The sequence below is a fragment of the Brevundimonas sp. genome, from assembly GCF_035998205.1.
Classification (GTDB): domain Bacteria; phylum Pseudomonadota; class Alphaproteobacteria; order Caulobacterales; family Caulobacteraceae; genus Brevundimonas.
Genome location: NZ_DASYHT010000004.1, coordinates 113,621 through 171,291 on the forward strand (window position 1 = coordinate 113,621; position 57,671 = coordinate 171,291).

At 70.7% G+C, this 57,671-nt stretch carries 42 protein-coding genes and 1 tRNA gene (2 of these 43 running past the window's edge); 20 read left to right on the forward strand and 23 right to left on the reverse strand.

Annotation, left to right across the window (positions count from 1 at the left end):
- Positions 1 to 490, forward strand: the 3' portion of a protein-coding gene (locus VGN74_RS03310) for a response regulator transcription factor (protein ID WP_327445930.1). 125 nt of this gene lie to the left of the window's left edge; the window shows 490 of its 615 coding nt (coding positions 126-615); the start codon falls outside the window, past its left edge; it ends in the stop codon at positions 488 to 490.
- Between the two features lie 6 nt (positions 491 to 496).
- Here VGN74_RS03310 and VGN74_RS03315 read toward each other — a convergent pair whose 3' ends face one another.
- Positions 497 to 3,877 carry a PAS domain-containing hybrid sensor histidine kinase/response regulator gene (locus VGN74_RS03315; RefSeq protein ID WP_327445931.1) on the reverse strand — a complete coding sequence of 1,127 codons (3,381 nt, stop codon included), beginning with the start codon at positions 3,875 to 3,877 and terminating at the stop codon, positions 497 to 499.
- 102 nt (positions 3,878 to 3,979) lie between these two features.
- Positions 3,980 to 5,650, reverse strand: a complete 1,671-nt coding sequence (locus VGN74_RS03320; protein ID WP_327445932.1) for an MFS transporter — start codon at positions 5,648 to 5,650, stop codon at positions 3,980 to 3,982.
- 185 nt (positions 5,651 to 5,835) lie between these two features.
- Here VGN74_RS03320 and VGN74_RS03325 point away from each other — a divergent pair, with 185 nt between their 5' ends.
- Positions 5,836 to 7,875 carry a hybrid sensor histidine kinase/response regulator gene (locus VGN74_RS03325; RefSeq protein ID WP_327445933.1) on the forward strand — a complete coding sequence of 680 codons (2,040 nt, stop codon included), beginning with the start codon at positions 5,836 to 5,838 and terminating at the stop codon, positions 7,873 to 7,875.
- A complete protein-coding gene (locus VGN74_RS03330; RefSeq protein ID WP_327445934.1) occupies positions 7,872 to 8,546 on the forward strand; it encodes a TorF family putative porin in 675 nt (224 codons plus the stop codon). Before VGN74_RS03325 ends, VGN74_RS03330 begins: the two co-directional genes overlap by 4 nt.
- On the opposite strand, the gene VGN74_RS03335 is transcribed toward VGN74_RS03330, so the two are convergent.
- Positions 8,533 to 9,501, reverse strand: a complete 969-nt coding sequence (locus VGN74_RS03335) for an SDR family NAD(P)-dependent oxidoreductase (RefSeq protein ID WP_327445935.1) — start codon at positions 9,499 to 9,501, stop codon at positions 8,533 to 8,535. The genes VGN74_RS03330 and VGN74_RS03335 overlap by 14 nt on opposite strands.
- A gap of 149 nt (positions 9,502 to 9,650) precedes the next feature.
- Between VGN74_RS03335 and VGN74_RS03340 the strand changes: the two genes are divergently transcribed.
- The 4 genes from VGN74_RS03340 (at position 9,651) to VGN74_RS03355 (ending at position 14,821) form a co-directional block, all read left to right on the forward strand.
- Complete coding sequence (locus tag VGN74_RS03340) at positions 9,651 to 10,463, forward strand: DUF1295 domain-containing protein (protein WP_327445936.1); 813 nt, start codon at positions 9,651 to 9,653, stop codon at positions 10,461 to 10,463.
- 13 nt (positions 10,464 to 10,476) lie between these two features.
- Entirely contained in the window at positions 10,477 to 11,982 is a 1,506-nt protein-coding gene (locus VGN74_RS03345) for an AMP-binding protein (protein ID WP_327445937.1), read from the forward strand.
- An 83-nt stretch (positions 11,983 to 12,065) separates the two neighbouring features.
- On the forward strand, positions 12,066 to 13,607 hold the full coding sequence (locus VGN74_RS03350) for a carotenoid oxygenase family protein (protein ID WP_327445938.1): 1,542 nt from the start codon (positions 12,066 to 12,068) through the stop codon (positions 13,605 to 13,607).
- The gene (locus VGN74_RS03355) at positions 13,604 to 14,821 is read left to right on the forward strand and encodes an acetyl-CoA acetyltransferase (protein ID WP_327445939.1); all 1,218 of its coding nucleotides are present in this window, start codon (positions 13,604 to 13,606) and stop codon (positions 14,819 to 14,821) included. The genes VGN74_RS03350 and VGN74_RS03355 overlap by 4 nt, the downstream gene beginning before the upstream one ends.
- A gap of 6 nt (positions 14,822 to 14,827) precedes the next feature.
- Here the strand turns inward: VGN74_RS03355 and VGN74_RS03360 are convergent, their stop codons facing one another.
- Genes VGN74_RS03360 through VGN74_RS03400 form a run of 9 tightly spaced genes read right to left on the reverse strand, consistent with a single transcriptional unit; the run spans position 14,828 to position 25,960 of the window.
- Positions 14,828 to 15,295, reverse strand: coding sequence for a PaaI family thioesterase (locus tag VGN74_RS03360; protein WP_327445940.1), 468 nt, complete (start codon positions 15,293 to 15,295; stop codon positions 14,828 to 14,830).
- Positions 15,292 to 16,239 (reverse strand): nitronate monooxygenase, encoded by a 948-nt coding sequence (locus tag VGN74_RS03365; protein WP_327445941.1) that lies wholly within the window; start codon positions 16,237 to 16,239, stop codon positions 15,292 to 15,294. The genes VGN74_RS03360 and VGN74_RS03365 overlap by 4 nt, the downstream gene beginning before the upstream one ends.
- Complete coding sequence (locus VGN74_RS03370; protein WP_327445942.1) at positions 16,236 to 17,951, reverse strand: class I adenylate-forming enzyme family protein; 1,716 nt, start codon at positions 17,949 to 17,951, stop codon at positions 16,236 to 16,238. The genes VGN74_RS03365 and VGN74_RS03370 overlap by 4 nt, the downstream gene beginning before the upstream one ends.
- Positions 17,948 to 19,438, reverse strand: coding sequence for a class I adenylate-forming enzyme family protein (locus VGN74_RS03375; RefSeq protein WP_327445943.1), 1,491 nt, complete (start codon positions 19,436 to 19,438; stop codon positions 17,948 to 17,950). Before VGN74_RS03375 ends, VGN74_RS03370 begins: the two co-directional genes overlap by 4 nt.
- Entirely contained in the window at positions 19,435 to 20,661 is a 1,227-nt protein-coding gene (locus VGN74_RS03380; protein ID WP_327445944.1) for a thiolase family protein, read from the reverse strand. The genes VGN74_RS03375 and VGN74_RS03380 overlap by 4 nt, the downstream gene beginning before the upstream one ends.
- A complete protein-coding gene (locus VGN74_RS03385; RefSeq protein ID WP_327445945.1) occupies positions 20,658 to 22,361 on the reverse strand; it encodes an aldehyde dehydrogenase family protein in 1,704 nt (567 codons plus the stop codon). The genes VGN74_RS03380 and VGN74_RS03385 overlap by 4 nt, the downstream gene beginning before the upstream one ends.
- 1 nt (position 22,362) lies before the next feature.
- Positions 22,363 to 23,508, reverse strand: a complete 1,146-nt coding sequence (locus VGN74_RS03390) for an acyl-CoA thiolase (RefSeq protein ID WP_327445946.1) — start codon at positions 23,506 to 23,508, stop codon at positions 22,363 to 22,365.
- Positions 23,509 to 23,512: 4 nt separating this feature from the next.
- Positions 23,513 to 24,985 carry a carotenoid oxygenase family protein gene (locus tag VGN74_RS03395; protein WP_327445947.1) on the reverse strand — a complete coding sequence of 491 codons (1,473 nt, stop codon included), beginning with the start codon at positions 24,983 to 24,985 and terminating at the stop codon, positions 23,513 to 23,515.
- Positions 24,986 to 25,042: 57 nt separating this feature from the next.
- Positions 25,043 to 25,960 (reverse strand): SDR family NAD(P)-dependent oxidoreductase, encoded by a 918-nt coding sequence (locus VGN74_RS03400; protein ID WP_327445948.1) that lies wholly within the window; start codon positions 25,958 to 25,960, stop codon positions 25,043 to 25,045.
- Positions 25,961 to 26,063: 103 nt separating this feature from the next.
- Here VGN74_RS03400 and VGN74_RS03405 point away from each other — a divergent pair, with 103 nt between their 5' ends.
- Positions 26,064 to 28,265, forward strand: a complete 2,202-nt coding sequence (locus tag VGN74_RS03405) for a TonB-dependent receptor (RefSeq protein ID WP_327445949.1) — start codon at positions 26,064 to 26,066, stop codon at positions 28,263 to 28,265.
- 6 nt (positions 28,266 to 28,271) lie between these two features.
- Here VGN74_RS03405 and VGN74_RS03410 read toward each other — a convergent pair whose 3' ends face one another.
- The gene (locus VGN74_RS03410; RefSeq protein WP_327445950.1) at positions 28,272 to 29,258 is read right to left on the reverse strand and encodes a helix-turn-helix domain-containing protein; all 987 of its coding nucleotides are present in this window, start codon (positions 29,256 to 29,258) and stop codon (positions 28,272 to 28,274) included.
- A gap of 118 nt (positions 29,259 to 29,376) precedes the next feature.
- On the opposite strand from VGN74_RS03410, the gene VGN74_RS03415 reads away from it, so the two are divergent.
- On the forward strand, positions 29,377 to 31,020 hold the full coding sequence (locus VGN74_RS03415) for an NAD(P)/FAD-dependent oxidoreductase (protein ID WP_327445951.1): 1,644 nt from the start codon (positions 29,377 to 29,379) through the stop codon (positions 31,018 to 31,020).
- On the opposite strand, the gene VGN74_RS03420 is transcribed toward VGN74_RS03415, so the two are convergent.
- Both VGN74_RS03420 and VGN74_RS03425 read right to left on the reverse strand, forming a co-directional pair.
- Positions 31,017 to 31,394, reverse strand: a complete 378-nt coding sequence (locus tag VGN74_RS03420) for a response regulator (RefSeq protein WP_327445952.1) — start codon at positions 31,392 to 31,394, stop codon at positions 31,017 to 31,019. The genes VGN74_RS03415 and VGN74_RS03420 overlap by 4 nt on opposite strands.
- On the reverse strand, positions 31,391 to 32,902 hold the full coding sequence (locus VGN74_RS03425; RefSeq protein ID WP_327445953.1) for a sensor histidine kinase: 1,512 nt from the start codon (positions 32,900 to 32,902) through the stop codon (positions 31,391 to 31,393). The genes VGN74_RS03420 and VGN74_RS03425 overlap by 4 nt, the downstream gene beginning before the upstream one ends.
- Positions 32,903 to 33,025: 123 nt before the next feature.
- On the opposite strand from VGN74_RS03425, the gene VGN74_RS03430 reads away from it, so the two are divergent.
- Entirely contained in the window at positions 33,026 to 34,555 is a 1,530-nt protein-coding gene (locus tag VGN74_RS03430) for a carboxylesterase/lipase family protein (RefSeq protein ID WP_327445954.1), read from the forward strand.
- Positions 34,556 to 34,613: 58 nt separating this feature from the next.
- The gene (locus VGN74_RS03435) at positions 34,614 to 36,422 is read left to right on the forward strand and encodes a phytase (RefSeq protein WP_327445955.1); all 1,809 of its coding nucleotides are present in this window, start codon (positions 34,614 to 34,616) and stop codon (positions 36,420 to 36,422) included.
- On the opposite strand, the gene VGN74_RS03440 is transcribed toward VGN74_RS03435, so the two are convergent.
- The gene (locus tag VGN74_RS03440; RefSeq protein WP_327445956.1) at positions 36,384 to 36,671 is read right to left on the reverse strand and encodes a hypothetical protein; all 288 of its coding nucleotides are present in this window, start codon (positions 36,669 to 36,671) and stop codon (positions 36,384 to 36,386) included. The two genes, VGN74_RS03435 and VGN74_RS03440, sit on opposite strands and share 39 nt — an antisense overlap.
- A 73-nt stretch (positions 36,672 to 36,744) precedes the next feature.
- Positions 36,745 to 37,797 (reverse strand): DUF2332 domain-containing protein, encoded by a 1,053-nt coding sequence (locus VGN74_RS03445; protein ID WP_327445957.1) that lies wholly within the window; start codon positions 37,795 to 37,797, stop codon positions 36,745 to 36,747.
- A 364-nt stretch (positions 37,798 to 38,161) separates the two neighbouring features.
- Between VGN74_RS03445 and VGN74_RS03450 the strand changes: the two genes are divergently transcribed.
- From VGN74_RS03450 to VGN74_RS03470, 5 genes are all read left to right on the forward strand, one after another.
- Positions 38,162 to 40,093, forward strand: a complete 1,932-nt coding sequence (locus VGN74_RS03450; protein ID WP_327445958.1) for a methyl-accepting chemotaxis protein — start codon at positions 38,162 to 38,164, stop codon at positions 40,091 to 40,093.
- 203 nt (positions 40,094 to 40,296) lie between these two features.
- The gene (locus VGN74_RS03455; protein WP_327445959.1) at positions 40,297 to 42,813 is read left to right on the forward strand and encodes a TonB-dependent receptor domain-containing protein; all 2,517 of its coding nucleotides are present in this window, start codon (positions 40,297 to 40,299) and stop codon (positions 42,811 to 42,813) included.
- Positions 42,814 to 43,016: 203 nt separating this feature from the next.
- Complete coding sequence (locus VGN74_RS03460) at positions 43,017 to 45,497, forward strand: TonB-dependent receptor (protein WP_327445960.1); 2,481 nt, start codon at positions 43,017 to 43,019, stop codon at positions 45,495 to 45,497.
- Between the two features lie 192 nt (positions 45,498 to 45,689).
- Positions 45,690 to 46,070 carry a hypothetical protein gene (locus tag VGN74_RS03465; protein ID WP_327445961.1) on the forward strand — a complete coding sequence of 127 codons (381 nt, stop codon included), beginning with the start codon at positions 45,690 to 45,692 and terminating at the stop codon, positions 46,068 to 46,070.
- Positions 46,067 to 46,726, forward strand: coding sequence for a heme-binding protein (locus VGN74_RS03470; protein WP_327445962.1), 660 nt, complete (start codon positions 46,067 to 46,069; stop codon positions 46,724 to 46,726). Before VGN74_RS03465 ends, VGN74_RS03470 begins: the two co-directional genes overlap by 4 nt.
- 47 nt (positions 46,727 to 46,773) lie before the next feature.
- Here the strand turns inward: VGN74_RS03470 and VGN74_RS03475 are convergent.
- The 6 genes from VGN74_RS03475 to thiE all read right to left on the reverse strand — a co-directional run bounded on the left by VGN74_RS03475 (position 46,774) and on the right by thiE (position 51,892).
- A tRNA-Val gene (locus VGN74_RS03475) sits at positions 46,774 to 46,848 on the reverse strand.
- Positions 46,849 to 46,903: 55 nt separating this feature from the next.
- Positions 46,904 to 47,707 (reverse strand): inositol monophosphatase family protein, encoded by an 804-nt coding sequence (locus tag VGN74_RS03480; protein WP_327445963.1) that lies wholly within the window; start codon positions 47,705 to 47,707, stop codon positions 46,904 to 46,906.
- A gap of 147 nt (positions 47,708 to 47,854) precedes the next feature.
- On the reverse strand, positions 47,855 to 48,421 hold the full coding sequence (gene efp / locus VGN74_RS03485) for an elongation factor P (protein WP_327445964.1): 567 nt from the start codon (positions 48,419 to 48,421) through the stop codon (positions 47,855 to 47,857).
- Positions 48,422 to 48,519: 98 nt separating this feature from the next.
- The gene (locus VGN74_RS03490; protein ID WP_327445965.1) at positions 48,520 to 49,440 is read right to left on the reverse strand and encodes a hypothetical protein; all 921 of its coding nucleotides are present in this window, start codon (positions 49,438 to 49,440) and stop codon (positions 48,520 to 48,522) included.
- A 53-nt stretch (positions 49,441 to 49,493) separates the two neighbouring features.
- Entirely contained in the window at positions 49,494 to 51,188 is a 1,695-nt protein-coding gene (locus VGN74_RS03495; RefSeq protein WP_327445966.1) for a sensor histidine kinase, read from the reverse strand.
- A 71-nt stretch (positions 51,189 to 51,259) separates the two neighbouring features.
- Positions 51,260 to 51,892: a thiamine phosphate synthase gene (gene thiE / locus VGN74_RS03500; protein ID WP_327445967.1), complete on the reverse strand. Its 633-nt coding sequence runs from the start codon at positions 51,890 to 51,892 to the stop codon at positions 51,260 to 51,262.
- Positions 51,893 to 52,001: 109 nt separating this feature from the next.
- Here thiE and VGN74_RS03505 point away from each other — a divergent pair, with 109 nt between their 5' ends.
- The 4 genes from VGN74_RS03505 to VGN74_RS03520 all read left to right on the forward strand — a co-directional run.
- Positions 52,002 to 53,102, forward strand: coding sequence for an ABC transporter ATP-binding protein (locus VGN74_RS03505; protein WP_327445968.1), 1,101 nt, complete (start codon positions 52,002 to 52,004; stop codon positions 53,100 to 53,102).
- 184 nt (positions 53,103 to 53,286) lie between these two features.
- The gene (locus tag VGN74_RS03510; RefSeq protein ID WP_327445969.1) at positions 53,287 to 54,384 is read left to right on the forward strand and encodes a LacI family DNA-binding transcriptional regulator; all 1,098 of its coding nucleotides are present in this window, start codon (positions 53,287 to 53,289) and stop codon (positions 54,382 to 54,384) included.
- Positions 54,381 to 57,380 carry a TonB-dependent receptor gene (locus tag VGN74_RS03515; RefSeq protein ID WP_327445970.1) on the forward strand — a complete coding sequence of 1,000 codons (3,000 nt, stop codon included), beginning with the start codon at positions 54,381 to 54,383 and terminating at the stop codon, positions 57,378 to 57,380. Before VGN74_RS03510 ends, VGN74_RS03515 begins: the two co-directional genes overlap by 4 nt.
- Positions 57,381 to 57,464: 84 nt before the next feature.
- A protein-coding gene (locus VGN74_RS03520) for a glucoamylase family protein (RefSeq protein ID WP_327445971.1) crosses the window boundary here: on the forward strand, positions 57,465 to 57,671 show its start. Its footprint extends 1,239 nt past the window's final position; the window shows 207 of its 1,446 coding nt (coding positions 1-207); it begins with the start codon at positions 57,465 to 57,467; its stop codon lies off the right edge, out of view.

The window sequence follows — 57,671 nt, forward strand, 5'->3', positions numbered from 1 at the left end:
GCTGGAGGCGCAGGAGGTCGGGCTGCTGCTGCTCGACCTGAAGCTGGCCGACAGCGAGGGCTTCCTCGGTCTGAGCCGGGTGCGGGCCGAACATCCGGCGGCGCCGGTGGCGGTGGTCTCGGCCAGCGAGGACGCCGCGACCGTCCGTCGCGCCCTCGCCCTCGGCGCCGCCGGCTTCGTCCCCAAGTCCGCCGGGCTGGAGGAGATGGTCGAGGCCTTCCGGGCCCTGCTGGCGGGGGACAGCTGGTCGCCCGCGCTGCCGGACGACGGGCCGGACGAGGCGGCGCTGAACGGGCGGCTGGCCAGCCTGACCCCGTCGCAGCTGCGCATCCTCTCAGGGCTTCGCGAGGGGCGGCTGAACAAGCAGATCGCCCACGACCTCGGGGTCAGCGAAGCCACCATCAAGGCGCATCTGACCGCCGTGTTCCGCAAGCTGGGGGTGCAGAACCGGACCCAGGCGGTGCTGCTGGCGCGCTCGCTGCAGCTCTGATCCCGGTCAGTCAGCGCGCCGGGTCGCGGGCTGCGACAGGAAGGCCTTCAGGGCTGCGGGCCGGACTGGCTTGGGCAGCAGCACGGCCCCCAGGGTGCGGATCCGCGCCTTGAGCGGCTCCTCGCGGTCGGCGGTGACCATGGCGATGCGGGACAGGCCGCGGGCGCGCAGCGCCTCGACCACCGCCAGCCCGTCGGGGCCGTCGCCCAGGTGCAGGTCGACGAGGGCGGCGTCGAAGGGCCCCGTCGCCGCCAGCGCCGCCGCCGCGTCCGCCGCGGTCACCGGCGTCACCCCCCAGCGCGTCAGCAGCAGCGACAGGGCCTCGAGGATCTCCGGCTCGTTGTCGACGCACAGCACGCGCAGGCCGGCGACCGGCGAGGCGGGCGCATGGGTCTCGGTCGGGGGCGGACCCGCCGGCGCGCGGGGCAGCCTCAGGCTGAACACCGAGCCGCGGCCCGGGGTGGAGCGGACCTCGACCGGATGATCCAGCAGCTGCGAGACGCTGCGGACGATGGCCAGGCCCAGCCCGGCGCCGGGCTGTCCGGCCCCCGGCTGACCGGCGGCGTCGGGCAGGCGGGTGAAGGCCTGGAAGATGCGCTCCAGCCGGTCCTCCGGGATGCCGGGGCCGGTGTCGGCGACCATGACGCGCACGCCATCGGGCTCGCGCCGACAGCCGACCAGCACCTTGCCCCGCGCCGTATAGCGCACGGCGTTGCCGATCAGGTTCTGCAGCAGCGACCGCAGCAGATCGGGATCCGAGACGGTCCACAGGTCGGTTGCGGGCACCCTCAGGATCAGGCCCTTGCTGCGGGCGAGCGGCGCGACCTCCTGCGCCAGCGTCTGCAACAGGGGACCGAGGGCGACGGGCCGGATGTTCGGCTGCACGCCGCCGGCCTCGAGGCGGGAGAGGTCAAGCAGGGCGGTTAGCAGGCCGTGAGCGGATTCGATCGAGCGATCGGCGTTGAGGGCCAGCTCGCGCGCCTCGCCGCCGTCGGCCGCGTTCTCGCGCAGGGCGGCGAGGAACAGGCGGGCCGCATGGAGGGGCTGCAGCAGGTCATGGCTGGCGGCGGCGAGGAAGCGGGTCTTGGAGGCGGTGGCGTCCTCGGCCGCCTGCTTGGCCTCGGCGAGGCGGCGCGTGCGGTCGGCGACCCGGCTCTCCAGCGCCTCGTTGGCTTCCGACAGGGCCTCGGCGGCGCGGCGCAGCTCGGTGATGTCCGTATAGCTGGTGACATAGCCCCCGCCCTTCAGGGGGGCGCCGTTGGAGCGCAGGATGCGACCGTCGGGACGGGCCCGCTCGTGCTCATGGGGCGCGCCGCGGCGCAGGGCGTCGAGCCGGCGCTCGACCCAGGCCTCGACGTCGCCCGGGCTTTCCCCGCGCTCGGCGTTGAAGCGGTAGACCTCGGCGACCGGCTGGCCGACGTGGACGAAGCCCACGGGCAGCTCGAACATCTCGAGATAGCGCTGGTTCCAGGCGATCAGGCGCAGGTCGTCGTCGACCACGCTGACGCCCTGATCGATGGCGTCGAGCGTGGCCTGCAGCAGATCGCGGTTGAACTGCGCCGCCTCGGAGGCCTCGTCGAGCAGGCGCGCCACGGCTTCGGGGTCACGTCGGCCATCGGCGAGGGCGGCGGCGATGACCCGGCGCGCCGAGGAGGCGCCGACCGCCCCGGCCAGCATGCGCTCGGCCGCGCGCGCCACGCCGGCGTCGGCGGGGGCCTGGTCACGCAGGGGGCCGCCGCGGTCCCGCTCCAGCCGGGCGAAGCCGCGCGCCGCGCCCGCCTCGCCGATGAAGCGCGCCACCAGCGCCTTGAGGTCGGCCGCGGTCACCCCGGCGGTGGTGTCGAAGGCGCGCCCGGCGGCCTCGCCCCGGTCGAGGAAGGCGCGCGCCTGCACGTGATCAACGAGGCGTGGCCGGACGAGGCGGGAGACGCCGACGAACACCGCCACATTGACCAGCAGGCTGAGCGCCACGCCGGCCGGCAGGGGATCCTCGAGCCCGAACGGCCGACCGTCGGACAGGCCGAGGCTGAGGCCGATCTGCGGCCAGGCCAGCATCACCGCCCACACCGTCGCCCCGGCGACGATGCCCCACAGGGCGCCGCGCGCCTGACCGCCGCGCCAGAGTACGGCCCCGAACAACGCGGGGGCCATCTGGGCCAGGGCGGCGAAGGAGATCAGGCCGATGGCGGCCAGCCCCGCGTTGCGGTCCAGCGCCTGGTAGGAAAGCCAGGCCAGAAACAGCACGAGGACGATCATCAGCCGCCGCACGGGCAGGACGGAGGCGGCCATACGCGGGTCGTCGGCCGGTCGCCGGCGGCGCGCCAGCCACGGCAGGACGAGGCTGTTCGAGGCCATGGCGGCCAGCGCCACCGTCTCGACGATGACCATGGCGGTGGCGGCCGAGAAGCCGCCGACGAAGGCGACGAGGGTCAGCAGCGGCGCGCCCTCGAGGAAGGGCAGGGCCAGCACGTGCAGGTCCGGATTGCCGGTCGGAACAAACAGGCCGCCGGCAGCCACCAGCGGCAGCACCGCCAGGCTGGTCAGCAGCAGATAGAGTGGAAACACCCAGCGGGCGCGGCGCACCGCCGCCGGCTCCGCCGCCTCGACGAAGGCCACATGGAACTGGCGCGGCAGGCAGAAGATGGCGAGGGTCGACAACAGGACGATGGTCAGGAAGCGGACGTCGATGTCGGGCGGGGCGGCGAGCGGGCCGAGGCTCTGGCGGATCGCCCAGGCCGGCGTGCCGGCGCCCAGCAGCAGCGCCGCCGCCAGACCGGCGATGGCCAGAAGGGCGGTCAGCTTGATGACCGACTCCAGCGCCACGGCGTGGATCAGGCCGCGGTTATGCTCGGTCAGGTCGGCGCGCCGGGCTCCGAACAGCAGGGTGAAGCCGGCCAGCACGGCGGCGATGACGGGCACGGTCACGCCCTCGGAGCCCTCGGCCGGGGTGCCGGCGGTGATCAGCCGCCACGCCATCGACAGGGACTGCAGCTGCAGGGCGATGTAGGGCAGGGAGCCGAGGATGGCGACGACGGCCACGACCGCGCCGAGGCTCTGGCTCTTGCCGTAGCGCGAGGAGATGAAGTCGCTCAGCGAGCCGATGTTCTCGCGGCGGGCGGCCTCGGCGATGCGCCGCCACACCGGGAACAGCACGGTCAGTCCCAAAGCCGGACCGATGTAGATGGCCAGGTACTCCCAGCCGACCCGCGCCCCGGTGCCGACCGCGCCATAGTAGGTCCACGAGGTGCAGTAGATCGCCAGCGACAGGGCGTAGATCCATCCCGGTCCACGGCGCTCGCGCGCCGCCGGGCGATCCGAGCGCGCGGCGACGACGAACAGGATCGCCACATAGGCCGCGACAGCCGTGAGGATGAGCAGGCTCAGCATCGGGGAGAAGCAGACGACGTCGCGGTGCGCGGCGCAAGCGACAGGCGCGGACCGGTTGCCCGATCCGCGCCGTCGTCCATGACTGACAGGGGGAGGGAAGGGTCAGTCGTGGATGTCGACGTCCTTGCCCTCCTTCACGAACAGCACACCGACGATGACGGTCAGCACGGCGATCGCGATCGGGTACCAGAGGCCGTAGTAGATGTTGCCCGTGGCGGCGACCATGGCGAAGGCGGTGGTGGGCAGAAAGCCGCCGAACCAGCCGTTGCCGATGTGATACGGCAGGGACATCGAGGTGTAGCGGATGCGCGTCGGGAACATCTCGACCAGCGCCGCCGCGATCGGCCCGTAGACCATGGTCACGTAGAACACGAGCAGGAACAGGATCAGGACGACCATCGGCTTGTTGACCAGGGCGCTGTCGGCCTTCGCCGGATAGCCCGCAGCGGTCAGGGCCGCGCCGACCTCGGCGTCCCAGGCGGCCTTGCGGGCGACGAACGCCTCGCGCGGCAGGGTCTGGCCGGGGAAGCTCTGGATCACCGTCTCGCCGATACGGACCTGGGCCACCGTCCCCGCCGGGGCGGCGATGTTCTCGTAGTTGATGCCCGCCTTGGCCAGGTAGCTCTTGGCCAGGTCGCAGCTGGAGTTGAACGTCGCCTTGCCGATCAGGTCGAACTGCAGCGAGCAGTCCTCCGGGTCGGCGTAGACGGTGATCGGGGCCGAGGCGACGGCCGCCGCCAGCCGCGGGTTGGCCGCCTGGGTCAGGCCGTGGAACAGCGGGAAGTAGGTCGCCGCCGCCAGCAGGCAGCCCGCGAGGATGATCGGCTTGCGGCCGATCTTGTCCGACAGCCAGCCGAAGAAGACGAAGAAGGGCGTGGCCAGCAGCAGGGCGATGGCGATGAGGGTGTTCGCGAGGGGGGCGTCGACCTTCAGCACCCGCTCGAGGAAGAACAGGGCGTAGAACTGGCCCGTGTACCAGACAACGGCCTGACCGGCGACGAGACCGACGAGGGCGACCAGGACGAACTTGAGGTTGCCCCAGTTGCCGAAGGAGTCCTTCAGCGGGGTCGATGAGCCCTTGCCCTCGGCCTTCATGCGTTGGAACGCCGGGCTCTCGCTGAGCTTCAGCCGGATCCACAGCGACACGCCCAGCAGCAGGATCGAGACCAGGAACGGAATGCGCCAGCCCCACTCGGCGAAAGCTTCCTCGCCGACCGCCATGCGCACGCCGAGGATCACCACCAGGCTGAGCAGCAGGCCCGCGGTGGCGGTGATCTGGATGAAGGAGGTGTAGAAGCCGCGCTTGCCGTGCGGGGCGTGCTCGGCGACGTAGGTGGCGGCGCCGCCGTACTCGCCGCCCAGCGCCAGCCCCTGGATCAGGCGCATCAGCACCAGGATGATCGGGGCGGCGATGCCGATGGCCGCGTAGGCGGGCAACAGGCCGACCACGAAGGTCGACAGGCCCATCAGCGCCATGGTGACGAGGAAGGTGTTCTTTCGGCCCCACAGGTCGCCGAGCCGGCCGAATACGATGGCCCCGAACGGCCGCACCGCAAAGCCGGCGGCGAAGGCCATCAGGGCGAAGATGAAGCCGGTGGTCTCGTTCACGCCCGAGAAGAACTGGGCTGTGATGATCGCCGCCAGCGAGCCGTACAGATAGAAATCGTACCACTCGATGACGGTGCCCACCGACGAGGCCAGAATGACCATGCGGTCCTTCCGGTCGACGATGTGTTCGCCCTCCCCGGGCGTCTGGGCGGCTGATGTCGCCATGATCCGTATGTCCTCCCGTCGCACCGCCTGACGCGGCGTCTCGACCCCGTCCGGCGGGGCCATAGGCTGCAGACTGATCGCAAGCGCGCCGTCGCGGGAGGACGACTTTGGTCTAAGCCTCCGGGCGGCTTCATCTGGGCTTAAGGGCGCCTGGGCCAACACTGCTCTCTGAAGGGAGGCGTCGGATGAGCGGGAACGCCAGACGGGGGGCGGTGGTGCGGATCGTCGGGGCGGCGCTGGTCGGCAGCGTGGCGCTTGTTCTCGCCGTGTCGGGTCTGACCGGCTATGCCGCCGCCACCCTTGATCGTGCTCACCGGGCCTATGAACACGAGCTGGTCCAGCGGCGGATCGACCGAAGTCTTGAACGGTTGGTCGACGATGTGGTCTCCGCCAGCGTCTGGGACGAGGCGGTCGAAGCTATCCGCCAGGACGACCAGGCCTGGATGCAGGCCAATTTCGGCGACTACTACGCTGACTTCATGGGGCACGACCTGACGGTTCTGGTCGGCGCGGACAGTCAGGGGCTCTATGCGTCCGAGGCGAGTGAGGCGGTTGCGCCCGACAGGCTCGCCGGTCTGGTCAGCGTCGCCGCCGATCTGGTCGCTGCGGCTTCCGTCGTCCAGCCGCCATATTCCGGTCTCGACGCCGTTCGGCCGCAACGGGCGATCCTTGTGTACCAGGGCGCACCTTATCTGGTGGCCGCGGCGCCCGTCGTCGGCGAGGACGCCACCGCGCCCGTATCGCCGTCGGGGACGGTAATCGTCTCCGCGCGCCGCGTGTCGTCGCTGGTCAACGATCTTGAGCGGGACCTCGGTCTCACCGGGGTTCGGCTTTCGCAGTCAGGGGCGGCGGCGGGCGAGACCGCGATCCCGCTCGTGAGCGGCCCGGGTGTTGACCACGCCATCGTCTGGACGCCTGCCCGACCGGGGTTCGGGCTGCTCGACGGCGCCGCCCCGTGGCTCGCCGCCGCCTTGCTGCTGCTCGTGGCCGCCCTTCTCAGCGGCGGTCTCAAGGTGCGCGCCCTGCTGGCGCAGCTCGCGGCCAACGAGGCTGACCTCAAGGCGTCCCTTGATGAAGCGGAGCGCGCCAACGCCGCCAAGTCGCGTTTCCTCGCCAACATGAGCCATGAGCTGAGGACTCCGCTGAACGGCGTCATCGCCATGGCGGAGCTGCTGCAGGCGCGTCAGGCCGGGGAGGAGGCCCGGGAGATGGCGCAGACGCTGGTGGCGTCCGGCCGGATGCTGCGTTCCGTGGTGGATGATGTGCTCGACGTGGCGCGCATCGAAGCGGGGCGGGTGACCCTTGAGGATCAACCGTTCGATCTCGCGGTCGTGGCCCTGAACATCGCCGACCTTCATGCGGCTGCGGCGAAGGCCAAGGGCGTCGCCCTGCGGTCGAACATCCGGCAGGGAATGGCCGTCTGGGTGCGTGGGGACGGCGATCGGGTCGGTCAGATCCTGTCCAATCTGATCGGCAATGCAGTGAAGTTCACGGACGCCGGGCGCGTTGAACTGCGTCTGAGGCGCGATTCCCGGGGGGTCACGCTTGTTGTCGCCGACACGGGCGTCGGCTTTGAGGGCGAGGCCGCCGATCATCTGTTCAAGCCGTTCGAGCAGGCGGACGATTCCATTTCCCGGCGCTTCGGCGGAACCGGTCTCGGCCTCGCCATCAGCCGGGCCCTGACCGAGGCCATGGGCGGCCGGATCCGCGCGCGTTCGATCCCGGGCCGGGGCGCCGTGTTCCGCGTGCGCCTGCCGCTGCCGCCGGGCGCGCAGCCCGAGGAAACGCCCGAAACCTCGTCGCCGGACCCGGAGGTGGCCGGGATGCGGATCCTGTGCGTTGACGATCACCCGGTGAACCGGCGGGTGATCGAACTCATTCTCGCCACCGTGGAGGCCTCGGTGACCATGGCCGAGGATGGCCAGCAGGCCCTGGACGCCTTCAGCGCCGGACGCTTTGACGTGATCCTCATGGACCTGCAGATGCCAGTCATGGACGGGCTCACCGCCATCCGGGAGATCCGCGCCAGGGAGATGGCCGCCGGCCTGCCGCGGACAGCCATCATCGCGGTGACGGCGAACGGGATGCCGTCCGACGTGGCCGCCAGCGCAGCGGCCGGCGCTGACGCCCACCTTACCAAGCCCATCTCGCCGCCGGCGCTGCTTGCCGCGCTGGCGCAAACGCAGGGCCCCGGCGAGGCCGTCCCGGAGGAAGTCGCGGCGTGAAACACGGACTGGTTCCCGCCCTCGGGACGATCATCCTTGCCGCAGCCGGCCCGGCCGTGGCCCAGTCATGGAGCGTCGAGGGCGAGGTCGGCGTCGTCAGCGACTATCGCTACCGCGGCTACAGCCTGTCGGACGGGGATCCGGCGCTCCAGGCCGGCGGGTCGGCGTGGCATGCGTCCGGCTGGTATGTCACCGGCTACGCCTCTTCCGTCGCGGCGATCGGCGACGGGTCCGGGCCGACCTCGGACATCGAGCTGACAGCCGGTGTCGGCTGGAGCGGCGAGATTGCGGGCTGGACGCTTGATCTAGGGCTCATGGGCTACGGCTACCCGGGTGCGCGGGGCGTCGACTATGTTGAGCTGCCCGTTTCGGTCGCCCGCAGCTTCGGGCCGGTGAGCTGGACCCTCGGCTATGCCCATGCGCCGGCCCAGGCTGCGCTTGACGAAAGCAATCGCTATCTCTGGACCGGGCTGGAACTGGCCCCGGAGACATGGCCGGTGACGTTCGGCCTCAAGGTCGGGCGTGAGCGCGGCGCCTTCGCCGCGGAGCCCAGGGTCGATGTCGAGGCGACCGTGTCGCGCGACTTCGGCGCATGGGCCCTGAGCCTGGGCCGCACCGAGGCGGATGACGAGCCCGGGGCCTGGGTCGCGGGCGTCTTCAGGCGGTTCTGAGGCCCAGCCGCGCCGCATCGGCATTCAGCAGGTCCAGCAGCTGCGCCGTCGTGGCGGCCGGCTGGCGGGTATGGGCGAAGGCGTGGGCCGGGCGCGGGCGGCGGTCGAACCAGATCTGGTCGATCGCTTCGGGCGGCCGCGCCGCCGCCAGCCAGTCGATGGTGTCCGCGCCCTGGTGGGCGTCTCTCAGGATCGGGCCGAGGAGGCGGCGGAACACCGGCAGGCTGGTCTGGACCCCGGGCGTGTCGGCCCAGCCCGGATGGACGGCGTAGGTCCGCACGCCGAGGTCGGCGAAGCGGCCGCGCCAGTGGTCGGCCAGCGCCAGCTGCGCCCGCTTGTGCGAGGCGTAGGCGGCGAAGCCGTTGTAGTGGGCCTCGGGGATGTTGAGCATGCGGGTGTTCAGCGGCACGCTGTAGAGGCCGCCGGAGACGACGTTGAGGATCACCGCGCCGCGCGCCAGCCTGCCGGCTGCGACGAGGCCGCTGGCCAGGACGTGGTGCCCGAGCAGGTTTGTGGCGTAGGAGGTTTCCAGCCCCTCCGGCGTGCGGCTGAAGTCGCGGATCAGCACCCCGACATTGTTGACGAGCACATCGACCGGGCGTCCGGCCAGCTCGGGGGCGGCGGGCAGGGCGGCGACAGCCCGCATGTCGGACAGGTCGCACACGACCGGCACGATCCCCCCGGCCGGCGCGGCGGCGGCGAGGCTGTCCAGCGCGGCGCGGTTGCGGCCGACCGCCAGCACGGTGGCGCCGCGCCGGGCCGCGCGCAGGGCCGCCGCGCGGCCGAGGCCGCCGGTCGCGCCGGTCACCAGCCAGACCTCGCCCTCGGCGGGCGTCTTCACCGGGCGGAACGGCAGGCCCCGCGCGATATAGCCGATGCGCGTGAACGACGGCGCGAAGCGGCCGTAGAAGACGAGGGACCCGATCAGGGCCTGAAGCGGCGGCGGTTCGGCCATGGAAAGGTCCTCGGCTGCGGTGGCGGACTCTCGTTGTCCCGATGGGGGGCGGCAAGCTGGCCCTTGCCCGACTTATCCTGCCGTGTAACTTGCGTTGCAAGACCGAAGTCCGGCGCAAAGCCGGCGCCCTTGAGGAGGACGCCCCGACCATGCCGCCCCTGACCGATGTCGCCCTGATCCTCGGGATCAATGCGGCCCTGTGCTTCGCCTCGTTCGTGGTCCTGTGGCTGATTGGCAGCGCCATCAAGGACGTCACCTTCATCGACGCCTGGTGGGCCTTGGGGCTGGCGTCCATGGGGGTGGCGACCTTCGTCCAGGCTGACGGGTCGGCGGCCCGGATGCAGCTGCTGACCGCGCTGGTCTGCCTCTGGGGCCTGCGGCTGGGCGGCTACATGCTGTGGCGCTGGCGACATCACGGGCCGGACCGGCGCTATGTGAAGATGCTCGAGCGGGCGCAGGAAAAGAAGGGCTGGAGCTATTCCACCGCCGCCTGGCGGCTGGTGTTCGCCCTGCAGGCACCGATCCTGTGGGTGACCAGCCTGCCGGTGCAGCTGGGCCAGATGTCGACCACCCCGGCGGCGATCGGGATCGTCGGCTGGGTCGGCGCCGGGATCGTGGTGTTCGGCATCCTGTTCGAGAGCCTGGCCGACTGGCAGCTGGTGCGCTTCAAGGCCAACCCCGCCAATGCCGGCAAGGTGTTGGACAGCGGCCTCTGGCGCTACACGCGGCATCCCAACTACTTCGGCGACCTGTGCGTCTGGTTCGGCCTTTGGCTGATCGCGGCCGAAACCGGCTGGCTCGGGATCGCCTCCATCGCCGGGCCGCTGCTGCTGCTGACCATGTTCCTGCGCTACAGCGGCGGGCCCTCCTACGAGAAGCGGCTGACGCACCAGCGGCCGGGCTATGCGGAGTACATCGCCCGCACCAGCTCGCTCATTCCCTGGCCGCCGAAGACATCCTGAGGGAGGGGACACAATGGCCGTCGGCATTCGCCCCCGCACGCTCAACACCCCGGGCATGGTGCCCATGCCCAACCTCCGGGCCATGGGCCAGGTGCTGAACATCCACGCCGGGCGCGATCCCGAGCGGCCGGCCCTGACCTTCGAGGGCGTGACCCTGACGCGGCGCGAGCTGGCCGCCCGGGTCAACCGGCGGGCGCGGGCGCTGGCCCGGGCCGGGGTGGTGGCCGGGGACTTCGTGGCCATCGCCCTGCCCAACTGCGCCGCCTTCCTGGAGCTCGCCTTTGCGGTCTGGGCGCTCGGGGCGACGCCGGCGCCCCTGTCGCACAAGCTGCCCCGGGCCGAGCTGGACGGGGTGCTCGAGCTGATGTCGCCGCGACTGCTGATCATTGACGACGGGGCCCGCTCGGGCGGCCGCGCCTGGTTGAGCGCCGCGGCCACCCTCGACGGGGATCTCGATCCGGACCCGCTGCCGGAGATCCCGGCGCGACATCTGAAGGCCATGGCCAGTGGCGGCTCGACAGGCCGGCCCAAGGTCATCGTCGACATGGCCCCGGGCATGATCGATCCGGACGTCCCGCTGCTCGGCATGCTGCCGGACGACACCCTGCTCAATCCGGGGCCGCTCTATCATGCGGCGCCGTTCGGCATGACGACCTTCGCCATGGCCTGGGGGCTGCACGTGGTGCTGATGCCCCGCTTCGACGCGGAGGAGGTGCTGCGGCTGGTCGAGCAGCACCGGGTCAACTGGCTGTTCCAGGTGCCGACCATGATGCACCGCATCTGGGCCCTGCCCGACGCGGTGAAGGCGCGCTACGACCTGTCCTCGATCGACATGGTCCTGCACATCGCCGCGGTCTGTCCGCCCTGGCTGAAGCAGGCCTGGATCGACTGGCTCGGCCCCGAGGTGATCTGGGAGATCTATACCGGCACCGAGGCCATGGGCGGGACCGGCATCAACGGGCGCGACTGGCTGGCCCATCCCGGCTCGGTCGGCCGGGTCCTGCCGGGCTACGAGATCCAGGTGCTGGACGAGGCCGGCCAGCCCTGTCCGCCGGGGGAGGTGGGTGAGATCTATTTCCGGCCGCTGCGGGGACAGGGCACGACCTATCGCTACGTCGGGGCCGAGGCGAAGGCGGCGGGGGAGTTCGAGACCCTCGGCGACATGGGCCATCTCGACGCCGACGGCTGGCTCTATCTGGCGGACCGCCGGGTCGACCTGATCATCTCGGGCGGGGCCAACATCTATCCGGCCGAGGTAGAGGCGGCGATCGACGCCTTCCCGGGCGTCCAGTGCAGCGTGGTCATCGGCCTGCCCGACGCGGACCTCGGCCAACGGGCCCATGCGCTGGTCGAGACCCTCGACGGGACGCTCGATGAGGCAGCGCTGCGCGCGTTCCTGCGCGCCCGGCTCGCCCCCTACAAGCAGCCGCGCAGCTTCGAGGTGACGCGCGAGCGCCTGCGCGACGACGCCGGCAAGGTGCGCCGCAGCGCCCTGCGCGCCGCGCGCCTGCCAGCCTGACATCCCCTGCTGAAAACCGCCTTTCGTCCCGTCGGCGAGAGATGGTATGCTAACGAAACTTACTCGAGGTGATGGAGACCAAGATGGGACTGGAGCCGACCGGAGCCGCGCGGGACGCGCTGGAGGCCGCCGAGGCCGGGACCGCCGGGCGCGCCCCGCTGCGCATCACCCTCGGGGAGTCGGGCCATCCCTACATGTCCGGCGCCTGGACCCCGCAGCGCGAGGAGCATGACGCTGACAACATGCCGGTGATCGGGACCATTCCGACGGACATCGACGGGGTCTATGTCCGCAACACCGAGAACCCGGTGCACGAGCCGATCGGCCGCTACCACCCGTTCGACGGCGACGGCATGCTGCACGCCATCAGCTTCCGGGACGGCAAGGCCAGCTATCGCAACCGCTTTGTCCGCACCCGGGGCTTCGAGGCGGAGCAGAAGGCCGGACGGGCCCTGTGGGCGGGTCTGGCGGAACATCCGTCGCGCTCGGAGCTGCCGGGCTGGGGCGCCCACGGCGGCCTGAAGGACTCCTCGTCCACCGACGTGGTGATCCACGCCGGCGCCATCCTGTCGACCTTCTACCAGTGCGGCGAGGGCTACCGGCTGGACCCCTACACTCTGGAGCAGCTGGGGACCGAGACCTGGTGCCCGCCCCAAGGCATTTCGGCCCACCCCAAGGTCGACGAGCGCACCGGCGAGCTGCTGTTCTTCAACTATTCGAAGACGGCGCCCTACATGCACTACGGGGTGGTCGGGGCCGACAACCAGCTGAAGCACCTGACGCCGATCACCCTGCCGGGGGCGCGGCTACCCCACGACATGGCGTTCACCGCCAACTATTCGATCCTCAACGACTTCCCGATGTTCTGGGACGAGGCGCTGCTGCCCAAGGGCATCCACGCCTCGCGCTTCCACCCGGAGATGAAGAGCCGCTTCGGCATCCTGCCCCGCTTCGGGACCGACGCCGACGTCATGTGGTTCGAGGCCGAGCCGACCTACGTCCTGCACTTCCTCAACGCCTGGGAAGAGGGCGACGAGATCATCATGGACGGCTACTTCCAGGAGGATCCGACGCCCGAGGTCGGGCCCGACGCCTGGCCCGGCTACGAGCGGATCATGACCTATCTCGACCAGCATCTGCTGCGGCCGAAGCTGCACCGCTGGCGCTTCAACCTGAAGACCGGCGAGACGATCGAGCAGCGCCTCGACGACCGCATCCTCGAGTTCGGCATCATCAACAACCAGTACGGCGGGGTGAAGTACCGCTACGCCTACAGCGCCGTGTCGAAGCCGGGCTGGTTCCTGTTCACCGGCCTGGTCAAGCACGACATGCAGACCGGCGAGAGCGAGACCATCGACTTCGGTCCTGAACGGTACGGCTCCGAGCCGGGCTTCGCGCCTCGGGTCGGGGCGACGGCCGAGGACGACGGCTATCTGATCACCTATGTCACCGACATGATCGAGAACCGGTCCGAGTGCGTCATCTATGACGCGCAGCGGCTGGCCGACGGGCCGGTGGCGCGCATCCTGCTGCCCGGGCGCATCTCCAGCGGCACCCACGCCACCTGGGCCCAGGGCGCCTCCATCCGGGCCGCCCGGACCGCAACGACGGAGGCGGCGGCGTGACCTACATCCTCGGCGGCTGGCAGTCGGACTTCGCCCGCAACTGGGCCCGCGAGGGCATGGAGATCGCCGACGGCTTCGCCGAGGCCCTGCGCGAGGGCCTGGCCGACGCGCAGATGGAGCCGGAGGAGATCGACGTCGGCCATGTCGGCAACTTCGTCGGCGACCTGTTCACCGGGCAGGGGCTGCTGGGCGGCTTCTTCGCCCTGGCCGAGCCGAGGCTGGACGGCCTGCCGACCTCGCGCCACGAGGCCGCCTGCGCCTCGGGCAGCGTGGCCCTGCTGGCGGCGGCCGCCGACATCGAGGCCGGTCGCTACGGCACAGCGGCGGTGCTGGGTCTGGAGCTGATGCGCAATGTGCCGGGCCAGACCGCCGCCGAGCATCTCGGCGCCGCCGCCTGGACCGGCCATGAGTTCGGCGACGCCACCTATCTGTGGCCGCGCGCCTTCTCCGACCTGACCGACGAGTACGACCGGCGCTACGGGCTGGACGAGCGCCACCTGCGGCGCATCTCCGAGATCAACTTCCACAATGCGAAGGCCAATCCGAAGGCCCAGACGCGCGGCTGGAGCTTCAGCAACCTGAGCTTCTCCGACGACGACGAAGCCAATCCGGTGATCGAGGGGCGTACGCGCAAGTCCGACTGCGGCCAGGTCACCGATGGCGCCGCCATGGTGGTGCTGGCCTCGCCCGAGCGCGCGGCGGAATGGGCGCGTCGCCGCGGCGTGCCGCTGGAGAGCCTGCCGCGCATCAAGGGCTGGGGCCACCGCTCCGCCCCGATCAGCTATCGCCGCAAGGTCGAGGCCAGCGAGAGCCAGCCCTACGTCTTCCCGCAGGTGCGCCGGGCCATCGAGGACGCCCACGCCCGCGCCGGCCTGACGCTGGAGCAGATCGACGCCGTCGAGACCCACGACTGCTTCGCCATGACCGAGTACATGGCCATCGACCACCTTGGCCTGACCGCCCCCGGCGAGAGCTGGAAGGCGGTCGAGGCCGGCGACATCGAGAAGGGCGGCCGGTTGCCGATCAATCCGTCCGGCGGCCTGATCGGCTGCGGCCATCCGGTCGGCGCCACCGGGGTGCGCATGGCGCTGGACGCCGCGCGTCAGGTGAGCGGGCAGGCCGGCGACATGCAGGTGGAGGGGGCGCGCAACGTCCAGACCCTCAACATCGGCGGTTCGACCACCACCACCGTCAGCCTCGTCATCGGGGTCTGAGCGCGCTCAGGCCGGCGGGCGGATCGAGACCCCGACGGTCCCGAGCGCGAGGGTGCGGTTGGCGGCGTCGGCGACCCGCACCTCCACCACCGCCTTGCGGGCGTCGCGGTGGACGATGCGGCCGTGGGCCGTCAGCCGGCCGCTGTCGACCGGCGCGGCGTTGAGGAAGCGCAGGGCGATGTCGGTGGTCAGCAGGCGCTCGCCGGGCTTCAGGATGGTCATCACCGCCCCGCCGCCGGCGATGTCGATGAGCGAGGCGGTCAGGCCGCCGTGCACCAGGCCGACGAAGTTGGCGTGGCCCGGATCCGGGTCGCAGACGACGGTGATCTCGCCCTCGCCGAAGCTCTCCGGCCAGGCGGCGATGCGCTGCGGATAACCGCCGCAGCTGTGCGCGCTGTCGCGCCAGCGCTGCACCAGTTCCGGCCCGCCCAGGGTCGGATCGAGCACGAAGGTGACCGGGGCGGCGAGGCTCACGCGGCCGCGCCCCGGACATGACCGGTGCGCGCGGTGAAGCGGGCGACCGCCTCGGCGTATTCGCGCGCCAGCCGGTCGACGATCTGTGCGGTCGGCTCGACGTCGCGCACCGCGCCGACGCCCTGTCCCGCGGCCCAGATGTCGCGCCAGCGTTTGGCGCTGCCGCCGCTGGTGTAGTTGCGGTCGGGGGCGGCTCCGAGGTTGTCCGGGTCCTGTCCGGCGGCGATCAGGCTGGCGCGCAGCCAGGACGCGGGCGTGCCCGTGACGGCGGCGGAGATGACCAGATCGTCGGGCCCGGCCTCGACCACCATGCGCTTGTACTCCGGCTGGGCCATGCTCTCGGCCGCGGCGAGGAAGCGGGTGCCCATGTAGACGAGGTCGGCGCCGGCGGCGATGGCTCCGGCCGCGCCCGCGCCGTCCGCGACCCCGCCGCCCACGGCGATGTAGCCGTCGAAGAACTCGCGCACCGCCGGGATGAAGGCGAAGGGCGACAGGTGGCCGGTGTGGCCCCCGGCCCCGGCGCTGACGCAGGCGAGGCCGTCGACCCCCGCCTCCGCCGCCTTCCGCGCCAGCTTCAGATTGACCACATCGGCGAAGACCAGCCCGCCATAGGCCTTGACCGTCTCCATCACCGGACGCGGCGAGCCGAGCGCCGTGATCACCACCGGCGGCTTGTACTCCGCCACCAGCCGAAGATCCTCGGCCAGCCGCGTGTTGGTGGAGTGAGTGATCATGTTGGCCACCCAGGGCCCGTCACCGGGGCGCAGGGCCCCGGTGATCTGGTCCATCCAGCTGTCCAGCTCCTCGATTGTCCGGCAGTTGGGCGTCGGGAAGGCCCCGGCGATCTCGGCCTTGCAGGCGGCGATCACCAGCTCGGGCCCGCTGATCAGGAACATGGGGGCGCACACCACCGGCAGGCGCAGGCTGTCGAGCGGAGAGGTCATGCAGGCTCCGGAGCCGTCAGGGTCTGGCGCAGGTCGCGCTTGAGGATCTTGCCGACCGGATTGCGCGGCAGGGCCGCGATCACGTGCAGCCGTTCGATCTGCTTGTACACCGCCACATGGCGTTCGCCGGTGAGGAAGGCGTTGATCTCCTCCATCGTCGCCGACTGGCCGGGGCGGAAGACGACGAAGGCCGCCAGCCGCTCGCCGAGCGTGGCGTCGGGGGCGCCGACCACCGCCGCCTCGGCGACGGCCGGATGGGCCATCAGATGGTTCTCGATCTCCTCGGAGGAGATATTCATGCCGCCGCGGATGACGATGTCCTTGAGCCGGCCGACGAAGCGCAGGTGCTGCAGCCGGTCGCCGGCGTACTGGAACAGGTCGCCGGTGCGGAACCAGCCGTCGGCGTCGAAGGCCCGGGCGTTGATCTCCGGCGCGCGCCAGTAGCCGGAGAACACCGTGCCGCCCTTGACCCGAAGTTCGCCGGTGCGGCCGGCCTCGTGGATTTCCTCTTCCGTGTCGGGATCCACCAGCCGGGTCTGCACCCGGTCGTGCAGCTTGCACTTCCAGCTGAAGCCTTCGGCGAAGCGCGGAAACAGCACCGCGCGGTCCGCCGCCAGCGGCAGGTCCTTCATGGCGCTGGGGAAGGAGGCGCCCTCGTTGGAGCCGAAGTAGTTGACGATCTGGACGCCGAACTTCTCGTGGAAGGTGCGCACCATCCACTCCGACAGGGGGGCCGAGCCCGAGCCGATCGACTTCAGGCGTTTGAAGTCGATGCCTTCCAGCAGGGCCTCGTTCTGGAGCAGCAGGTTGAGCACCGCGGGCGGCGCGACGGTGTAGTCGATCGTCTCGTCGCGCATCTGCTTCAGCAGCACCGGCAGGTCGAACGGCTGGTGCTGGATCAGCACCCCGCCCAGCAGCAGCCAGCCGACGAAGGCGGTCGAGATGCCGGCCATGTTGACCATCGGGAAGGGGTTCAGCAGCCGCGCGCCCTGGGGCAGGTCGGCGGCGTCGACCACCCCGTCGCCCATGATGATCCACTCATTGTGGCTCCGCGGCACGCCCTTGGGGCTGGCCTCGGTGCCCGAGGTCCAGCAGATGGTGAAGATGTCGTCGGCGGTGACGCGGGCGTCCGCCGCCGCCTTCTGGGCCGCCTTGTGCGCCTTGCCGTCGACCGCGTCGCACAGGGTCTCCAGGTCGAGGGCGCCGGCGGGGCAGGTCGCGCCCAGCACGAACACATGACGCAGGGTCGGGCAGCGGCCCTTGAGCCCGACCATCATCTCGCCGTGCGCCTGCTTGCCGATGCGGTCGACGGTGACCGCGGCGACGGCGTCGGTGGCCTCGATGATGTAGGCCAGCTCGTGCTCCCGGTACTGCACCGGGGCGGGGCTGACGATGACGCCGAGCCTCAGGCAGGCGAGGTAGAGGATCGACAGTTCGGCGATGTTGGGCAGCTGGCAGACCACGACCTGGTCCTTGCGCACCCCGTGCGCCACCAGCACCGCCGCCATGCGGTCGACCGCCTCGGCGGTCTGGCGCCAGGTCAGACGCTCGGGTTCGCCGCCGGTGATGTCGCCGGCGTTGAAGGGATCGACCAGCGCCTCGGCGTCCGGCTTCGCCGCGACGTGACGGCGGAACAGGTCGTCGAGGGTGACGTCGCCCCACCAGCCCCGGGCTTTCATCTCGGCGATACGCGCTGCGGGCACCACGATCATGACGGGACCTCCTCGAGGACGGGTTGGGGGTGACAGAGGGCGCGGACCTCGTCCCGCACCACCTTGCCGACCGGGTTGCGGGGCAGGGCGGGCATCAGGTGCAGGCGCTTCGGCGTCCGCACCGGGCCGATGGCCTCGCGCACGAAGGCGGTGAGGTCGGCGGCGAGGCCGGGCGGCGGGTCGCCGGCGACGGCCACAGCGGCCTCCAGCCGCTCGCCCCAGACCGGGTCCGGGACCGCGAAGGCGCAGGCCTCGGCCACCGCCGGATGGGCCACGAGGGCGGCCTCCACCTCGGCCGGATAGACATTGTAGCCGCCGGTGATGATCAGGTCCTTCGTCCGGCCGATCAGGCGCAGCACGCCGTCGTCGCCGAGGCGGCCGAGGTCGCCGGTGCGCAGCCAGCCGTCGTGGCGCGCCGCCGCCGTCTGCGCCGGGTCGTCGAGATAGACGGTCCGGGCCAGATCGCCGCCGACCACCACCTCGCCCTCGCCCTGCGTCAGCAGGCGGCCGTCGGCGGCCAGCAGCCGCACCGGCGTGCCGGGGAAGGGGCGGCCGACGCTGTCGGCCAGCGCCGGGTCGGTCATCTCCGCCGCCGCCAGGCCGGTGATGGCCATGGGCGCCTCGGTCTGGCCGTACAGGGTCGAGATGACCGGGCCGAAACGGGCGATGGCCTCCGCCACCCGGGCCGGCGCCATCGGCGCGGCCGACCAGGTCAGATGGCGCAGCTTCGGAAAGTCCGCCGGGCCGAAGTCGGCCTCGGCCATGAGCAGGGTGATCAGGGTCGGCGGCATGAACGCGACGCTGACCCGGCGCCTCAGTTCTTCCAGAATCCTGGGCCGGTCCGGTCGGGCGAGCAGCACATGGGCCCCGCCGGCCGCCAGCACCGGCAGCACATAGTGCGACGAGCCGTGGGTCAGGGGGGCGACCGCGAGGTTCACGTCGTCCGGCCCGAAGCCGTAGAAGGCCGTCAGGGCGTCCAGCGCCGCGCGACCGCTGGCCTGACTCTGCACCACCCCCTTGGGCAGGCCGGTCGAGCCGCCGGTGAACTTGAGCGCGAAGGGGGCGTCCGGGTCATCGACCAGCGGCGGCGGCGGCGCGTCCGGCAGGTCCTTGAGCCAGGTCGCCAGATCCAGCGCCTCGATCTCGCCGAGGTGAGGGGCGGACTCCGCGTCGACCAGCACCAGATCCGGCCGCGCCCGTCCCGCCAGCGCGGCGTTCAGCCGGGCGCCATTGCGCGGGTTCAGCGGCGTCCACACCGCTCCGGCGCGCAGGATGGCCAGATAGGCGACCACATGGTCGGCGGTGTTGGCGGCGCACAGGGCCACGCGTGCGCCGGGCCCGATCCCCCGCCGGGCCAGATCGCCGGCCGCCTGCTCGACCCGGGCGATCAGCTCGCCGTGGGTGATGACGGTCTCGCCGTCGAACAGCGCCGGCCGGTCGGCCTTGCGGTCGAGCTTGTCGTAGAGGACGCGGACCGGATGGCTCATGCGGCGCGCTCCAGCACGGTGACGACGGTCGCCGCCTCCTCGACTCCGAGGAAGCCGCCGCCGTTCTCGGCCGCGGCCAGCCGGGCTCCCTCGACCTGTCGCGCGCCGGCCTCGCCGCGCAGCTGGCAGGTCAACTCGAACAGCTGCGCCAGGCCCGTGGCCGCCACCGGATGGCCCTTGGCCACAAGACCCCCGGAGACGTTCACCGGGCTGCGGCCGCCGAGGGCGAAGTCGCCGCGCGCCGCCCGCTCGCCCACTGTGCCGGGTTCGGCCAGGCCAAGGTTCTCGATCTGCTGCAGTTCGGCGTGGCTGGTGGCGTCGTGCACCTCGACCACGTCGAGCTCGCCCGGGGCGACGCCGGCCTCCTCGAAGGCGGCGCGGGCGGCGCGCCGGCCGATGTGCCGGTCCAGGGCGTCGGCCGGACGGGCCCCGGCGCTGCGCAGCTGGCAGGCGCGGATGCGTACGGCGCGCGACGCTGCCCCCAGACGCGCCAGACCGCGCGCGGTGCAGACTACCGCCGCCGCCGCCCCGTCGCTCACCGGGGCGCACATGGCGCGGGTGAAGGGGAAGACGACCGGCCGGTCGGCCAGCACCTGTTCGGCTGTCATGGCCCCGCCGTACTGGGCGCGGGGATTGCCCGCGGCGACGGTGTGGTTCTTGGCCGCCAGCCGGGCGAGGTCGAGCGGCTGGGTGCCGAACCGGGCCGCATGGGCCCGGGCCTGGGCGGCGTAGAGGTCCATGAACAGGCTGCGACCCTCGCCGGGCGGCTCGCCGCCGAGGTCGGCGATGAAGCGCAGCACGCCCTCGCGGTCGTGGATGTCGGTGCCGCCGAGGAAAGCCGCGGCCACGCGCTCCGGCTGGTCCGGGAAGACCATCTTTTCGGCCCCGACCACCAGCACCACATCCGCCGCCCCCGCGCGCAGGGCCCAGATGGCCTGCAGCAGGGCGGTGGAGCCCGAGGCGCAGGCGTTCTCGACATTGACCACGGGCAGGCCGGTGAGCCCGAGCGGGCGCAGGGCGATCTGGCCCCGCACCGTATTCTGGCCCTCCAGCATGGGCTGGCGGGTGTTGGCGAACCAGACCGCCTCGATGTCGCCGCTGACCGCGCCGGCGTCCGCCAGCGCCTCGCTGACCGCCGCCGCCGCCAGCGCCTTGACCGACTGGTCCGGCCGCTTGCCGAAGGGGGTCATGCCGACCCCGGCGATGTAGACGGCGGCGCTCACGACAGCGGTCGTCGGCGCTGCACGATGCGGAAGCGCGAGGCGACGAAGGCCAGGTCGGCCAGACAGGCGTTGCCGGCCGGGTTCAGCCCGCTGACGTGATAGTCGCTGTAGGCCGCCGCGAAGTTGATCCACATGGCGCCGGTCAGGTTGATCGACAGGTTGGCGCCGGCGGTCTCGTAGGCCTCGACCGAGCGGTCGATGAAGGCCTCGTCGGTCGAATAGAGGTAGGACGAGATCGACCCTCGCGTCTTCGCCAGCCGGGTCGCCTCGGCCACGGCGGCGTCGGCCTCGCGCTGCACGAGGAACAGCACCGGCCCGAACCGCTCCTCGGCATAGAGGGCCTCGTGATCGCCGGCCTCGACCCCGATCACCAGCGGGGTCAGGGTACGCGCCTCCGGGAAGGTCGGGTGGGCGTAGGGCGCGGCCTCGCGCAGCACCGTCACCCCGGCGCGGCCCTCGATCTCGCGCCGGGTCTGCGCCACCACGTCGAGGCTGACCTGGCCCTGGATGCAGCCCATCACCCCGGCGGCCTGGGCGGGGTCGGCGGCGAGGGCGTCGATCTCCGCCACCAGCGCGGCCGCCATCGTCTCGTACAGCGCCGGGGCGATGTAGATGACCTGCGGGCTGGTGCACATCTGCGCCGAGAACAGGCAGGACGAGCGGGCGATAGCACGGGCCACGGGCGCCACCTCGGCCACGCTCTCGATGACCACGGTGTTGACCCCGGCGGTCTCGGTGAACAGCAGCTTGCCGGTCACGGTCCGCTCAAGATGGCCGCCGTAGCGGGGGCTGCCGGTGAAGTCGATGATCTGCACGTCCGGGTGCTCGACCAGCCGTCCGGCCACGGGGGCGGCGAGGGTGTCGACGGCCAGGGTGACGAGGTTGGGGTCGAAGCCGGCCTCGGCCAGCACGGCGCGGCAGGTCTCGACCGCAATGGCCATGGGCAGCACCGCGATCGGGTGCGGCTTGACCACCGCCGGATTGCCGGTGGCGAGGCTGGCGAACATGGCCGGATAGGCGTTCCAGGTCGGGAAGCTGGCGCAGCAGATGACCAGGCCGACGCCGCGCGGGACGATCCGGTAGGTCTTGGCCAGGGCCACCTGGTCCGGGCCGAAGGGGCGGTGGTACTCGGCGAAGGGTGTCACTTCGGCCATGGCCCGCGCGGCGTAGGCGAGGGCCTCGACGCCGCGGTCCAGCGCATTGGGACCGGACCCGGCGAAGGCCTGGACATAGCTCTGGCCGGTGGTGTGCATGATGGCCTGGGCCATCTCGAAGTTGCGGTCGTAGAGCCGCGCTGACATCTCGAGACACAGGGCGATGCGCAGCTCGGGGCTGGCGCGGCGCCAGGCCGGCCAGGCCGCAACGGCCGCTGCGACGAGCGCGTCCGGATCGGCGACCGGATAGCGGATCCCGAGCGGCTTGCCGGTGTAGGGCGAGGTCTCCTCGCCGACCCGCGCGCCGGTGTCGCCGGGCTGGTCCAGCGGGAAGTCCTGTCCCAGCCGCGCCTCGAAGGCGGCCCGGCCGGCGGGGGCCTTGGCTTCCCCGTGGATCTTCGACGACGGAGAGTCGCTGTACGGCGACCAGGCCTTGCGGCTGCGGATCGCCTCCAGCGCCCCGGCCAGCGTCGGGGCATGGCGGGCGATCAGCGCCGCGTGGCGCGGGTCGGTCTCCGACGCCGGCGGGAAGGGCGCGCCGTCCATCTCAGCCCAGCCGTTCGACGATCATGGCCGAGCCGACGCCCTGGGCCCCGGCCGCCACCACCAGGCCGTAGCGGCCCTCGCAGGCGTCCAGCGCATCGAGAAGGGAGGACAGCAGGATGGCACCGGTGGCCCCCATCGGGTGCCCCTTGGCCATGTGCCCGCCGCCGACATTGACCCGCTCCGGATCGACGTCCCGGTCGCGCAGGAACTTCACGAGGGTGACGGCGAAGGCCTCCATGAACTCGATCCGGTCCATGTCGCCGAGGGTCAGGCCAGCCTCGGCCAGGGCGCGGTCCATGGCGGTGAAGCCGGCGGTGAGGGACTCGGCCGGGTCGCCTCCGGCCTCGGCCCAGGCCACGATGCGGGCGCGGGCGCCCTCGGGCGAGGCGCTGACGAGGGCGAGGGCCGCGCCGTCGCACATGGGCGGGGCGTGGGCGACGGTGTGCCGGTGGTCGATACGCCGCCCCTCCAGCGCCTCGGCGTACTGTTCCGACAGGACGGCGAAGGCCGGCTCCATGGCCGCGAGGCTCTCGGCCGAGGTCGAGGCCCGCGCCGGCTCCTCGCGGTCCAGCCCGTTGACCGGGATGCGCGAGGCGACCAGCGGCGTGCCCTCGGCGGCGGCGGTGCGCTGCTGCGAGGTCAGGGCGGCGGCGTCCATCTCGGCGCGCGTCACGCCGAGGTCCTCGGCCAGCCGGTCGGCGGCCAGCACCACGGGGATGTAGCGGGTGCGCGGCGGGAAGCTGGCGTCGGCGTAGTAGTCGGCCTTGTCACCCATGAAGGGGACGCGCGACATCATCTCGACGCCGCCGGCGAGAATGTCGGGCCCGCCCGGCTGCACCATGCGGCTGGCCTGGCCCACGGCGGTCAGGCCGGAGACGCAGTAGTTGTTGAGGCTGAAGGCGAAGCCGTCCTCGGGCAGGCCGGCGTGCAGCTTGGACACCAGCGCCACATTGGCCCCTTGCGCCCCGACCTGGCCGACGGCGCCGAGGATCAGCCCGCCGGCGCGATGGGCCGCGCCGTCGTTGCGCGCATCGATGGCCTCGACCAGCGCCCCGACCAGCTCGTGCGGCTTGAGGGCGGCGAGGCCGCCGTCGGGGCGGGCCTTGCCGCGCGGCGTGCGCACGGCGTCGCGGATGTAGGCGGTCATGGCGTCAGCGCCCTCCGGCCATCAGGTCGCCGGGAGCCCAGGTCCCGTGGAAGCCGGCGGGGACGCGGGCGGGCAGGGGGATGCGGGCCACCGGCCCGGCCTCGAAGTCCTGGGCGGCGAGGATCTGCACCTCGGACCGGCCCTCCGGGTCGGTGGTGAAGGCGATGACATAGCCGTCGTCCTCCGAGGTCGCCCCGACGCGGGGGGCGAAGGCCGGCTCCGACCCGCCGACGCCCGGTGCGAACTTCCAGGTCTGCGCCGCCCCCGTGCCGAGGTCGTACTTGTACAGGCCCTCGAAGCGCTGCAGCTCCTCCGGGGCCATGGCGACGTGATAGCTCCAGCGCGTCTTCACCCCGGTCATGTCGAGATTGACCACCGGGAACTCGCCGATGCGGTCGTCCAGCTGCCGCTTCGTCACCGCGCCGGTGCGCAGGTTCATGCGCCACTCGACCGGCACCGCATGGAGCGCCAGCACATTCACCATCGCCGCGTAGGGGCCGTAGGCCGGGTTCGGCGGATAGCCGTTGGGCGTCATCATGCAGGCGGTCATGACCACCTCGTCGCCGTCCTCCCAGGCGTTGACGACATGGTAGATGTAGCAGCTGTCGGTCTCGAACCAGCGCACCTGATCGCCCCGGCCGTTGCGCGGCACCACACCGAAGCGGGCCGGCTGGTCGGCGATCCGGATCTGCCACTGGCTGTTGCGCAGCCCGGCGTCGGTGAACACCACCGGCAGGTCGTGCAGGATGATGTAGTTCTCGGTCAGCCCCATGTCGTGCGGCAGGCGCGGCCCGGGCAGATCGACCTTCTGGAAGTTGGTCAGCCGGTTGTCGGCGCTGACGACGCCGAAGGTCATCCACGGCTCGTAGAGTGAATAGTCGAAGAAGCAGAACTCGCCGGTGCGCGGGTCGACCTTGCCGTGGGCCGAGACGTGGCGGGGCAGCGCGCCGCCGAAGCTCTCCTCGCCGAGCGTCTCCAGCGTGCGGGCGTCGACCCGCACCGGCTTCCCGGCGATGTACCAGAGCGCCATCAGCGAGCCGTTGTGGAACACCAGATCGGTGTTGGCCGTGTCCTTGTAGACCAGCTCGCCGCGGCGGTTGTCGGGCCGTGCGCGGGCCGAGGGCAGCATGACGCCGCCGGCGCCGATGTCCCGCCCGGCGCGCTCGGCGACGTAGTCGGCGGTGCGGATCCAGCGGTTGCGGTACTCGGCGCGCCCGTTCTCGAAGTAGACGGCGTGCACCATGCCGTCGCCGTCGAACCAGTGGTGCATGCCCGCGGGGGCCTCGGCCGGGTTCGGGCCGTTACGGACAAAGGCCCCGTGCAGGTCGCGCGGAATCTCGCCGATGACCGGCAGCTCCAGCGCGGTCGTCTCGCGCGCCACCGGCTCGTACAGGCCCTGCAGATAGGGGTTGAGCGCGTTCAGCTCGGTCAGCTCGCCGGTCTCGATCCGGCGGCGGACGCCGATGTCATCAGCCATGTCCAGCCTCGATGGTTGTCTGCGGGCAGCTTGGGGTCAAAAGTATGCTAACGCAAGTCATGTCGCCGTGATCCGGCGTCGCGGCGGCGAGGACAGGAAGGCCTCGAAGGCGGCGCTCCCGTCGGGCGGCAGGCTCGCCCCTTCCAGCGCCAGCAGGTCGCCCAGATGGGTCTGCAGCGCCTCGGGGGTCAGGGCGGCGGGCGGGTCGAATGCGAGGCCGGCGCCCTCGATCCGCACCGCGCGGCTGACGCGTCCGGCGCCGACGACGAGGGTCTCGCCGTTGAGGGGGCAGGCCGGCGACATCAGCCAGCTGACCACCGGGGCGACGTGTTCCGGCGGCATCCGGCGGGCGACGTCCGGCGACACATGGGCCTCGGTCATGCCGGTCAGGGCGTAGGGCGCCACCGCATTGGCGTGGACGCCGCGCGAGGCGCCCTCCAGGGCCAGCACGCGCATGAAGGCGATGGCCGCGGCCTTGGCGGCCGAATACCCGGCCATGCCGTGCACGCCGTAGAGGCCGGCGGCCGAGGTGGTGACGACGATGCGCCCGCTCCCGTGCTCCCGCAGGTGGCGATAGACCGGCAGGGTGGCCGAGACGGCCCCGAAGACATTGACCTCGAACCCCTCGCGCAGGCTGTCCACGGTCTGCCGGTGCAGCGTCTGCGCCTCCGGCGTGCCGGCGTTGTTGACGAGGCCATCGAGGCGGCCGAAGGCGTCCAGCGCCGCGGCCAGCAGGCGCTCGCCGGCGTCGCCGGCCTCGACCGCGAGCGGGCAGGCCGCAGCCACGCCGCCCGCGGCGAGGATCTCCTCGACCACGGCCTCGGCGGACCCCGGCTGTCCGGCCGCCCGGGGCCGGGTGTTGACCACCACCCGCGCGCCGCGGCGGGCGAGGTCCAGCGCATAGGCGCGCCCCAGCCCGCGGCCGGCTCCCGTGACGATCACCACGCGTCCGTCGAGGTCTTCGCCCGATCCCATCCGCGCCTCCCTTGCGTAAAAAGACTTGCAAATATGGTCCGCTGGCGCAAGCTACTCGGCGAGCGCCGATAACGGCGCCAGACCCTGGGGAGGGAACACGAGAATGAAGCCGATCATCGCCACAGGTGCGTCCGCCCTCGCGATCCTCGCAGCGCTCGCCGCGGCCGCTCCGGCCGCCGCGCAACAGGCGCCGTCCGAGGGCGTGGTGACGCTGGACGAGATCATCATCACGGCCCAGCGTCGGGCGCAGAACCTGCAGGAGGTCCCGATCGCGGTGACCGCCTTCAACGCCGAGACCCTCGAGCGCACGGGCGCCACCGGCATCCAGGACGTGGCCGGCAAGGCCCCCGGCGTGACCCTGACCCAGTTCAACATCGGCGAGCCGCAGATCTATATCCGCGGCGTCGGCACCACGAGCGACTCCGCCGCCAGCGACCCGTCCATCGGCGTGTCCATCGACGAGGTGTCGATCGGCCGGGCCGGGGCCAGCGCCCTGGCCTTCCTCGACATCGAGCGGGTGGAAATCCTGCGCGGCCCGCAGGGCACGCTCTACGGTCGCAACGCCTCGGGCGGGGCGCTGAACATCTACACCCGCCGGCCGGAGCTGACGAATGGCGGCTATCTCACCGCCCGCATCGGCAGCTTCGACGAGCGCACCTTCGAGGGGGTGTTCAACCGCGCCCTCGGCGAGGCGACCGCCGCGCGGATGGCGTTCCGCTACAGCACCAATGACGGCTATGCCGAGAACGTCCCGACCGGGCGCAGCCTTGAGGGCGGCACGAGCTACGGCGCGCGCCTCTCGCTGCAGACGGACAGCGGTCGCTGGACCCTGCTTGGCCAGGCGGACTTCGGCCACGACGATCTGGATGGCCACGCCCGGATCCCGGTGACCACGGCCTCGACCGCGGCGCCCTTCGTGGCCCTGATCAACAGCCTGCGCAGCGGGCTCGACATCCGTCAGAGCTTCTCGTCCGCCGACAACTACCAGGAACGGACCAACTGGGGCTTCACCGGTCGGGCCGACTGGACCGGGGACCGGTTCGGCTTCGTCTCCCTGACCTCGGTGCGGGACAACAGCTACAGCTGGCGGGACAATCTGGGCGGCCTGCCGTTCCCCGGCTTCCCCCTGTCGGTCGATGACCAGGCCGAGGAGGACGCGCGTCAGTTCAGCCAGGAGTTCCGCCTGACCTCGCTGCCGGGCTCGACCGTGAGCTGGGTGGCCGGCGCCTATTTCTTCCAGGAGGAGGTCGAGCGGTCCGAGCGCTTCATCGTCGGCGCGGGCCTGCCGATCGCTCCGCCCAGCTTCGGCGGCGACACGACCTTCCTGCAGGACGCGACCAACACCAGCTACGCGGCCTTCGCCCAGGCGACCGTGCCGTTCGCCGAGATCTGGGAGCTGACCGTCGGGGCGCGCTGGACCCGTGACAATCGCGAAGTGCACCAGATCGCGCTGGACAATGAGGGCGGCGCCAATCCGCCTCCGGGCATCCCGCTCGGGCCGGGCGGTTCCCCCTACAACGCGCGCGGCGAGGAAAGCTTCTCCGAGCCGACCTGGAAGGTGGCGCTGGCGGTCGAGCCGCTGGACGACGTGCGCCTCTATGCCAGCTACGACCGCGGCTACAAGGCGGGCTCCTTCCCGTCGACCGCCCAGAACGGACCCCAGTCCGTGTCGCCGCTCGCCTCGGAGCTGCTCGACAACTACGAGATCGGGCTCAAGTCGACCCTGTTCGACGGCCGGCTGCGCTTCAACGCCGCCGCCTTCTGGCTCGATTACCAGGACCTGCAGGTCTACGAACTGCTCGGCCTGACGCTCGTCACGTCGAACGCGGCGGCCGAGGTCGAGGGCTTCGAGCTGGAAACGGCGCTGGCCCTGACCGGCAACATCACGGTCGGCGGCTCCTACACCAGCCTCGACGGGCAGTTCACCTCGAACGCGGTCTCGGGGGCCCTGACCCTGCCGTACAATGGCAACGCCCTGCCGCGGACCCCCGACAGCCAGTACACCCTGTATGTCGACGGCGAGTGGGACGCGTTCGGCGGCCTGGTGGCGGCCCGGGCCGACTACCAGTGGACCGACGACTTCTTCTTCGATCCGTCCAACAACCCCGAGGTGCTGTCGCCGGCCCATGATCTGGTCAGCGCCTACCTCTCGTGGGAGGGGCCGACCGGGCTCAAGCTGTCGCTCTACGGCAAGAACCTGACCGACACCGAGTACCAGACACACATCATTAAGAATGTGGGCATCGGCTTCAGCGTGTTCGGCGCGCCGCGGTCATGGGGCTTCGCCCTGACCCAGAGCTTCTGATCGCGGTCAGGACAGGGAGGCGGGGCCGGGACGGTCCGGCGCCGCCTCCATCTCCCAGCGGATCTGGCGCGGGTCGAGCGGTCGGCCCGTGCGCAGGTCGCAGACCACCCCCTCGATCACGCGCCCGCTGACCGTGTCGATGAGGTCCAGTGGCGGCCCTTCCGGACAAAGCCAGCGGACGGCCCAGCCATGCATGGCGATGGCGATGGGGAAGAGCTCCAGTCCCGCCTCCGTCAGGCGATACTCGTAGCGGGCCGGCGCGGTCTGGTAGAGCTGCTTGCGCAGGACGCCCTGCAGCACCAGCCGCTGCAGCCGATCGGCCAGAATGTTGGTCGCCACGCCCAGGGCTGCATGGATGGCGTCGAAGCGGCGCAGGCGGAAGAAGGCCGCCGACAGCACCGCCCAGCTCCAGTAGTCGCCCATGATGTCGGTCGAGCGGTCGATGATGGCCCGGTCGGTCTCCATGGGCACCGTGCGACGGCGGCGCGAGGTCGGCGGAGGTATGGCCGCCAGCCCTTCGCGCGCCACCCAGCGCACCTGCCGGGGATCGACGGCATGGCCATAGGCATGGTCGAAGATCGCCGGGGTCAGTCGCGCGCCGGTCTCGCGATCGAAGAAGGCGAGGGCGTAGCGCTCCTGCAGCGGGGAGCGCGCCCACCGCCGTTCCCACTGGCCCTGCATGACGGCCACCCCGAACATGTCGAGGCCCATCTCGGTCAGGCGGTACTCCAGCCGTTCGCCGCCCGGGGCCGGGCGCTGCTCGAACAGGCCGGCGCTCACCATGCGCGTCAGCCGGTCGGTCAGGACGCTGCGCGGGATTCCGAGTCGCTCCCGCCAGGTCGAGAAGCGACGCGCGCCGTAGAAGGCCTCGCGCAGGATCAGCTGGATCCAGGCGTCACCGGTGATGGCGAAGGCGCGCGCCACGGGATTGCCCATGATCAGGTCGCGCACGTTGACGTCGGACTCGGGCAGGGGGGACTCGGCGCTGCTCATCGCCCCCTCGCATGGCATGTCCGGGCGCGCCGGACCACCCTCCTTGAATTCGGGCGCTTCCCAAGGTGCGACGGGACGGGCGATGGTGCGGCTCCCGATCCACCGGACCTGCGCCTGCATGCCGAGTTCCCGACCGACGCCGCCCTCCGCCCGAAGCGCGGCGTCCCACGACGTCGTTGTGCTGGGCGGCGGCCATAACGGGCTGGTGTGCGCCTTCTACCTCGCCCGCGCCGGGCTGCGCGTGGTGGTGCTGGAGCGGCGTGAGGTGGTGGGCGGGGCGGCGGTGACCGAGACCTTCCACCCTGGCTTTCGCAACTCCACCGCCAGCTACACCGTCAGCCTGCTGAACCCGCGGGTGATCGCCGAGATGGAGCTGGCGCGCCACGGCCTGACGGTGGTCGAGCGGCGGATGTCGAACTTCCTGCCCCTGTCGCCGACCGAGCGCCTGTTCGCCGGCCCGGGACTGACGGCGGCCGAGGTGGCGCGCTTTTCGGCGCGCGACGCAGACCGCCTGCCCGCGTACGAACGGCGGCTGGAGGTCGTGGCCGACGTGCTGCGCGCGCTCCTGCTGGAGACGCCGCCCAATCTGGTCGAGGGGGGCTGGGTCGAGGCCCTGCCGGAGCTGCTGAAGTCCGCGAGCCTGGGGCGTCGCATCGGCGGCCTGTCGATGGAAGCCCGGCGCGACCTGCTGGACCTGTTCACCAAGTCGGCGGGAGACTGGCTGGACGGCTGGTTCGAGAGCGATCCGGTCAAGGCCCTGTTCGGGTTCGACAGCGTCGTCGGCAACTACGCCAGCCCCTATACGCCGGGATCGGCCTATGTGCTGCTGCACCACGTCTTCGGGGAGGTGAACGGCAAGCGCGGCGCCTGGGGCCACGCCCTGGGCGGTATGGGCGCGATCACCCAGGCCATGGCCTGCGCCTGTCTCGAGGCCGGCGTCGAGATCCGCACCGGCGCCGAGGTGGTCGAGGTGCTGACGACGGGCGGACGCGTCACCGGCGCAGTCACGTCCGCAGGGGAGCGGGTGTCCGCGCCGGTGGTGGTTTCCGGCCTGCATCCGCGTCTGCTGGTCGAGCGCCTGATGGATCCGGCGGTGTTTCCGGCCGACTTCCGCGAGCGGATGGGGCGCTACGCCTCGGGGTCAGGCACGCTGCGCCTGAACGTCGCCCTGTCGGAGCTGCCGCGCTTCAGCTGCGCTCCGGAGCCCGGCGACCATCTGACGGCGGGGATCATCATCGCCCCCAGCCTCGCCTACATGGACCGCGCCCATGCCGAGGCGCGGCTGAACGGCTGGTCGTCGCAGCCGATCGTCGAGATGCTGATCCCCTCGACGCTGGACGACAGCCTCGCCCCGCCCGGCGCCCATGTCGCCAGCCTGTTCTGCCAGCACGTCGCGCCGGTCCTGCCGGACGGCCGCAGCTGGGACGAGGCCCGGGAGACGGTGGCCGACCTGATGATCGCGACGGTCGACGCCTTGGCCCCCGGCTTCGCGGCTTCGGTGCTGGGGCGCCTGACCCTGACGCCGCTGGATCTGGAGCGGCGCTTCGGCCTGATCGGCGGCGACATCTTCCACGGCCGGCTGACGCTGGACCAGCTGTTCAGCGCCCGGCCGGTTCCGGGGCATGCCGACTACCGCCTGCCGGCGAAGGGGCTCTATCTGTGCGGCTCCGGGGCCCATCCGGGCGGCGGCGTGACCGGGGCGCCGGGCTACAACGCCGCCCGCGAGGTGCTGCGGGATCTCGGCCGTCGGCGCCGGCTCTAGCGATCCGTCAGGCCCAGCGCCTGCTGCAGGGCGGCGCCAAGGCCCGCTTCGGTGAAAGGCTTCTGCACCGTCGGCCGGCCGCGCCAGGGCGGCGGCAGCCCGCCCTCGCCGTAGCCGGTGGAGAACACGAAGGGCACGCCGGCCGCCTGCAGCACTTCGGCGACCGGAAACACCTGGCGGCCCGCCAGATTGACGTCGAGCAGGGCGGCGTCGATGGCCGGCCCGTCCGCGAGAAAGGCCAGCGCCTCGTCGACGCTCGCCATCGGCCCGACGGCCTCGCCTCCGAGGTCCTCGAGAATGGTCTCGATCAGCATCGCGACGAGGGATTCATCCTCGACGACCAGAACCCGGCGTCCGCGCAGTTCCGCACTCATGTCCCAGGCTCCCGCTCGAAGGGGATGGAGATCTCCGCCTCGAAGCCGTCAGGCTCGTAGCTGACCTGCAGCGTCCCGGCCAGATCGTGCCGCACGTTGCGCTCGATCAGGCGGGCGCCGAAGCCGCGCCGCGTCGGCGCCGTGACAGGCGGGCCACCGACCTCGCGCCAGATGATGCTGAGGGAAGCTTCCGCCGTCGCCAGGGTCCAGTCCACGAAGACTCGCCCTTCAGGGCACGACAGGGCCCCGTACTTGGCGGCGTTGGTGGCCAGCTCGTGGAACACCATGCCGAGCGACAGGGCGGTGGAGGGCGGCAGTTCCACAGCCGGGCCGTTCAGCAGGATCCGCGACGCCCCGTGGGCTTCGGTTTCATGGGTCAGGACCTCGCGCAGGGACGCGCCCTCCCAGTGGCTGCGGGTCAGCAGGTCGTGGGTGTGGGACAGGGCCAGCAGCCGGGCCTGAAAGGTCTCGGCGAAACTGCGCGGATCCTCATGGGACCGGGCCGTCTGGACCGCGATCGACTGGACGGTGGCCAGGGTGTTCTTCACCCGGTGGTTCAGCTCGTCGATCATCAGGCGCTGGCGCTCCGCGGCGAGCACGGAGTCGGTGACCTCGTGGCCCTGGATCAGAATGCCCACCGTGTCGCCGCGGGCGTCCCGCACCGGCTGGAAGACGAAGTCGACAAAGAGCTGTTCAAGCCCGCCGCCCTGGCCCCGGGCGAGGGCGACTTCCGTGCTGCGCCCCTCGTGCCGCTGGCCGGTGCGATAGACGTGATCGAGCAGCTCGACGAACCCCTGCTCTGCGACCTCCGGCAGGGCGGTGTGCACAGGGAGGCCGATCAGCGGCCGGCTCTGTCCGATCAGCCGCGCGTAGGCGGCGTTGGCGAGCTCGAAGACATGTTCGGGGCCCCGGAGCACCGCCATGAAGCCGGGGGTCTGGTCGAACAGCTCCACCAGCCGGTCCCGCTCGGTGGCCAGCCGCCGGTTGTCGTCCTGGACGTGTCGCGCCCGGCGCAGCACGTCCACGCCAAGGGAGTCGATCAGCGCATCCGGTTCCGGCTCGGAGCCCGCCACCCGCCGGCGCAGCGCGACCAGCTCCGACACATCGTTGGTGTGCTGCAGGATGTAGGCGAGTCGCCCGTCCGGTCCGGGGATCGGGGTGTGAGTGGCGCTCCAGAACCGTTCTTCAAGCTGGAGGGCGCCGTCGGGCCCGGGCGCCGGCACAGCGTAGCGGATCAGGGCCAGATGGTCGGTCTGGCCTGTGCTCAGCACCTTGTCGAAGCTGGCCCGCAACTGGTGCTGGTTCTCACGGCCCTGGGGGGTCGGGTCAGAGGTGAAGACGTCGAAGATCGGCCGTCCCACCAGCTGCTCGCGCGTCATCCCCAGCAGGTCGAGATAGGCCTTGTTCATGCCGGCGTACCGCAGGTCCGGCGTCAGCAGCATGTAAGGGTTCGGCGAGGCGTCGAAGACAAGCGCCAGTTCCGCGTCCAGCGCGCCTGATTTGGCCAACTCCCGCAATCTGCGCGCCCTCCCGTAGCTCCCCTCAACGCCGAGGGCGCGAAACGGTTCAACGGATCTTCGAAATCTGTTCATCGCGACTGGCCAGCGCGATCTGGCGGGGTAGGGTAGGCCATGGTCATTTCCGCGATCGCCGCCCTGCTGACGCTGTCCAGTTCCCAAGAAGCGCCGCCGTCTCCGTCGCCGGCGGCGGAGGCAAGGGTCGCCGAGGGGCGATTGGCCGGTCGCGTCGAGGCGGGGGTCGCCCGCTATCTCAACATCCCCTACGCCGCGCCGCCCGTCGGGCCCCTGCGCTGGCGCCCGCCGCAGCCGGCCGCGGCCTGGACCGGGGTGCGTGACGCGACGCACCGCGGGCCGATCTGCATCCAGCCGCCTGCCAATGGCGACAACGGGGTCGGGCCCTTGCCGATGAGCGAGGACTGTCTGCAGCTCAATGTTTTCGCGCCGGAGGGCGCGACGGGCGACACGCCGGTCATGGTCTGGATCCACGGCGGCGGCTACGTCAACGGGTCGGCCACGGCGGACCTCTACGACGGGGCCGCCCTCGCCCGGCAGGGCGTGGTGGTGGTGACGGTCAACTACCGCCTCGGCCGTCTCGGCTTCTTTGACCATCCGGCGCTGGCGGCTGACCGGCCTGCGGGCGAGCCGGCTGGCAACTACGGCGTCATGGACATGATCGCCGCGCTTGGCTGGGTTCGGGCGAATGTCGGGGCCTTCGGGGGCGACCCGTCGCAGGTGACGATCTTCGGCGAGTCCGCCGGCGGCATGGCGGTGCTGCAACTCATGACGGCCCCGGCGGCGCAGGGCCTTTTCCACAGGGCCGTTGTCCAGTCCGGCCCGCCGCGACTGCCGGCGCGCCGGCTCGACCGTCCGGGGCCGCGGGGCGAACCTTCGGTTCATGACGCCTCGGTGGCGTGGATGGCCGAGCGTGGTCTTGAGGCGGCGGATGCGGCGGCGATGCGGACCCTGCCGGCCGAGGCCTTCCTGGAGCCCTGGCCCAGCTTCCGTCGGGGCGTGCTGAACATCGTCGACGGGCAGGTGGTGCCGGAGCCGGTCATGGACGCCTTCGCCGCCGGCCGACAGGCGCGCGTGCCCCTGATCGTCGGCGCCAACTCGGCCGAGTTCTTCTGGGTCACCGCCGACAATCCGGTGGACGGCACGCTGGACGACGGCATTCCCGAGGACCAGCGCCCGGCGCTCATCGCCGCCTACGGCGGACCGGACGTCTACCGCGCCCACGTCATTTCGGACCTGCTGTTCGTCGAGCCGGCGCGCCAGATCGCCCGCCTGCACGCCCGCACGGGGGCGCCGACCTGGCTCTACCGGTTTGATGTGGTCTCGGCGGCAGCCCCGCAGGAGCCGGGCGGCGCCGGCCACGCCTGGGACCGGCAGTATGTCTTCAACACCCTCAACGCCTCGCCCTGGCCGACCGACGCCATGGATGAGCGCGCGGCGGACCTGATCAGCGGCTACTGGGCCGCGTTCGGGCGCGCCGGCGACCCGAACGGTTCCGGGCGTCCGGCCTGGCCCCAGAGCGGCGCGACGATCACGGCGATCCAGTTCAGCAACGATGGCCCCCGCATCGTCGAGGACCCCCTGGGGCCGCGGCTGGAGCTTCTGGCGCAGTGGCAGGACAGCCACTGAACCGTCGCGGAACCGTCAAGCGGGTCGGCTAGGCCACCTCGACAGCGAGGGGACGACAATGCGCGCGATTCTGATGGCCACGGCGGCTTGGGCGGCGGCCGCGACGGCTTACGCCCAGCAGGCCCCCGCGACGCTGCCGGCGACCGTGGTCGCGGACGCGGCGCCCGGCGCGGTGGTCGGCCGCGTGGCGGACCGGCCCGTCGAGGTGACGGCGCGCCTCGACGAGACCGCCAATGCCCTTGTCGTGAGCGCGGGCGGGCGGGAGGCGCGGACGCCGCTGGACTTCGCCGGCGAGTCCGTCTGTCTGATTGTCGGGGCGCGCGACGGCCTGCCCTATGCCTTTGTGGTTGGCGACGGCGGCGAGATCGCCCAGTTCCTCGTCGGACGCGGGGCCGATGGTCTGCGCGCGACCCCGGTGCGTCGCCTGCATGTGCCGACGACGGCGACCCAATGCGCTGCCGACAGTGCGACCGGTGATCTTTATGTGGCCGAGGAAGCGGTCGGGGTCTGGCGCTTCAATGCGGACGCCGAGGCGGATCCCGCGCCGCAGATCATTGACGCGCCCGGGCTCGGCCGGCTGAGCGGCGAGACCAAGGGCGTCGCCCTGCACGGCCCCTGGCTGATTGCGGCGGACTCCAGCGTTGGCGGCCTGACCGTGTATGACCGGCGGCGCGATCACGCCTTCGTCGGTCGCCTCGCTGTCGCGGTCGACGGGGCGCCGGTCGAGGAGACGGGGTGGCTGGTCGCCCGCGAGGGGATCCTGTTCGTGCAGGACGACGCCGCGGATCGCTGGCTCTCCTTGCCTCTCAGCGGGCTGGCTGCGGCGCTGGGCGTCGAGGCGGGCCAGCCGCTGGCCGATACCGCCCCGCCGCCGCCGTTCGCCGCCCTGCCGGCCATGGTCGAGACGACGCCCATGCCCAGCTTCGGCGATGCGGCCGACGATCCGGCCATCTGGGCGCACCCGACCGATCCTGCCGCCAGTCTCGTGGTCGGGACCGACAAGCGCGGGGGCCTCGCTGTCTACGACATGGCCGGCGTCCAGCTGCAGTATCTGGCCGTCGGCCGGGTCAACAACGTCGACCTGCGCGCCGGCTTCCGCCTTGGCGACGAGGAGATCGTCCTGGTGGCGGCGAGCAACCGGACGGACCGGAGCCTCGGGCTTTACCGGCTCGATCCGGCGACGCGGCAACTGACCGACGTGGCCGACGGGCTGCAGGCGACGGGGCTGGATGATCCCTATGGTCTGTGCCTGTACCGCTCGCCGCGCGACGGGGCGACCTACGCCTTCATCAACGATTCCGATGGCCGGATGCGCCAGTGGCGGCTGATCGAGGTCGGCGGGCGGGTGCGCGCCGAGGCGGTCCGGGACTTCGCCCTGCCGACCCAGCCTGAGGGCTGTCTGGCCGATGACGTCCACGGCTGGCTTTATGTCGGCGAGGAAGACGTTGGCGTCTGGCGCTTCGGCGCCGAGCCGGACGCCGGCGAGGCGCGCACGCCTGTGGCCATGGTCGCCGACAACCCGGCGCTGAAGGACGACATCGAGGGCATCGCCCTCTACGATCTCGGCGGGGGCGAGGGCTATCTGGTCGTGTCGAGCCAGGGCAACGACAGCTACGCCGTGTTCGAGCGCACGGGCGTTAATCGCTATATCGGCTCCTTCGCCATCGTCGCCAACGCAGAGCTGGGCGTCGACGGCGCCTCGGAGACCGATGGCCTTGATGTGTCGAGCGCCAACCTTGGGCCGGGCTTCGAGGCCGGCGCGGTGGTCGTTCAGGACGGGCGCAACGTGCTGCCGGGCGAGACGCAGAACTTCAAATATGTGCCCTGGTCAGCGGTCGCGGCGGCCCTCGGTCTGCGCAGCCGCTGAGTCTGCCCGAGGAGCGTCTTCACCGGCGTGATGCTCGAGCCGCTGCTCGATCTCGGCCCGGGCGAAGACCTCTTCCTGTCCATCGATCAACAGTTGATCGTTCGCGAGGTGGGGCGACCCGCAGGCCACGTCCTCGGCCAGGCGGCGGAGCGCCTCCGCCTCCGTCGCCGCCTGCACGATCCGGCGACGCAGGGGCGCGCTCCGCGGGTCGACGCCGAGCCTCACATCGATAAGCCATCGGGTGGTCACGTGGGGCCCCGCCGCCTGCTTCGCCAATCCGGTTGCGCAAGGCTGAACGGCCGCGGGCCGGCCGTGTTCCGGTTCAGACGGCGATGGGGCCCAACCAGTCGATCCAGTCGCCGTAGGGATGACAGCGGGCGAGGACCGCGGACGCCCCGGTCGGCCACCACGTCAGGCGAAGCTCGACCTCTCGGCGGTCGAGCGTCCATTCGAAACTGATCCAGATCAGCGGGGCGTCGCTGGTCGCGCGCTCGCCCGCCGCCGCCATCAGGTCGAACACCTGACGGCGCTCGCCGGGGCTCAGATACTGGAGCACCATGGTGTGCACCACGGCGCGGCAGCGTCCCGGCACAGCAGGTTCGGCGAGGCGCTGGGCCAGCCAGCCGGCGGCGTCGCCCTGGTCGATGCGGGGCGGGTGATCGACAGCGATCTGGAGCGCCGCCTCAAGCCGCTGCAGGCGGACGGGCTGGTCGGCCCAGACGAAGGACAGCAGCCGCTCCCGGTGCGCCGGGTCGGCGGCGTTCAGCGGCAGCAGGTCAACGCCCCTGGCCGCCGCGATCTCCACCGGGCGCTCGGCCGGCGGCCAGCCACGCCAGCGCGGCGCAATCCGCACCGGCGAGGCCGGATCACCGGCCCTGACCGGGCCGAGCTCGTAGGCATATCGGGCGAGGTTAAGGTTGAGGCCGCAGCTGGCGCCCAGTTCGAGCAGTTCGAACGGCATGGGCCGGACGAGCGGAGCGGTCATCAGGGCCGCCATGGTCGCAGCCGCCCGCGCCACCTCATTGGTCTGGGTCGGGTGCCGCATCCAGTGCGCGATGAAGCGGTCCTCGGTCGCGAGCGCCGCCCCGATCGCGCCGTCAAAGTCGGCGTGCTCGCCGCGGTACAGGGCGGCCAGGGGCTCTGGAGCGCCGCGACGGGCAAGAGCGTGCAGCGCGCCGTTCAGGCGCAGGGCGACGGCGGCGGCGGCCCTGTCGCCGGGCCAGCCACGCACCATGGCGGCCGTCACCGGGGCGCGATCCAGCTGGCGGTCGGCGGCTTCGAGAACGTCGGCGATGAACGGCGAGCCCAGCTCGCGGCAACGATCGGCCTGCCGGGCAAGCTCGTGATCGTCGGGGGCCGGGGCCAGGTTAATCATCTGAACACGTATCCGCCTTGGCGCAGCACCGGAGCGGTGCCGGCGCTCGAAGCCCGTCCTGCGGCGGAAAACCACCACCGCAAGCCGAGGTAAATGCGGAGATTGACGAGGTTGGAGCGCCACCGGTCCGCAGGCTTCAGGGGTAGGGCGCGCGCCTTAACAGCGGGTGAAGCCGGGCCGCGGCGGATATGGGGGCTTTTACGGGGTCTAACCTTAACCGTCTGTTCAGTCGCCCCTGACTAGACGTGGTCAACCGTCCGCGAGGTGTGGTCGGCCAGAAGATTCGCGCCGGCGACCGGTTCCGATCCGGAGGCCGGGGCGCCAAGGACCAGAGACCCGGGGTACGGACCACATGCTGTCGGCGATGAAAATCCCCAAAAAGCTCAGCCTTTCCTTCGTTCTGATCTGTGTCTCCGCCGCGGTGATGATGGCGGTCTTCTTCGTCACGATCATGATGATCCGCGCGTCGACGGAGAGTAACAACCACAGCCGGACGATCGAGGCCCAGGCGCTTGCGCTGGAGACAGCGATCCTTCGCCAGAACAGCCAGTTCCGCGGCTTTCTTGTGACGGCCGACGAGACCTACCTGCGCTCCTATTACGAGGGGCGTGACGAGTACGACCAGGTCTCCCAGGAGCTCGGCGCATTGCTGGGCGAAGATGCCTCCAAGGTGGCTCTTGTCGAGCAGTCGCGTGAGGCCACCGTCGCCTGGCGGGCCAACTGGGGTGACCGTCTGATCGAGGAGGTGCGCGCCGGGCGTCGTGACGAAGCGATCCAGGAGGTCCGTGACGCCGGCAGCGCCGTGCTCGTCAGCGCGGCCGTGCTGCCCCTGCGCGAGCTGCGCGAAAAGGAAGCGGCGGTGACGGCGGCGAACCTGCAGCGCCAGGAAGCGGCCATCCTGACCGCGATCATCGCCCTTGTGGTCGGGGGCATCGCCCTGATCTCCATCGCCGTGACCCTCGCCGCGGCTCTGAGCCGCGCCATCGCCCGGCCCGTGACCGGGCTCACGGCGGCGATGCGCCAGCTGGCCGAAGGGGACAACAACATAGAGGTGGACGCCGAGCGCGCCGACGAGCTGGGCGACATGGCCCGGGCCGTGCTGGTGTTCCGCGACACCGCTGTGGCCAAGGCCGCCGCCGAAGCCGCCAAGGCCCGCGCGGATCTGGCCAAGCAGGAGGCCGAGGCCGAGAAGGCTGCCTCCGACGAGGCTCAGCGGCTGGTCGTCGAGGCGCTCGACAAGGCGCTTGAGGCCCTGGCCGCCGGCGACCTGACCCACGTCATCAGCACGCCCTTCGCGCCTGAATACGAGCGGCTGCGCAAGGCGTTCAATGTGGCGGTGCAGGGGCTGGAGGAGAGCCTGGCGCGCGTGGCCAACTCGGCCCACGGCGTGCGTATGGGGGCTACCCAGATCTATGAGGCGTCGGAGCACCTGTCCCGCCGCACCGAGCAGCAGGCGTCGAGCCTGCAGGAAACCACCACGGCGACCCATCAGGTCACCCACATGGTCGGCGAGACGGCCCGCGGCGCGACCGACGCCCGCAAGGCCATCACCCTGGCCAACGGCGATGCGGTCGACGGCCGCGCCATCGTCGAGGAAGCCATCTCGGCCATGGATGCGATCAAGGCGGGCTCGCAGGAGATCAGCGAGATCATCAACATGATCGACAGCATCGCCCTGCAGACCAATCTGCTGGCCCTTAACGCCGGGGTTGAGGCAGCCCGCGCCGGCGAGTCCGGCAAGGGCTTCGCGGTGGTCGCCGGCGAGGTCCGCGAGCTGGCGCGCCGCACCGCCGACGCCGCCAAGGACATCAAGGAGCTGATCACCAAGTCATCGGAAGAGGTGAAGCTGGGGGTCGATCGCGTGGCCGAGACCGGCAACATGCTGACCCGGGTGGTCACCAAGATCGGCGACGCCAACAGCCTGGTCGACGAGATCGCCCAGGGCACCCAGACCCAGGCCGAGAACCTCAAGCAGGTGAACGACGCGGTCGCCAGCATGGATAACGTGACCCAGCAGAACGCCGCCATGGCGGAGGAGGCGACGGCCGCCGCGCGCATTCTTGCGACCGAGGCTGACGAGTTGGCCACGCTGGTCGCCCGTTTCCGTTTCAACGCCCAGCGCCAGCCGGCCGCGGCGACGGCGGCGGCGCTGACGCCGACCCCCGTGCGCGCCGCTACGCCGGCCCCCGCGCCCGCCCGCGCCGCGCCGTCGCGTCCGGTGCGGTCGTCGCCGGCGGTCTCCGGCAACCTCGCCCTCAAGACCCAGGTTCGCGAGGACGACTGGGAAGAGTTCTAAGGTAAAGCTCCGGTCCTGCCGGTCGATCTTCGGGGGTGCGGGCGACCGCGCCCCCGTTTGCCTTTCGGATCCGTCTCATCCGCCGCTGTTCCTGTTAACCATCAATATTCGCCGAGCTGGCGAACCGGGGCGGCCGCTTAACCAAAAATGAGCCGTTTCTGAAACATGGTGGCGTCAGACAGAACGTCTGGATGGAGACCCTCGTGAAAGCCCTTTACCTTACCGCTGCGCTGGCGCCGATCCTGCTCGCCGCCCCCGCCCTCGCGCAGACGGCCCCTGCGGCGGCTCAGCCCGCGGCGGCGGAAGCCGAAGCGGAGCGACGCCTCACGGCCTGGGAGGCGAGCCGGGTCCGGGCCAGCGACGATATGGTGTCGACCGGCGTGGCGCGCGCGCGCGACCGCCTCGACAGCGCCACCTCGACCAGCTCTCTGCCCGACTCCGACATCCTCCGGATCGGCGAAACCTCGCTGGGCGCCATTTTCCGCACCATCCCCGGCATCCGCTCCGAGGCGGTCGGCGGCGAGGCCAACAGCAGCTATACCATCCGCGGATTGCCGATGGTCGGCACCGGCGCCAAGTACCTGCAGTTCCAGGAAAATGGTCTTCCGGTGCTGGAGTTCGGCGATATTCTCGCACTCACGCCGGACTACTTCCTTCGCTACGACTTCAACGTGGCCTCGGTCGAGTCGATCCGTGGCGGTTCCGCCTCGACCTTTGCGTCCAACGCGCCGGGCGGCGTGATCAACATCATTTCGCACACCGGCGAGGTTGAGGGCGGATCGGTGCAGGTCTCGACCGGCGTCGACTACGATACCCAGCGCGTGGACTTCAGCTACGGCGGTCACCTGTCCGACACCCTCCGGTATCACGTCGGGGGCTTCTATCGGGAAGGCGAGGGCCTGTTCGACGCGGGCTTTGACGGCAATCGCGGTGGTCAGTTCAAGTTCAATGTCACCAAGGACTTCGATGGCGGCTTCTTCCGCGTGGAAGGCAAGTTCCTCGACGATCGCGTGATCAACTACGGCCAGGTGCCGATGCTGGTGTCGGGGACGAACTCCGACCCGACCTATGCCGACCTGCCGAACTTCTCGGTGCGCGACGACACCCTTTCCACCGGCAATATCGGCGAGTTCCGGAACCTGAATGGCGACGGCAACCTGACGACGACCGACTTCCAGGACGGCAATCGGGTTCTCGTTCGGTCGATCGGCTTCCAGACCCGTTTCAACCTCGGCGGCTGGACCGTGCAGGAGCACATGCGGTTCGCTGATCAATCGGGCAACCAGGTGATCAACTTCCCGCTGGCGATGGCCCCGGCGGCTCTTGCGCCCTTCGCCTTCGGTGCGCGGCCCGGCGGACTGGCCTATGCGACCGGCCCGAACGCCGGCCAGGCGATCACCAACCCGGCCGGCCTGAACGGCAACGGTCTGATTGCCCTGTCGACGGCCGTGACCAGCCAGATCGACAGCCTCGACAACTTCACCAACGATCTGCGCATCAGCCGCGTCTGGAGCTTCGGTGGTGGCGATCTGACCACCACGGCCGGCGTCTACGCCTCGGAACAGGCGCTCGACTTCGATCGCCAGTACCCGGTGTTCTTCCAGGATATCGTCGGCGGCGGTCAATCGTCGCTGATCGACATCATCAATACCAACGGCACCTTCCGGACCCAGGACGGCTTCTTCAACTTCTTCGGACCGGCCGGGCCGGGCTCCAGCGTCCGCTACGACGTCGACTACAGCATCCTCGCGCCGTACGGCTCTGTGAACTACCGGACCGGCCCGCTGGCGCTCGGCGCCTCGGTGCGCTTCGACAGCGGCCAGGTGCGCGGTCAGACCATCGCCAACGGGGCCACGGACGTTCGGGCCATCGACGTCGATGGCGACGGCGTCCTGTCCGAGGCCGAGCGCACCTTCGCCTTCCCGGCGGTGACGATCCCGGTCGGCTATGACTACGACTACACCTCGTGGTCGGTCAGTGCGAACTATCGTGTGTCCGAAAACTTCTCGACCTTCGGCCGCTACAGCAGCGGCGGGCGCGCCGCGGCCGAGAAGATCCTGCGCACGGTCGCCATCGATCCGGCCGGCGGCGGTCTGACGGACCCGGACATCGCCTATGATCCGGTCGATCAGGCCGAAATCGGCTTCAAGTTCCGCACCGACGGCCTGTTCGCCAATCTGACCGGCTTCTGGGCCGAGGTCAGCGAGACCAACCAGCAGATCCGTCAGGGCGCGAACGGGCAGACCGAACTTGCGCTCGTCAGCCAGGCCTACAAGGCGATCGGCGCCGAGTTCGAGGGCGGTATCCGTCGCGGCCCGTTCAGCCTGACCGGCAGCGCCACCTGGACCAGCGCCGAGATCACCGATGCGGCCGATCCGACCCTGATCGGCAACACGCCGCGCCACCAGGCGGACCTGATCTACGCCCTGCTGCCCCAGTATGACACGGATCTGTTCACTGTCGGGGCGAGCATCGTCGGCACGACCGAAAGCTACAGCCAGGACGTCAACGGGCTCGTCATGCCGGCCTACACCACGGTCAACGCCTTCCTGCAGGTGCGTCCGATCGATCGGGTCGTGGTGTCGCTGAACGCGAACAACCTGTTCGACGAACTGGCGCTGGTCGACGTCAGTGCGCCGACGGTGCCCGCCAACGGCCTGTCGCTGGTGCGGGTCCTGCCGGGCCGCAACGTCAGCGCCTCGGTCCGCTTCTACTTCTGAGGGCTCCCGGCTCCGGCCGGATCTCCTCCCTCCCTGGGGGCGTCGGGTCTTGGGACCCGGCGCCCTTCTTTCTTTCCGGGGCGACATCCTGCCGCAACCAGCCAGCTCTGGGGTACGTATTCCTCCTTAGGCCCGGCTTAACCACCGCGCATGCTTAAGGCGGCTATCTCCGCGGCAGAAACATCCACTGCCTGGGGTCATCCTTGAAAGCTCTCCTTCTCTCGGCCGCCATCGCGCCGCTCGTTCTCGCCACGCCGGTCCTCGCGTCGGACAACGCCGAGGCCGCGCAGCAGCAGCCCCCGCGCCTGACGGCCTGGGAAGCCAGCCGTATCCGCGCCAACGACGACATGGTCTCGACCGGCGTCGCCCGCGCCCGCGACCGTCTGGACAGCGCCACCTCGACCAGCTCCATGCGCGACGCCGACATCCTGCGGATCGGCAGCTCGGGCATCAACGCCATCTTCCGCACCATTCCGGGCATTCGCGCCGAAGCGGCGTCCGGCGAAATCATGGGCAACTACACCATCCGCGGCCTGCCGATGGTCAGCACCGGCGCCAAGTACCTGCAGCTGCAGGAAGACGGGCTGCCCGTCCTGCAGTTCGGCGACATCGTGGCGTTCACGCCTGACCACTTCATGCGCTACGACTTCAACGTCGCGCAGATCGAGTCCATTCGCGGCGGCTCGGCCTCGACCTTCGCGTCGAACGCCCCGGGCGGCGTGATCAACCTGATCTCCAACACCGGCGAAGTGGAGGGCGGTTCGGTTCAGGTCTCCAGCGGCCTCGACTACGACAGCCAGCGCGTGGACTTCAGCTACGGCGGCCACCTCAGCGACACCCTGCGCTTCCACGTCGGCGGCTTCTACCGGGAAGGCGAAGGCGTCCGTGACATCGGCTTCGACGGTCACCGCGGCGGCCAGATCCGCTTCAACGTGACCAAGGAATTCGAGGGCGGTTTCCTGCGCCTCGAGGGCAAGTTCCTCGATGACCATGTGCCGGTCTTCCAGTCGTCGCCCATCGCCGTGACTGGCAGCAACGACGATCCGTCCTACAGCGATCTGCCGGGCTTCTCGATCCGCAGCGACAGCCTGACGACCGCCAACCTCGGCGTCATTCCGTACATGACGCCGGATGGCGAGGTGGCTCGCACCGACATCCAGGACGGCAGCCACGCCCAGGTGCGTTCGATCGGCTTCCAGACCCGCTTCAACCTCGGCGGCTGGACCATTTCCGAGCACATGCGCTACTCGGACCAGTCGGGCGACCAGTACTTCAACTTCCCGGTGGCCCTGGCCCCGGCGGCGGCCCTGCCGCTGGCCTTCGGCGCGCGTCCCGGCACGCTCGTCTACGCTTCGGGCCCGCAGCGCGGCCAGACGATCACCAACCCGGCCAGCCTCAACGGGAACGGCCTGATCGCGGTGGCGAGCCTGGTCAACAGCCAGGTCGACAGCCTCGACAACTTCACCAACGATCTGCGCGCCAGCCGCGTCTGGTCGGTGGGCGGCGGCGACCTGACCACCACCCTCGGCGTCTACAAGGCCATCCAGGACGTCGCCTTCGATCGCCAGCAGATCACCGGCTTCCAGGACGTCGCTGGCGGCGGCGACTCCGCGCTGGTCGACATCATCAACACCGACGGCACGCGTCGCACCCAGGACGGCATCTACAGCTGGACCAGCAACGCCCGCACCGACGTGGAGTACCGCATCCTGGCGCCCTACGGCTCGCTGAACTATCGCATCGGCAAGCTGGCTCTGGGCGGCTCCGTGCGGTTCGAGACGGGCGAAGTGCGCGGCCAGACCTTCGGCAATACGCCGACCTCGCTGCGCGCGATCGACGTCAATGGCGACGGCGTCCTGTCGGAAGCTGAACGGACGTTCGGCGAGACGGTGAGCCGGATCCCGGTCAACTACGACTACGACTACACCTCCTACTCGGTGAGCGCCAACTACCGGGTGTCGGACAGCTTCTCGACCTTCGCCCGCTACAGCTCGGGCGGCCGGATGGCCGGCGAGCGCATCCTGCGCACGGCGGCGGTCAACCCGCTGACCGGCGGTCTGACCAACAGCGACGTCTCCTATGATCCGGTCGACCAGGCCGAGATCGGCGTGAAGTTCCGGACCGAAGGCCTGTTCGCCAACGTCACCGGCTTCTGGGCCGAGGTGAACGAAACCAACCAGCAGCTTCGCCCCGACGCCAACGGCAACACGACCTTCTTCCTCGTGACCCAGGGCTATGAGGCGATGGGCGCCGAATTCGAGGGCGGTATCCGTCGCGGTCCGTTCAGCCTGACCGGCACCGCCACCCTGACCAGCGCCGAGATCACCGAAGCGGCCGACCCGGCCCTCATTGGCAACACGCCGCGCCGTCAGGCCGATCTGATCTTCGCCCTGACGCCGCAGTACGACACCGACCTGTTCACGGTGGGCGCCAGCATCGTCGGCACGACCGAGAGCTTCTCCCAGGACGTCAACCGGCTGGTGATCCCGGGCTACACCACGGTCAACGCCTTCTTCGAGGTCCGACCCATCGATCGGGTTGTCGTGTCGGTCTACGCCAGCAACCTGTTCGACGAATTCGCCGTCGTCGAGGTGGCGGCCCCGACCCTGCCGGCGACGGGCGCGACCCTCGCCCGCGTCCTGCCGGGCCGGAATGTCGGCGCGTCGGTCCGCTTCTACTTCTGATCCGGGCCGGCTTCGGCCGGTCCTCCCAGCTCCCCCCCGAGGCGCCGGGTCCCCGAAAGGGGGCCCGGCGTTCGCGTTTCCGGGGGCATTGACAGGCATGCGCGCCCGCTGCCCGATACGGCGGTCCACCCGCGTCACGGCGATCTGTGTCCTTGACCCCGGCGGTCACGACAGAAAGGACGGGAGCCTCGCATGATCTTCACGCCCGCCCTCGCGGCCGCTCTGGCGCTTTTCGCGCCGTCCGGCAGCGCCTGCTTCCAGGTCGCGCACGAGCGCTACACGCCCGGTCGTGCCGCCGAGATCTGTCGCCATGTCGGCAGCAACTACTGTTTCGCCCAAGCGTACCGGGTCCGCACGCTGGAGAGCGCCGCGGCGATCTGCAGCCATGTGCACAGCGACATCTGCATGTACGACAGCCACCGCTACTACACGCTCGAGGGCGCGATCCGGATCTGCACGCGCGTGCGCTCGAACGACTGTTACCGCGCCCTGCGGGCCTATCACACGATCGAGGGGGCGGCCGAGCGCTGCCGCATGACCGGTCCGGCGGGCGGCCAGGAGGACGAACGATGACGAGAAAGACCCTGCTGGGCGTGGCGGCGGCGCTTCTCGCCGCCGGCTGTTCGACCGTTGGTGTGCGCGCCGGCACGGAGGAGCCCGCCTATACTGTGCTTGAGCGGATCGGCGAGGTGGAGATCCGGCGCTACGGCCCGCGGATCGCCGCCCAGACGGTCGTCACGGGCGGCAGCGAGGCGGCGCGCAACCGCGGCTTTCAGAGGTTGGCCAACTACATCTTCGGCGGCAACACCGCGCGCAGCAGCATCGCCATGACGGCCCCGGTCGCGCAGATGCCCGAGCCCGACGCGGCCGGCGCCTCGCGCAGCATTTCCATGACCGCTCCGGTCGCGCAGGAACCTGCCGGGGCCGGACGCTGGGCGATCCAGTTCTTCATGCCCGCCGCCTGGACGATGGAGACCCTGCCGGTCCCGCGGGATCCCGCCGTCACCCTGGTGGAGCTGCCGGGCGAGACCTATGCCGTGCTGCGCTTCTCCGGGCTGGCCGGGATGCAGGCTGTCGCCGTCCGTCAGGCGGAGCTTGCCGGGGCGCTGCAGGCCGGCGGCTGGCGGGCCGAGGGGGAGCCGCTGGTCTGGTTCTACGATCCGCCGTGGACAGTCCCGCCGCTGCGCCGCAACGAGGTGGCGGTGCGCGTGGCCTCGACCGCACCTTAGCGCGTCATGGCCCGGTCAGGGCCGCGGCTGGCGATGTCGGGAAGGAATGGTGGATGCGACAGGGATTGAACCTGTGACCCCCTCGGTGTGAACGAGGTGCTCTCCCGCTGAGCTACGCATCCAGCTTTCAGGAGGCGCGGACATAGCCCGCGCCGACGCCGTGGGCAAGCCCCGATGTCAGCCGTTCAGCACCCGCTTCAGCTGCGGGTGCAGGTCGGGGTTGGCGGCCAGGATCGACACGCCCGAACGGGCCTCGCCCTCGCCGTCGATGGTGGTGACGACGCCGCCCGCCTCGGTGACGAACAGCAGGCCCGCCGCCACGTCCCAGGGCTTCAGATTGCGCTCGTAGTAGGCGTCGTAGCGGCCCGCGGCGACCCAGGCGAAGTCCAGCGCGGCCGAGCCGAGGCGACGGATGCCGGCGACCCGCTGGCCCATGGCGTGCAGGTCCTTGATGGCCTGGGCGTGGCCGGTCTTGCCGATGAAGGGCAGGCCGGTGGCGATCAGGCTCTCCGACAGGTCCTTGCGGCCGGCGACCCGGATGCGCGTGTCGTTGAGGTAGCAGCCCTTGCCCTTCTCGGCCCAGAACATCTCGTTCAGGATCGGATTGTAGGTCACCCCGGCGACGATCTCGGCCGAGCCGTCCGGATGGGTCCGCTCCAGCGCCACGGTGATGGCGAAGTGCGGCATGGCGTGCATGAAGTTGGTGGTGCCGTCGATCGGGTCGACGATCCAGGTGTGGGTCTTGTCGGTGCCCTCGACCAGGCCGCGCTCCTCACCGAGGAAGCCGTATCCCGGACGCGCCTTGGTCAGCAGCTCGAACAGGGTCTGTTCGGCCTTGACGTCGGCGGCGGTGACGAAGTCGCCGGGGCCCTTGCGCGAGACCTGCAGCTGCGAGACCTCGCCGAAGTCGCGCATGATCGGGCGGGCGGTCCGGCGGACCGCCTCGATCATGACCTGGAGGAGGGCGGAGGCGAGGGCCATGGTTGATCTCCTGGTCCGCAGGTCCTGACAAGGCGCTCTGGCCCGGAGATGCGGAGAAGCTCGAGTGAAAAGTGCCAGTGAGCGAGGGGTGAGCAGACGCGAGCCTGGCTCACGTCTCGCTCACTACCACCCCTTGCTCACGGGAAGTTAGTCGGCGCGGCGAACGTACTCGCCGGTGGCGGTGTCGACGACGACCTTTTCGCCCGCGCTCATGTAGGGCGGGATCATGATGCGGATGCCGTTCGAGGCGGTGGCCGGCTTGTAGGACGACGAGGCGGTCTGACCCTTCACGGTCGGCTCGGTCTCGGCGATCTCGAGCACCACCTGGTCCGGCAGGGAAAGGCCGATGGGACGGCCTTCGTGGCTCTCGATGACGACCTTCATGCCGTCCTGCAGGTAGGGGATGCGGTCCTCGCCGACCCAGTCCTTCTGCAGCTCGATCTGCTCGTAGCTGGCGTCATCCATGAAGACGAGGCTGTCGCCGTTGTCGAACAGATAGGAGTAGTCCTTCTGCTCCAGCGTCACGCGCTCGACCTTGTCGTCCGAGCGGAAGCGCTCGTTGAGCTTCGAGCCGGTCTCGAGATTCTTGGCCTCGACCTGGGCGAAAGCCCCGCCCTTGCCGGGCTTGACGTGGTTGGTCTTGGTCACGACCCACAGCCCGCCTTCGTGCTGCAGGACCATGCCGGGCTTGATGGTGTTGCCGTTGATCTTCATCGGATGCTCGGATGGAGGGCGGCGCGGGGCGGTGGGCCCGGGCCAAATCGGGCCCCGCGTCTAGACGAGCGGGGGCCCAAGGGCAAGGTGAGGCGCGCTCAGCGCGGGTCCACCGACTGGCCAATCGCCTCCGCCAGCGCCAGATCGCCGCCGGTCAGGGTGGCGACCAGCACGTGAATCTCGCGCGGGGTAGCCCCGTCGCGCTCGAACAGATGCTCCATGGCCCGGCGCGCGGCGCCGTCCGTAACCACGACGGTCGAGCGTTCGCCGACCGTGCGCACCTCGCCGTCGTAGATCGGAAACTGCGAGGCGGGCCCGGCGTAGAGGCGCAGCAGCGTCGTCTCGCCGCGACGCACCGCCCAGGTGTCGAAGCTCTGGCCCGACGGCGTCTCGATGATCTCCGTGCCGGCCGGCAGGGTCAGGGCGAAGGGCAGGCGACCGATCGCGGCCGCGTCGAGCGCGCGGAGGGTCGGCGCAGGCGGCGGGGCAGGCGTTGGCGCAGGCGTCGGGGTGGGGGCCGGTGCGGCCTCGGGCGTCGCGGCTCCTTCCCGGACGGGGGCGGTGAGAGGAGCGGCGGCCGGAGTGACCGCAGGGGCCGCCGCTACCGGCGCGGCCTCGCGGGCCGGGGGCGTCGCGGCCGGAGCGGCCCGCACCGGTGGGGCGACGGCGGGAGCAGGCGTCGGGACGACGGCGGCGGGGGCGGGCGTGACCGGGCGCGTCGCCGCTGCTGCGGGCGGGCGGGTGTTGAGATCCCGGGTCAGGGCGTCCGCCGTCGGGTTCGGAGCCGGGCTCGGGGTCGGGGTCGGGGTCGGGGTCGGGGCCGGGCTCGCGGCGGGCGCCGGACGCGCCGGGGTGGGGAAGGGCGGGCCGCTGTTCAGGTCGCGCGTCAGCTCTTCGGCGGTGCGGACGGGCGCCGTGGGGGCCGGGTCCTGAAACGGGGCCGCCGCCGCCAGGGACGGGGCCAGCGTCAGCGGGACGACCGCTGCGGCGGTGCACAGGAGCTTTCGGGTCTGTCGCATGCGAACATCCTCGCCGGTCAGGCTGCGGGCGGCAAGGGCGGCCGGCGTCGCTCTCAGGCGGCGGGCAGCTCGACCCAGAAGGTCGCGCCGGCGCCTGGGGCCGACGTCACGCCGATGCGGCCGTCCTGCAGTTCCACCAGGCGCTTGGCCAGCGCCAGTCCGATGCCGTGGCCCTCGATGGTCGAGCGCTCCAGTCCCAACCGGTTGAAGGGTTCGAACAGCTGGGCCTGCTTCTCGGGGCTCAGGCCGGGCCCGTCATCCTTGACGTCCAGCCGGACGATGCCGTCGATGCGGGTCGCGGACAGCTGGATCCGGCCGCCGGCCGCGCCGTATTTCACGGCGTTGGAGATCAGGTTGTCGAGCACCTGGGCGAGGCGCTGGGAGTCGGCGAGCGCGACCACGGGTTCGGGATCCCGGGTCAGGGAGATGGTCAGGCCGCGGGTTTCCGGGCGAACGCTCCAGGCGCGCCGCATGTCCTCCAGCAGGCCGGCCGCGTCGGTCGGGCGCAGCTGCACCGAGACAGCCCCGGCCTCGGCCCGGGCGACGTCGAGCAGGTCGTGGGCCAGGGCCTCGACCTGACGGGCGGTCTTGACCAGCATGGCGGCCATTTCCGTCTGCGTCGGCGTCACGGGGCCCAGCTGACCGGACGACCACAGGTCGGCGATGCTGATCACCCCGCCGATCGGGCTCTTGATCTCGTGCGCCACATTGGCCAGCAGGCGCGACTTGGCCCCGGACGCCAGTTCGGCGCGGCGCTTGCCGATCTTGGCCGCAGCGGCGAGGGCGTCGCGTTCCTCCAGCACGGAGCTGACCAGCAGGGTGGGCAGGCAGCCCAGGACCACGAACAGCTGGGCCAGCATGACCTGTTCGCTGCGGCTCAGCGCGTCATTGATGGCGAAGGGGCCGTAGCCGTACATGGTGGCGCCGATGGCGATCAGACCGACCAGCATCAGGCCGAAGGTGGCCCCGAGCAGCCTCAGGCGGACGGCGATCAGCAGCAGCACCGGGGTGACGAGGAAGCTCATCGGCAGGCTGTTCTGCAGGAACAGCCACGTCACCAGCGCGGCAAGGCCCAGCAGCAGCGCGACAGCCTCGACCATGCGCAGGGGCGGGCGATAGAGACGTAGCCGCCGACGCGTGATCGACATGGCCAGCGGCGTGAGGGTGGCGAAGCCGAGCGCATGGCCGAACCACCAGGTCTGGAAGGTCGACAGAAAGTCGTGGCCGTGGATCAGCGTCAGGTAGCCGGCCGCGGTCACGCCCGCCGGCACCGGTGCGAGCACGGCCGCGGCGATCAGGAAGCGGCTGCCGCCGTCGACCGTGCTGAACGGGTCGGCGGGCGCAAACCGGCGGATCAGGACCAGGGCGGTGACGATCTCCAGCACCTGCATGGCGGTGAACATCACCGTCAGTTCGGCGCTGTTGCCGGCCATCAGCTCTCCGGCGGCGATGCCGGTGGCGATCAGGCCGGCGAAGGACAGGTCGAAGGCCCATCCGCGCCCGCCGCGCAGCCAGATGGCGACGGCGAAGGCCGAGGCCCCCCACAGCGCCGCCACCAGCCCGGCGGAGCGCGCGAAGCTGATCCCGGCGACGACAAGGAAGGCGAGGGTCAGTACGACCCCCAGCGGAATCAGCGGCCGGGCGAACAGCTCCATGCCTTCCGGCAGACGGCTCAAACGGGCGGGCGCCGCGGCGATGGCCGGGGCGACACTGACAGGGTCAGTCAGGTTGGCGCGCTGGAGAGACATACGGGCGTCGACCTCTGGGAGAGGCCGCAACATGAAGGATGTGTCCTAACATCCCCTGAAGTCTGCCTATTTCAGGTTGCGATGAGCCGCTGGAAGGCGGCGACCGCCGCCGCCGGTCCGCCGGGATGGTCCCAGACGCCGGACGAGACCGCGAGGAAATCCGCTCCGGCCTCCACCAGCTCGCGGGCGTTGTCGACCGTGATCCCGCCGATGGCGACGCACGGCGTCTCCATCGTCTCCTGCCAGACGGTGAGGATGTCCGGCGCCGGCCGGTGCGTCGTGACCTTGGTGCCGGTCGGGAAGAAGGCCCCGAAGGCGACGTAGTCAGCGCCGGCCTCGGCGGCCTCCATGGCGAGGTGCCGGCTGTCGTGGCAGGTGGCGCCGATCATCATCTGCGGCCCCAGCACACGCCGGGCGGCGGCCACGTCCATGTCCTCGCGGCCGAGATGCACGCCGTCGCAGCCGGCCTGCTGCGCCAGATCGGGCCGGTCGTTGAGGATCACGGCCACGCCGCGCGACCAGGCCACCGGCGCCAGTTGCCCGACCGCCTTCAGGATCGCCGCGTCATCGGCCGGCTTGAGCCGGATCTGCAGGGCGGCGACCGGGCCTGCGTCGAGCGCCGCCGCCAGCTGGCCGGCAAAGGCGTCGAGGTCGGCGATGGCCGGCGGGGTGATCAGATAAAGCTGACATTGCGGTGCGCGCATGTCCGCCGGTTGCGCCTCGTGATCGCTGCGGTCAAGACGCCCGCTTGCGTCGGCGAACGTCTTCTGACGTGATCCGCGACCCCGACGACCCAGTACGGAGCTTTTCCCCATGGCCACCGTGGCCCTTTCCGGCGTCAGCAAGCGTTTCGGCGACACGCCGGTGCTGGACAGTGTCTCGCTCGAGATCGAGGACGGCGAGGCCGTGGTGTTCGTCGGCCCGTCCGGCTGCGGCAAGTCGACCCTGCTGCGCCTGATCGCCGGCCTCGACGATCCCAGCGGCGGCGAGATCCGCATCGGCGGCCGCGACGTCACCGAGGTCGGGCCGGCCGAGCGCGGCGTGGCCATGGTGTTCCAGTCCTACGCCCTCTATCCGCACCTGAGCGTCTACGAGAACCTTGCCTTCGCCCTGCGTCTGGCGAAGCGGCCGCAGGCGGAGATCGATCAGGCGGTGCGCGCCGCGGCCGAGACCCTGGCCATCACGCCGCTGCTGGACCGCAAGCCCAAGGCCCTGTCCGGCGGGCAGCGTCAGCGGGTCGCCATCGGCCGGGCCATCGTGCGCAGCCCCGAGGTGTTCCTGTTCGACGAGCCCCTGTCGAATCTCGACGCCGAGCTGCGCGGCCGCATGCGCTACGAGTTCGCGCGGCTGCACCAGCAGCTGGGGCGGACCATGATCTACGTCACCCACGACCAGGTCGAGGCCATGACCCTGGCCGACCGCATCGTCGTGCTCGCCGGCGGCGTGGTGCAGCAGGTGGGGGCGCCGATGGAGCTCTATCACCGGCCGGCCAACCGCTTCGTCGCCGGCTTCATCGGCTCGCCGGGCATGAACATGCTGCCGGGCGTGCTGGAGGGCTTCGCCGGCGGTGTCGCGCGGGTGCGGCTTGCTGGCGGTGCGCTGGTCGAGGTCGCCGCGGACGCTTCGGCGGCCGTGGCCGGGGCCCCGGTCACGGTCGGCGTCCGGCCCGAGCACTGGCGGCGCGATGCGGCCACGCCCAACGCCCTCGAGTTGCCGGTGATGTTCGTCGAGGCGCTGGGCGGGGTGGCCTACGCCTATCTGACGGCGCCGGACGGGGAGGGGCAGCTGGTGGTCCAGACGCCGGGCGACCTGACCCTGAAGGCCGGGGACCGGGCCCGCCTGGGCTTCGATCCGGCCGAGGCGCATCTGTTCGCCGAGGCGGGACCGGCCTTCCCGCGGCTCGGGCGCGACTGAAGCCACGGCGCCATCAGCGCAGGTTCGTCCGGGTCCGGATTTCTGCCGCCACATGTGGCGAAGACGCGGCGAAACGGCGCGAATTTGATGGTTGCCGAAACCGGTTACATCGGCCATGTAACCGCTTACGATGCGCAGGCGAGATCGGGGCGAACCCGGCAAAGCGCCCGGAGGAGCAGACATCTTGAGCCGCAGACCGACCACGCCGCCAGCTGATGCGCCGCGCGCCAAGCCCGCGACCGTACGGGATGTGGCGCGTCTGGCCGGCGTCTCGGTGGCGTCCGTGTCGCGTGCCCTGAACGGGCTGGAGCCGGTCACCGCCGCCACTCGCCAGCGCGTTTTCGAGGCGGCCGAGGCGCTGCGCTACGTGCCCCACACCGGCGCGCGCAGCCTGTCCACCCGGCGCACGGATACGGTCGGCGTGATCCTGCCGGACCTGTTCGGCGAGTTCTTCTCCGAGCTGATCCGCGGCCTCGACATCGCCGCCCGCCAGCGCGGCCTGCACCTGATCGTCTCCAGCTCGCACGACGATGCCGAGGACGCCGCCGCGGCGGTGCGCTCGATGCGCGGCCGGGTCGACGGGCTGATCGTCATGTCGCCGCACCTGGCGTCGTCCAACCTCACCGCGGGTCTGGCCGGCAGCCTGCCGATGCTGACCCTGAACGGCCCGACCGACGACGCCGGCCTGCCGGCCATCACCGTCGACAACCATGGCGGCGCCGCCGAGGCCACGCGGCACCTGATCGCCACCGGCCGACGCGACATCGCCCACATCGCCGGCCCCGGCGGCAACCTCGAGGCCGAGGCCCGTCTGGCCGGGTATCTGGAGGCCATGGCCGAGGCCGGGCTGGAGGCGCGGGTGGTCGACGGCGACTTCGACCAGGCCTCGGGCCATCGCGCGGCCATGGCCCTGCTGGCCGCGCCGCGCCGCCCCGACGCCATCTTCGCCGGCAACGACATGATGGCCATCGGCGCCCTGCTGGCGCTGCGCCAGGCCGGACTGGCCTGCCCGGGCGACGTGGCCATCGCCGGCTTCGACGACGTGCCGATGGCCGGCCTCGTCAGCCCCGGGCTGACCACCATGGGAATCAATATCGCCGAGATCGGCCGCCGCGCGCTGGAGCGCCTGGCTGCCGAACTGGGCGGACAGCGCGGGCAGGGGCCCGTGCACGAGATCGTGCGACCGCACCTGGTCGTGCGTGAGTCCAGCGTCAGGACCGGCGCCACCGGGAAAACAGATCCCCGGACCGCCGATATCGTCTCTCAGGGAGGAGCAAGATGAAGACTTTCAGCGGAAGGGCCACGCGCCTGGCCGGAGCCTCGGCCATCGCCGTCGCCGCCTCGCTCGCCTTCGCCGGCATGGCGACGGCGCAAAGTGCGACCGGGACCCTGCGGGGCCAGATCACCGAGGGCGGTGCGCCCGAGGCCGGCGGCGTGATTACCGCCACCGAGGTGGCCACCGGCTATGTCTCGCGCAGCAGTGTGGACGCCCAGGGGCGTTACGTCCTGCCCGGCCTGCGTCCCGGCACTTACACGGTCACCGTCACCTCGGGTGATGGCCAGACCGCCAGCCAGACGGTGACCGTCGGCCTCGGCCAGACCGGCACGCTGAACCTCGACGTCGCCTCGGCCGTGACGGCTGACGCCGGCGCCACCACCGTGGACGAGATCATCGTCCGCGCCGAGCGCGTTGTGGAGGTGCGCACCTCTGAAGTCGCCACCAACGTCACCCGCCAGCAGATCAACGATCTGCCGCAGATCAACCGCAACTTCCTGAACTTCGCCGCCCTGGCCCCGAGCCTGGTCGTGCGCGAGGATCCGGCCGAGCGGACGATCTACGCCGGCGCCCAGTCGGCCAATGCGGTCAACGTCTTCATCGACGGCGCCAACCAGAAGTCCAACATCCTCGACGGCGGCATCGCCGGCCAGGACGACAACCGCGGCAACCCGTTCCCGCAGGCTGCCGTGGCCGAGTTCCGCGTGCTCAGCCAGAACTTCAAGGCCGAGTACGAGCAGGCCGGTTCGGCGATCATCACGTCGGTGACGCGCTCGGGCACCAACGAGTTCACCGGCGAGGTCTTCGCCTTCTATTCGGATACCGACTGGTACACCCAGGACGTATTCTCGTCGCGTCGCGGCGCCGCCAAGCCGCAGCTTGACCGTCTGCAGTGGGGCGCGGCGCTGGGCGGTCCGATTATCGAGGATCGCCTGCACTTCTTCGCTTCGTATGAGCGCAAGGACGAGACCCGCGCCAACAACGTCTTCCTGAACCGGACCGAGTTCACCTCGCTGTTCGAGGACGAGCTGGGCACGTTCGAGGCTCCGTTCGAGCAGGACCTGTTCTTCGGCAAGCTGTCCTGGCAGATCGACGACCGCCAGCGTCTGGACCTGAGCGCGACCTTCAACAGCGCCCGCGACATTCGCGACTTTGGCGGCCAGAATGCGTCCACGCGGGCCAACGAAGTCAACCAGGACGTCAACAACATCGTCCTGCGCCACACCTACCAGGGCGACAACTTCCTGAACGAGCTGTCGATCGACTGGCTCTACAACGAGTACAATCCGCAGGCCGTCAACTTCGACCTCTCCGGCGAGAACTACGTCATCTACCGCGATGCGACCGCCGGCGGCGCCTTCGATTTCAACTACAACCAGGTCGAGGCGACCGTCTTCAACCTCGGCGGCGGCACCAACAACCAGGAAATCCGCGACGAGGCGATCACCTTCCGCAACGACCTGACGCTGTACGGGCTCGAGTGGAACGGCAGCCACACCATCAAGATGGGCGTCCGCTATTCGTCGCGGGACTACTACGTCCAGAAGTTCTTCAACCGGAACCCGCAGTTCCGTTACGACATCAACGGCCGTCCCGAGATCCTCGGTTCGGCCGCGATCCCGACCCAGGTGTCGCTGAACCTGCCGACGGACCCGGCGGATGTGTCGAACAACACCTTCGGCATCTACATCCAGGACGACTGGCAGATCACCGACAAGCTGGAGTTGAACCTCGGCATCCGCTGGGACTACGAAGACAACGCCGCCAACGCCGACTGGGTCACACCTGACTCGATCCGCGGCGTGCTGGCCGCCTTTGAAACGGTCGCGGCCTACAATCCCCCGGTTGATGTCAACGACTACATCTCGGACGGCGACCGCGACGCCTTCATGGGCGCGATCCAGCCGCGGGTCGGCTTCAGCTATGACTGGTTCGGCGACGAGAGCACCGTCCTGTTCGGCGGCGCCGGTCGCTACTACGACCGGATCGGCTTCAACTTCGCCTTCTCGGAGCGGTTCTCGCCCTTCAACCTGTCCCGGACGATCTACTTCTCGCCGGCGGGCGGGACGTATGGCGGTCGTTCCGACACCGTGGCCTGGGACCCGCGCTATCTCGACCGCGCCAACCTCGACACCCTGCTGGCCGGCACCCAGGGGCGCGGTGAAATCTTCCTCGTGAAGAACGACGCGCCGGTGCCCTACACCGACCAGTTCAACTTCGGGGTTCGCCAGCGCTTCGGCGACATCCAGACGGCCCTGACCTTCGCCTACTCGCACACCCGGGACGAGTTCGGCTGGTATCGTCTGAACGTCAACAGCAGCAATCAGCTGGTGGCCCGGCCGTCGCAGTTCACCAATCCGGCGACTGGCCAGCCCTACGCCTTCAACGACAGCGTCTTCTACTCGGACCACAACCGCGAGCGGAAGTACAAGGCGATCTACCTGACGGTCGACCGCCCGTTCCGCGACGGTTATGGCTTCAACGTGGCCTACACCTTCGCCGAGGGTGAGCAGAACGGCAGCCGTGACCAGGGTCTGGGCGCTTTCGACTTCGACTATGCGACCCTCGGCCAAAGCCCCTGGTTCAACACCCCGGGCGTCGAGCGCCACCGTCTGGTCGCCTCGGGCACCCTCGCCCTGCCGGCGGACTTCCGCCTGTCGGGCATCCTGACGCTTGGCTCGGGACGTCCCTACACAGTGTTCAACTGCCCGACGCCGGCGGCGCCCGGTCCGAACATCTGCTGGTTCGACCAGTTCCCGCGGACGGACAACTTCATCATCCCGGACGCCTTCGCCTATCGTCAGGTCGATCTGCGCCTGACCAAGACGTTCGAGACCTTCGAGGGCCACAACCTCGATCTGATCATCGACGCCATCAACGTGTTCGATTTCAAGAACTACTCCGGCTTCGACCAAAGCTTCACCAGCGCCAACTTCGGCCGTCCGACCGCGGTGTTCTCGCCGCAGCGGACGCTCCAGGTCGGCCTGCGTTACAGCTGGTAACCTTCTCCTGAGCCCTGGGCCGCCCTCGTCCGCGGGGGCGGCCCCTTTTTTTCCAGTATCCCTTTCAAGACGCAGGAAGCCCGTATGGACCGCCGCGCCTTTCTTCTGACCTCCGCCGCCCTGGCCGCCTCCGGGGCCGCCCTCGGGGGCTGCGCCGCCGCCGGCGTCGGGCTCAACGCCGCCATCGCGCGTCACGAGGTCGACCCCGAGATTCATGAACTTCAGGAGCGCACCTTCCGCTGGATGTGGGATGTGACGCCGCACGAAACCGGCCTGACGCCGGACCGCTGG

Excerpts from the sequence above, each read along its gene's own strand:
- VGN74_RS03315 (WP_327445931.1), bottom strand. The coding sequence starts at position 3,877 with ATGCTGAGCCTGCTCATCCTCACGGCTGTCGCGGCCTATGTGGCGATC.
- VGN74_RS03320 (WP_327445932.1), bottom strand. The coding sequence starts at position 5,650 with ATGGCGACATCAGCCGCCCAGACGCCCGGGGAGGGCGAACACATCGTC.
- VGN74_RS03325 (WP_327445933.1), top strand. The coding sequence starts at position 5,836 with ATGAGCGGGAACGCCAGACGGGGGGCGGTGGTGCGGATCGTCGGGGCG.
- VGN74_RS03335 (WP_327445935.1), bottom strand. The coding sequence starts at position 9,501 with ATGGCCGAACCGCCGCCGCTTCAGGCCCTGATCGGGTCCCTCGTCTTC.
- VGN74_RS03340 (WP_327445936.1), top strand. The coding sequence starts at position 9,651 with ATGCCGCCCCTGACCGATGTCGCCCTGATCCTCGGGATCAATGCGGCC.
- VGN74_RS03345 (WP_327445937.1), top strand. The coding sequence starts at position 10,477 with ATGGCCGTCGGCATTCGCCCCCGCACGCTCAACACCCCGGGCATGGTG.
- VGN74_RS03350 (WP_327445938.1), top strand. The coding sequence starts at position 12,066 with ATGGGACTGGAGCCGACCGGAGCCGCGCGGGACGCGCTGGAGGCCGCC.
- VGN74_RS03365 (WP_327445941.1), bottom strand. The coding sequence starts at position 16,239 with ATGACCTCTCCGCTCGACAGCCTGCGCCTGCCGGTGGTGTGCGCCCCC.
- VGN74_RS03370 (WP_327445942.1), bottom strand. The coding sequence starts at position 17,951 with ATGATCGTGGTGCCCGCAGCGCGTATCGCCGAGATGAAAGCCCGGGGC.
- VGN74_RS03375 (WP_327445943.1), bottom strand. The coding sequence starts at position 19,438 with ATGAGCCATCCGGTCCGCGTCCTCTACGACAAGCTCGACCGCAAGGCC.
- VGN74_RS03385 (WP_327445945.1), bottom strand. The coding sequence starts at position 22,361 with ATGGACGGCGCGCCCTTCCCGCCGGCGTCGGAGACCGACCCGCGCCAC.
- VGN74_RS03390 (WP_327445946.1), bottom strand. The coding sequence starts at position 23,508 with ATGACCGCCTACATCCGCGACGCCGTGCGCACGCCGCGCGGCAAGGCC.
- VGN74_RS03395 (WP_327445947.1), bottom strand. The coding sequence starts at position 24,985 with ATGGCTGATGACATCGGCGTCCGCCGCCGGATCGAGACCGGCGAGCTG.
- VGN74_RS03400 (WP_327445948.1), bottom strand. The coding sequence starts at position 25,960 with ATGGGATCGGGCGAAGACCTCGACGGACGCGTGGTGATCGTCACGGGA.
- VGN74_RS03405 (WP_327445949.1), top strand. The coding sequence starts at position 26,064 with ATGAAGCCGATCATCGCCACAGGTGCGTCCGCCCTCGCGATCCTCGCA.
- VGN74_RS03410 (WP_327445950.1), bottom strand. The coding sequence starts at position 29,258 with ATGAGCAGCGCCGAGTCCCCCCTGCCCGAGTCCGACGTCAACGTGCGC.
- VGN74_RS03415 (WP_327445951.1), top strand. The coding sequence starts at position 29,377 with ATGCCGAGTTCCCGACCGACGCCGCCCTCCGCCCGAAGCGCGGCGTCC.
- VGN74_RS03420 (WP_327445952.1), bottom strand. The coding sequence starts at position 31,394 with ATGAGTGCGGAACTGCGCGGACGCCGGGTTCTGGTCGTCGAGGATGAA.
- VGN74_RS03430 (WP_327445954.1), top strand. The coding sequence starts at position 33,026 with ATGGTCATTTCCGCGATCGCCGCCCTGCTGACGCTGTCCAGTTCCCAA.
- VGN74_RS03435 (WP_327445955.1), top strand. The coding sequence starts at position 34,614 with ATGCGCGCGATTCTGATGGCCACGGCGGCTTGGGCGGCGGCCGCGACG.
- VGN74_RS03445 (WP_327445957.1), bottom strand. The coding sequence starts at position 37,797 with ATGATTAACCTGGCCCCGGCCCCCGACGATCACGAGCTTGCCCGGCAG.
- VGN74_RS03450 (WP_327445958.1), top strand. The coding sequence starts at position 38,162 with ATGAAAATCCCCAAAAAGCTCAGCCTTTCCTTCGTTCTGATCTGTGTC.
- VGN74_RS03465 (WP_327445961.1), top strand. The coding sequence starts at position 45,690 with ATGATCTTCACGCCCGCCCTCGCGGCCGCTCTGGCGCTTTTCGCGCCG.
- VGN74_RS03470 (WP_327445962.1), top strand. The coding sequence starts at position 46,067 with ATGACGAGAAAGACCCTGCTGGGCGTGGCGGCGGCGCTTCTCGCCGCC.
- VGN74_RS03480 (WP_327445963.1), bottom strand. The coding sequence starts at position 47,707 with ATGGCCCTCGCCTCCGCCCTCCTCCAGGTCATGATCGAGGCGGTCCGC.
- efp (WP_327445964.1), bottom strand. The coding sequence starts at position 48,421 with ATGAAGATCAACGGCAACACCATCAAGCCCGGCATGGTCCTGCAGCAC.
- VGN74_RS03490 (WP_327445965.1), bottom strand. The coding sequence starts at position 49,440 with ATGCGACAGACCCGAAAGCTCCTGTGCACCGCCGCAGCGGTCGTCCCG.
- VGN74_RS03495 (WP_327445966.1), bottom strand. The coding sequence starts at position 51,188 with ATGTCTCTCCAGCGCGCCAACCTGACTGACCCTGTCAGTGTCGCCCCG.
- thiE (WP_327445967.1), bottom strand. The coding sequence starts at position 51,892 with ATGCGCGCACCGCAATGTCAGCTTTATCTGATCACCCCGCCGGCCATC.
- VGN74_RS03505 (WP_327445968.1), top strand. The coding sequence starts at position 52,002 with ATGGCCACCGTGGCCCTTTCCGGCGTCAGCAAGCGTTTCGGCGACACG.
- VGN74_RS03515 (WP_327445970.1), top strand. The coding sequence starts at position 54,381 with ATGAAGACTTTCAGCGGAAGGGCCACGCGCCTGGCCGGAGCCTCGGCC.